General features: G+C 36.5%; 53 protein-coding genes (1 of these 53 running past the window's edge). 41 read left to right on the forward strand and 12 right to left on the reverse strand.

The annotated features are described in order from the left end of the window. On the reverse strand, positions 1 to 2,524 hold a 2,524-nt coding region (locus NH286_RS00975; protein ID WP_265236171.1), incomplete at its 3' end, for an Ig-like domain-containing protein. A gap of 302 nt (positions 2,525 to 2,826) precedes the next feature. On the opposite strand from NH286_RS00975, the gene NH286_RS00980 reads away from it, so the two are divergent. Both NH286_RS00980 and NH286_RS00985 read left to right on the forward strand, forming a co-directional pair. Continuing rightward, a complete protein-coding gene (locus NH286_RS00980) occupies positions 2,827 to 3,615 on the forward strand; it encodes an EFR1 family ferrodoxin (protein ID WP_265236173.1) in 789 nt (262 codons plus the stop codon). Positions 3,616 to 3,847: 232 nt separating this feature from the next. Then, a complete protein-coding gene (locus NH286_RS00985) occupies positions 3,848 to 4,159 on the forward strand; it encodes a hypothetical protein (RefSeq protein WP_265236175.1) in 312 nt (103 codons plus the stop codon). 74 nt (positions 4,160 to 4,233) lie between these two features. On the opposite strand, the gene NH286_RS00990 is transcribed toward NH286_RS00985, so the two are convergent. Beyond that, positions 4,234 to 4,971: a class B sortase gene (locus NH286_RS00990; RefSeq protein ID WP_265236177.1), complete on the reverse strand. Its 738-nt coding sequence runs from the start codon at positions 4,969 to 4,971 to the stop codon at positions 4,234 to 4,236. An 11-nt stretch (positions 4,972 to 4,982) separates the two neighbouring features. Further along, positions 4,983 to 5,177, reverse strand: coding sequence for a hypothetical protein (locus tag NH286_RS00995; RefSeq protein WP_265236179.1), 195 nt, complete (start codon positions 5,175 to 5,177; stop codon positions 4,983 to 4,985). Between the two features lie 216 nt (positions 5,178 to 5,393). Between NH286_RS00995 and modA the strand changes: the two genes are divergently transcribed. Genes modA through NH286_RS01035 form a run of 8 tightly spaced genes read left to right on the forward strand, consistent with a single transcriptional unit; the run spans position 5,394 to position 11,213 of the window. Next, positions 5,394 to 6,245 (forward strand): molybdate ABC transporter substrate-binding protein, encoded by an 852-nt coding sequence (gene modA / locus NH286_RS01000; RefSeq protein WP_265236181.1) that lies wholly within the window; start codon positions 5,394 to 5,396, stop codon positions 6,243 to 6,245. Then, positions 6,245 to 6,901 (forward strand): molybdate ABC transporter permease subunit, encoded by a 657-nt coding sequence (gene modB, locus NH286_RS01005; protein ID WP_265236183.1) that lies wholly within the window; start codon positions 6,245 to 6,247, stop codon positions 6,899 to 6,901. Before modA ends, modB begins: the two co-directional genes overlap by 1 nt. Then, positions 6,901 to 7,941: a sulfate/molybdate ABC transporter ATP-binding protein gene (locus NH286_RS01010; RefSeq protein WP_265236185.1), complete on the forward strand. Its 1,041-nt coding sequence runs from the start codon at positions 6,901 to 6,903 to the stop codon at positions 7,939 to 7,941. The genes modB and NH286_RS01010 overlap by 1 nt, the downstream gene beginning before the upstream one ends. After that, entirely contained in the window at positions 7,931 to 8,869 is a 939-nt protein-coding gene (gene moaA / locus NH286_RS01015; RefSeq protein WP_265236187.1) for a GTP 3',8-cyclase MoaA, read from the forward strand. The genes NH286_RS01010 and moaA overlap by 11 nt, the downstream gene beginning before the upstream one ends. Continuing rightward, positions 8,870 to 9,358: a cyclic pyranopterin monophosphate synthase MoaC gene (moaC, locus tag NH286_RS01020; protein ID WP_158698375.1), complete on the forward strand. Its 489-nt coding sequence runs from the start codon at positions 8,870 to 8,872 to the stop codon at positions 9,356 to 9,358. It begins immediately after the preceding gene. Next, complete coding sequence (locus tag NH286_RS01025) at positions 9,339 to 9,770, forward strand: MOSC domain-containing protein (protein WP_265236189.1); 432 nt, start codon at positions 9,339 to 9,341, stop codon at positions 9,768 to 9,770. The genes moaC and NH286_RS01025 overlap by 20 nt, the downstream gene beginning before the upstream one ends. Next, the gene (locus NH286_RS01030) at positions 9,763 to 10,737 is read left to right on the forward strand and encodes a molybdopterin-binding protein (protein ID WP_265236191.1); all 975 of its coding nucleotides are present in this window, start codon (positions 9,763 to 9,765) and stop codon (positions 10,735 to 10,737) included. The genes NH286_RS01025 and NH286_RS01030 overlap by 8 nt, the downstream gene beginning before the upstream one ends. Then, entirely contained in the window at positions 10,734 to 11,213 is a 480-nt protein-coding gene (locus tag NH286_RS01035) for a molybdenum cofactor biosynthesis protein B (protein ID WP_106460441.1), read from the forward strand. Before NH286_RS01030 ends, NH286_RS01035 begins: the two co-directional genes overlap by 4 nt. Positions 11,214 to 11,264: 51 nt before the next feature. Here the strand turns inward: NH286_RS01035 and NH286_RS01040 are convergent, their stop codons facing one another. Then, entirely contained in the window at positions 11,265 to 11,957 is a 693-nt protein-coding gene (locus NH286_RS01040) for a GntR family transcriptional regulator (RefSeq protein ID WP_265236194.1), read from the reverse strand. Between the two features lie 201 nt (positions 11,958 to 12,158). Between NH286_RS01040 and dpaL the strand changes: the two genes are divergently transcribed. The 11 genes from dpaL (at position 12,159) to xdhC (ending at position 27,654) form a co-directional block, all read left to right on the forward strand. Next, complete coding sequence (dpaL, locus tag NH286_RS01045; protein ID WP_265236196.1) at positions 12,159 to 13,400, forward strand: diaminopropionate ammonia-lyase; 1,242 nt, start codon at positions 12,159 to 12,161, stop codon at positions 13,398 to 13,400. A 28-nt stretch (positions 13,401 to 13,428) separates the two neighbouring features. Continuing rightward, positions 13,429 to 14,625, forward strand: coding sequence for a knotted carbamoyltransferase YgeW (ygeW, locus tag NH286_RS01050; protein WP_265236198.1), 1,197 nt, complete (start codon positions 13,429 to 13,431; stop codon positions 14,623 to 14,625). A gap of 12 nt (positions 14,626 to 14,637) precedes the next feature. Beyond that, the gene (locus NH286_RS01055) at positions 14,638 to 15,975 is read left to right on the forward strand and encodes a YgeY family selenium metabolism-linked hydrolase (RefSeq protein WP_265236200.1); all 1,338 of its coding nucleotides are present in this window, start codon (positions 14,638 to 14,640) and stop codon (positions 15,973 to 15,975) included. A 78-nt stretch (positions 15,976 to 16,053) separates the two neighbouring features. After that, on the forward strand, positions 16,054 to 17,469 hold the full coding sequence (locus tag NH286_RS01060; protein WP_265236201.1) for a sodium:solute symporter family protein: 1,416 nt from the start codon (positions 16,054 to 16,056) through the stop codon (positions 17,467 to 17,469). Positions 17,470 to 17,494: 25 nt separating this feature from the next. Beyond that, on the forward strand, positions 17,495 to 18,427 hold the full coding sequence (gene arcC / locus NH286_RS01065; protein WP_265236203.1) for a carbamate kinase: 933 nt from the start codon (positions 17,495 to 17,497) through the stop codon (positions 18,425 to 18,427). Between the two features lie 63 nt (positions 18,428 to 18,490). Beyond that, a complete protein-coding gene (locus NH286_RS01070) occupies positions 18,491 to 21,055 on the forward strand; it encodes an FAD-dependent oxidoreductase (protein ID WP_265236205.1) in 2,565 nt (854 codons plus the stop codon). Positions 21,056 to 21,064: 9 nt separating this feature from the next. Then, the gene (ssnA, locus tag NH286_RS01075; protein WP_265236207.1) at positions 21,065 to 22,384 is read left to right on the forward strand and encodes a putative aminohydrolase SsnA; all 1,320 of its coding nucleotides are present in this window, start codon (positions 21,065 to 21,067) and stop codon (positions 22,382 to 22,384) included. 23 nt (positions 22,385 to 22,407) lie between these two features. After that, positions 22,408 to 23,787, forward strand: a complete 1,380-nt coding sequence (locus tag NH286_RS01080) for a uracil-xanthine permease family protein (protein WP_265236209.1) — start codon at positions 22,408 to 22,410, stop codon at positions 23,785 to 23,787. A gap of 130 nt (positions 23,788 to 23,917) precedes the next feature. Then, on the forward strand, positions 23,918 to 26,212 hold the full coding sequence (gene xdhA, locus NH286_RS01085; RefSeq protein WP_265236211.1) for a xanthine dehydrogenase subunit XdhA: 2,295 nt from the start codon (positions 23,918 to 23,920) through the stop codon (positions 26,210 to 26,212). Positions 26,213 to 26,222: 10 nt separating this feature from the next. After that, positions 26,223 to 27,110, forward strand: a complete 888-nt coding sequence (gene xdhB, locus NH286_RS01090) for a xanthine dehydrogenase subunit XdhB (RefSeq protein WP_265236213.1) — start codon at positions 26,223 to 26,225, stop codon at positions 27,108 to 27,110. Further along, complete coding sequence (gene xdhC, locus NH286_RS01095) at positions 27,100 to 27,654, forward strand: xanthine dehydrogenase subunit XdhC (protein WP_265236215.1); 555 nt, start codon at positions 27,100 to 27,102, stop codon at positions 27,652 to 27,654. The genes xdhB and xdhC overlap by 11 nt, the downstream gene beginning before the upstream one ends. Before the next feature lie 106 nt (positions 27,655 to 27,760). Here the strand turns inward: xdhC and NH286_RS01100 are convergent, their stop codons facing one another. Beyond that, positions 27,761 to 29,749, reverse strand: coding sequence for a hypothetical protein (locus NH286_RS01100; protein WP_265236217.1), 1,989 nt, complete (start codon positions 29,747 to 29,749; stop codon positions 27,761 to 27,763). A 298-nt stretch (positions 29,750 to 30,047) separates the two neighbouring features. On the opposite strand from NH286_RS01100, the gene hydA reads away from it, so the two are divergent. The 6 genes from hydA to NH286_RS01130 are packed head-to-tail and all read left to right on the forward strand — an operon-like array spanning position 30,048 to position 36,898. Then, entirely contained in the window at positions 30,048 to 31,418 is a 1,371-nt protein-coding gene (hydA, locus tag NH286_RS01105; protein ID WP_265236219.1) for a dihydropyrimidinase, read from the forward strand. Next, positions 31,419 to 34,052 (forward strand): selenium-dependent xanthine dehydrogenase, encoded by a 2,634-nt coding sequence (gene xdh / locus NH286_RS01110; protein ID WP_265236221.1) that lies wholly within the window; start codon positions 31,419 to 31,421, stop codon positions 34,050 to 34,052. It abuts the gene before it with no gap. Next, complete coding sequence (gene yqeC, locus NH286_RS01115) at positions 34,045 to 34,746, forward strand: selenium cofactor biosynthesis protein YqeC (protein ID WP_265236223.1); 702 nt, start codon at positions 34,045 to 34,047, stop codon at positions 34,744 to 34,746. Before xdh ends, yqeC begins: the two co-directional genes overlap by 8 nt. Continuing rightward, positions 34,736 to 35,308, forward strand: coding sequence for an NTP transferase domain-containing protein (locus tag NH286_RS01120; protein ID WP_265236227.1), 573 nt, complete (start codon positions 34,736 to 34,738; stop codon positions 35,306 to 35,308). Before yqeC ends, NH286_RS01120 begins: the two co-directional genes overlap by 11 nt. After that, on the forward strand, positions 35,301 to 36,104 hold the full coding sequence (yqeB, locus tag NH286_RS01125; protein ID WP_265236229.1) for a selenium-dependent molybdenum cofactor biosynthesis protein YqeB: 804 nt from the start codon (positions 35,301 to 35,303) through the stop codon (positions 36,102 to 36,104). Before NH286_RS01120 ends, yqeB begins: the two co-directional genes overlap by 8 nt. Beyond that, positions 36,101 to 36,898 (forward strand): XdhC family protein, encoded by a 798-nt coding sequence (locus NH286_RS01130; RefSeq protein ID WP_265236231.1) that lies wholly within the window; start codon positions 36,101 to 36,103, stop codon positions 36,896 to 36,898. The genes yqeB and NH286_RS01130 overlap by 4 nt, the downstream gene beginning before the upstream one ends. Before the next feature lie 40 nt (positions 36,899 to 36,938). Here NH286_RS01130 and NH286_RS01135 read toward each other — a convergent pair whose 3' ends face one another. From NH286_RS01135 to selD, 5 genes are read right to left on the reverse strand one after another with little or no spacing between them, the layout of a single operon-like run. Continuing rightward, positions 36,939 to 37,157 carry a DUF6290 family protein gene (locus NH286_RS01135; RefSeq protein WP_265236233.1) on the reverse strand — a complete coding sequence of 73 codons (219 nt, stop codon included), beginning with the start codon at positions 37,155 to 37,157 and terminating at the stop codon, positions 36,939 to 36,941. A 36-nt stretch (positions 37,158 to 37,193) separates the two neighbouring features. Continuing rightward, entirely contained in the window at positions 37,194 to 38,330 is a 1,137-nt protein-coding gene (locus tag NH286_RS01140) for an aminotransferase class V-fold PLP-dependent enzyme (protein ID WP_265236236.1), read from the reverse strand. Then, positions 38,320 to 38,583 carry a DUF3343 domain-containing protein gene (locus tag NH286_RS01145; protein ID WP_265236238.1) on the reverse strand — a complete coding sequence of 88 codons (264 nt, stop codon included), beginning with the start codon at positions 38,581 to 38,583 and terminating at the stop codon, positions 38,320 to 38,322. Before NH286_RS01145 ends, NH286_RS01140 begins: the two co-directional genes overlap by 11 nt. Then, a complete protein-coding gene (gene yedF, locus NH286_RS01150; RefSeq protein WP_265236240.1) occupies positions 38,577 to 39,176 on the reverse strand; it encodes a sulfurtransferase-like selenium metabolism protein YedF in 600 nt (199 codons plus the stop codon). The genes NH286_RS01145 and yedF overlap by 7 nt, the downstream gene beginning before the upstream one ends. 9 nt (positions 39,177 to 39,185) lie before the next feature. Then, positions 39,186 to 40,199, reverse strand: a complete 1,014-nt coding sequence (gene selD, locus NH286_RS01155; protein WP_265236242.1) for a selenide, water dikinase SelD — start codon at positions 40,197 to 40,199, stop codon at positions 39,186 to 39,188. Positions 40,200 to 40,382: 183 nt separating this feature from the next. Here selD and NH286_RS01160 point away from each other — a divergent pair, with 183 nt between their 5' ends. From NH286_RS01160 to gloB, 10 genes are all read left to right on the forward strand, one after another. Then, positions 40,383 to 41,546: an aminotransferase class V-fold PLP-dependent enzyme gene (locus NH286_RS01160; protein ID WP_265236244.1), complete on the forward strand. Its 1,164-nt coding sequence runs from the start codon at positions 40,383 to 40,385 to the stop codon at positions 41,544 to 41,546. After that, positions 41,527 to 41,751, forward strand: a complete 225-nt coding sequence (locus NH286_RS01165) for a DUF3343 domain-containing protein (protein WP_265236246.1) — start codon at positions 41,527 to 41,529, stop codon at positions 41,749 to 41,751. Before NH286_RS01160 ends, NH286_RS01165 begins: the two co-directional genes overlap by 20 nt. Then, positions 41,748 to 42,515, forward strand: coding sequence for an acyl-CoA dehydratase activase (locus tag NH286_RS01170; protein ID WP_265236248.1), 768 nt, complete (start codon positions 41,748 to 41,750; stop codon positions 42,513 to 42,515). Before NH286_RS01165 ends, NH286_RS01170 begins: the two co-directional genes overlap by 4 nt. After that, positions 42,512 to 43,663 carry a double-cubane-cluster-containing anaerobic reductase gene (locus NH286_RS01175; protein WP_265236250.1) on the forward strand — a complete coding sequence of 384 codons (1,152 nt, stop codon included), beginning with the start codon at positions 42,512 to 42,514 and terminating at the stop codon, positions 43,661 to 43,663. The genes NH286_RS01170 and NH286_RS01175 overlap by 4 nt, the downstream gene beginning before the upstream one ends. 136 nt (positions 43,664 to 43,799) lie before the next feature. Beyond that, entirely contained in the window at positions 43,800 to 44,669 is an 870-nt protein-coding gene (locus NH286_RS01180) for a DegV family protein (RefSeq protein WP_265236252.1), read from the forward strand. 151 nt (positions 44,670 to 44,820) lie between these two features. Next, a complete protein-coding gene (gene guaB / locus NH286_RS01185) occupies positions 44,821 to 46,272 on the forward strand; it encodes an IMP dehydrogenase (protein ID WP_265236254.1) in 1,452 nt (483 codons plus the stop codon). Between the two features lie 152 nt (positions 46,273 to 46,424). After that, positions 46,425 to 48,356 (forward strand): aconitate hydratase, encoded by a 1,932-nt coding sequence (locus tag NH286_RS01190; protein WP_265236256.1) that lies wholly within the window; start codon positions 46,425 to 46,427, stop codon positions 48,354 to 48,356. A 2-nt stretch (positions 48,357 to 48,358) separates the two neighbouring features. Then, a complete protein-coding gene (locus tag NH286_RS01195; RefSeq protein ID WP_265236258.1) occupies positions 48,359 to 49,357 on the forward strand; it encodes an isocitrate/isopropylmalate dehydrogenase family protein in 999 nt (332 codons plus the stop codon). A 1-nt stretch (position 49,358) separates the two neighbouring features. Then, positions 49,359 to 50,690 (forward strand): citrate synthase, encoded by a 1,332-nt coding sequence (locus NH286_RS01200; protein WP_265236260.1) that lies wholly within the window; start codon positions 49,359 to 49,361, stop codon positions 50,688 to 50,690. A gap of 34 nt (positions 50,691 to 50,724) precedes the next feature. Continuing rightward, positions 50,725 to 51,417, forward strand: coding sequence for a hydroxyacylglutathione hydrolase (gene gloB / locus NH286_RS01205; protein WP_265236262.1), 693 nt, complete (start codon positions 50,725 to 50,727; stop codon positions 51,415 to 51,417). 28 nt (positions 51,418 to 51,445) lie between these two features. Here the strand turns inward: gloB and NH286_RS01210 are convergent, their stop codons facing one another. Together NH286_RS01210 and NH286_RS01215 are read right to left on the reverse strand one after the other, a co-directional pair. Then, positions 51,446 to 51,988 (reverse strand): DNA-3-methyladenine glycosylase I, encoded by a 543-nt coding sequence (locus NH286_RS01210; protein ID WP_265236264.1) that lies wholly within the window; start codon positions 51,986 to 51,988, stop codon positions 51,446 to 51,448. Next, entirely contained in the window at positions 51,985 to 52,518 is a 534-nt protein-coding gene (locus NH286_RS01215; protein ID WP_265236265.1) for a methylated-DNA--[protein]-cysteine S-methyltransferase, read from the reverse strand. Before NH286_RS01215 ends, NH286_RS01210 begins: the two co-directional genes overlap by 4 nt. A gap of 72 nt (positions 52,519 to 52,590) precedes the next feature. Between NH286_RS01215 and NH286_RS01220 the strand changes: the two genes are divergently transcribed. From NH286_RS01220 to murJ, 4 genes are all read left to right on the forward strand, one after another. Then, positions 52,591 to 53,763, forward strand: a complete 1,173-nt coding sequence (locus NH286_RS01220; RefSeq protein ID WP_265236268.1) for a YcjF family protein — start codon at positions 52,591 to 52,593, stop codon at positions 53,761 to 53,763. A 181-nt stretch (positions 53,764 to 53,944) separates the two neighbouring features. Next, on the forward strand, positions 53,945 to 54,418 hold the full coding sequence (locus NH286_RS01225) for a hotdog domain-containing protein (RefSeq protein ID WP_265212685.1): 474 nt from the start codon (positions 53,945 to 53,947) through the stop codon (positions 54,416 to 54,418). Positions 54,419 to 55,966: 1,548 nt separating this feature from the next. After that, complete coding sequence (locus tag NH286_RS01230; protein WP_265236270.1) at positions 55,967 to 57,388, forward strand: LCP family protein; 1,422 nt, start codon at positions 55,967 to 55,969, stop codon at positions 57,386 to 57,388. A gap of 8 nt (positions 57,389 to 57,396) precedes the next feature. Then, positions 57,397 to 57,671 carry the start of a murein biosynthesis integral membrane protein MurJ gene (murJ, locus tag NH286_RS01235; RefSeq protein ID WP_265236272.1) on the forward strand. It continues 1,255 nt past the right edge of the window, so only the first 275 of its 1,530 coding nucleotides appear in the window; its start codon is at positions 57,397 to 57,399; its stop codon lies beyond the right edge, outside the window.

Raw genomic sequence — 57,671 nt, forward strand, 5'->3', positions numbered from 1 at the left:
TCATCTTGCTTGTACCACCAGTAACATCACCATCTACTTTTTCTTCTTTGATAACTTTACCGTCTTTATCTAAAGTTCTGTAAACGTGGTGTTCTTGGAACTTACCAGTTTCTTCAATTGGTGTCCATTCTGTTTGAGTTTTTTCGTAAACGTAGGTGATTTCTTGAGTTACACCTGGTTTGTAGTTACCTGTAGCTTTAGAACCATCCTCATTAAATGTTGGACCTTCTACTGGTGTTTCTGTTCTCTTGTATTCAAAACCTTCTTTATCGATTTTACCAGTTGTATAAGTCATCTTGCTTGTACCACCAGTAACATCACCATCTACTTTTTCTTCTTTGATAACTTTACCGTCTTTATCTAAAGTTCTGTAAACGTGGTGCTCTTGGAACTTACCAGTTTCTTCTAGTGGTGTTTGACCTATTTCTTCTTTTTGATAGATATATGTTACTTCTTGTTTTTGATCAGCAATGTAAGCAGCTTCTTTTTCAGAACCGTCTTTATTAAATTGACCACCATTTGTAGATTTAACTTCAATTAGTTTATATCCTTTTCTATCAATTTTAGAAGTCTTGTAGTTTTCTTTTTCAGTTCCTGAAGTTTCATCTTTATTAACTTCATCATCTTTAACAATAGTACCGTCAAGTTTCTTTGTTTGATAGATGTGGTGTTCTTGGAATGAACCTTTTTTAGCTACTACAATATCTCTTTCGTAAATATAAGTTACTTCTTTTGTTTTACCTACTTCAAAGTTACCTTTTGTTATTTTTCCTTGAGCATCATAATCTGGATCATTTTTTGGTGCATTATTTCCTTCACCAATTTTTACAAAGTGATATCCTGGTATGTCATTTTTGTCTGTGTAATAGTATTCGTCAGCTGTACCTGATACAGTTGCTCCTGGAATTTCAAATCTGCTTGTTTCTTTTCCATTTTCTTTAGTTATATAAATATGATGTTCTTTAAAGTATCCTAAAGTTTCTTTTACACCTTCAGCATCTGTATTATTTTCTTGAACAGTATATGAGTTATCTAAGAATAAACTTGCATCCCTATCACCATATAAAGTTCCAATAGAGTATAGATTAGTATATTTGCCATCAATTTTATTGGCATGACCTTTAACTACAACTACATAAGGGCTATCAATTTTATTTCCACCTCCAAAGTCCATAGTAAACATAGGTTCACCTTTGAAGTCTCGGAATCCACCATGAGCATTTGTTGCTAGTTGAGCTCCTTTGGGATTTTCAATTACAGCATCTGGTAATTTTGCACCCTTAGGAAGTTTTTTAACTTCTATTTTTGTATTATTTTCTAAATAATCAATGCTTCTTGGCTTATCTGCATCATGAGGACTTGCAAGTATAAAGCCTACTTTACCAAATTCTCTACCATTTTGATCATTAGTAGAGGATGTATTAATTACTTTTGATTCTGGATTTAAATAAAATACTTGAGTAAACTCTCCAGTCTCAGGGTTAAATTCTGTAAACTGACTCTTACCATTAACATTTTCACTAGTTTCAGCATGGTATAATTTACCAAAATCAACATCAATATCTTTCTCAGCTTTTGCTTTCTCGCCAACGTTAATTTTGAAAGTTTGATTTCCAGAATTTTGTACAACATCTTTGTTTTCTTGAGCTGAGTTTATAATGTAAACTCTGGCATATTTCAAATCTTCTATATCTTTTGTAAAAGTATATTGGATAGTTTGTCTGTCTATTCTTTTAGCAGTTGCAATTATTTTATCACCAAATTTAACTGGTAGGGCATAATCTGTATCTGGTTCAAGACCTTTTAAACTCATGTTATCAGACAATTTTACTGAAAATGTGTCTCCTGCTTTAGTTCCTTCTGGTGTTGTAAAAGATACACCCCAAGTTAATTGCTCTCCGTTTCCTGCATTTAAAGTACCTGGGGTAGCTGTATTCTCAGTACGAATACTAACTCTAGGGTTTATAATATCATTACTAATATCTTTATGCTCTTCAGCTGAAACCCTATCATTTTCTTTATTGTCTTCTGGACTAATTTCAATACTATCTTTATTTTCTAAAGATTCTTTCTTATCTTCTTCTGCTGTTTTATCAGTATCTTCTTTATCTTCTACTAATTTATCATCAGATTCTTTTTCAATATCAGCTGTTTGAGCTTCTTTTTCTTCTTCAATTACTGGTGCTTCAGTTTCTGTAACTTCTTCTACTGGTGTTGCTTCTTTTTCATCTACTGCAAGATCTTCTTCTTTTACTTCTGTAGGTACTTCTTTTTTCTCTGCTTTGGCAGCATCTTCTTTTACTACAGGAGCTTCTTCAGTTTCTTGTTCTTGGTTTGTTTCTTCTGTTACTACTGCTGGTTCGTCAATAGCTTCATCAGCTAGAGCTACGCTAGGGGATACTAGCATTGCGTATCCTAGTACGCATGATACAAGACCTATAGATAGTTTTCTTGTGCCATACCTTGGTTTCCTACTGGCTGATTTTTGTTTTTTCTTTTGTATAATTTCTTCAAATTTACTCAAATCATTTCCTCCGTTTATTGTTACTCATGGAAAGTATTTAAACTTCCATTTATATACTGATATCTTACTTGCTTAAGCCTATATTTCAATTTTTTTATAGCAATAAATATCTTTAAAATATTAATTATTCCTGCTAAGCTCGCATTATCATGTTTTGAAAGACTTTGTTGACTTATTAACCGATAAATATTTTTTATCATTTTTATGAGGATTGTTATGCTAATTAAGTCAGACATAGTTTGAAATAATTAGATGAAAAACTAGTATAATTAATTTATAATAATTAACTTAAGGAGGGGTTGATGATTTTATATTTTTCAGGCACTGGCAATAGTGAGTATCTAGCTAGGAACATGGCTTCTTGTCTTGATGATCAGCTTATAGATTTATTTACATATATTAAAGAAGGAAAGAGTGGGATATTTGACAGTGATGAACCTTTTGTATTAGTGTCTCCTACATATTCTTGGAGGCTACCTAGGTTTTTATCAGAATTTTTGACTACTTGCACCTTTAAGGGGTCTAAGGATTTTTATGTGCTTATGACCTATGGTGATTCTTGTGGCAATGCCTATAAGTATATAGAAAAAGATATGGATAAGCTAGGCCTAAACTTTATGGGCCTTTATGGGATTAAGATGCCAGAAAATTATATCTTGCTATTTGACCTAGATTCTGATGACCTTAATAAAAAAATAATTGCTGATGGCATTAGAGAAGTAGGGAAAATAGCCACTTATATAAAAAACAAGCAAGCCTTCCCTAAGAAGGGAGTTGGCCTTGTTGGTAAATTTCAGTCAAGTATCATAAATCCTATTTTTTTCAAGTTTATAGTTAAGGATAAGAAATTTTATGCGACTGACAAGTGCATATCTTGCGGGCTTTGTTCTAAGGCCTGTGTTTTAAATAATATAAGTTATAAGGATGGCAGACCGGTTTGGAATGGTAGATGCACTCATTGCTCTGCCTGTATTTCGAAATGCCCTAAGGATGCTATTGAATATGGCAAGAAAACTAAGGGGAAGAAGAGGTATTTAGTAAGTAAATTACTAGATAATAAGAATCAACATAACGATAAAAAATGTAATTAGTTATATGTTTATTGTTAACTTATATAAAACAATGTTTAGATATGGTAGAGTTTTGTAGACTAGAATTTTTTAGATGGCCATTTGTCAAAAAAATGCCAAATTTTATCAAATCATGATTAATTTATTTGCCACTGGGTATATATAAAATAGCTAGCATAGAGCCTAGCTTATAACAACTTATGTCTTATGACAGACTTAGATAATAAATTTTAATCTAATCTAAGGAGGATATATGAAACTATTTGATTTTACAGATAAAGAACAAGATGAAATAAAAAAAGGACTTGCGACAGCAGAAATAAGTGAGGAAGAAGCAGGTCAAAAAATATTGGACTTAGTTCCAGAGGAATGGATTAAGAAAATTCCATTTTTTGTTAGAAACCATTCTACAAGTAAGACTATAGAAAGGATCGCAAATGAGTTCCCTGACCTATATGAAGTTGCTAAAAGGCCTGGTGACCTTCCAGAAAAGGAGAGGGAAGAACTAAGGAAGATTATTACAGATATATTTAAGGAAAAGATGGCAAAACATAACATTAAATAGATTTACTTTTTAAATTTATAAGATAATAGTCGAATATTAAGTCAATAATTATGGCAAAAAAATAGCATCTAGCTTTACTGGATGCTTTTTAAATTCTTATTTTCTACGACTGTTAAGACTAGTAGCCTAGAGTTTTCCCTTTCGTAGGTACATGTTATAAGGCTAATTAGCTTATCTTCATTTTTTAATTCATAAGATATATCATAAACTGCTTTATCTTTCAAAAAGTTATAGAGTTCTTTTCTTTTTTCAAAATCATCAAAGATTCTTGGGTCGATTTCTGTATCGCCTGATATGATTGCTGCAATAACTGCCTTTGTTTTAAACTCGTTTGTTACAGTAAAGAAGCTAAAGCCAGTATCTTTTGGGTTTTCTTTAAAGGTATTTAGGCTTCCGAACATGGTCCCGTTATTTGTTGTGTGGCCATAAATTAAGATGAAATCATCATCTAAGCTCTTATTTCGAAAGTCCATAAATACAGCACCCATTGGGTTTATTTGGCCATCAGCTGAAGTGTGGAGGTATTTTTCGTTATCTCCACACCTTACCAATGGATAATCAATCCTGCCCTCATCTGACCTTATCCATGCAAGGATTTCTGGGTTGATTGCCTTAAGCTTATCAAAGTCAATCTGGCTTTGATAGGTATTATTTTTACTTGGTCTAGGTATAGATGAGGTTTTTATTTCCTTATAGATTTGGATTGATTCTTTTTCCTTATGACAAGTTTTGATATATGAAAAAACTTGGTAGGCGAAAAATATCGCCAAGCTTATTATTATAATGTTTAATAAGTTTTTAAGTTTTTTCATATATTCCTTCTTTACTTATCTTCTAGTTTCTTTCTGATACATCCTGCAAAAGCTAAGAGTAATCCACTTATATACATCATTGATAAATCACTTACAGATCCAGTTTTTGGAATCTTGTAAGTTTTATGTGTACCTCTATGAGTCTTATGAGTTGGATCATTCTTTTTATTTGTAATCTTTGGCTCTTCAGGAGGTAATACCAGCACAGGCGGGAGTGATCCCAGTTTTGACATAGGTGCTTATTAACAACTAGCTATTTCTAGTGCAATCGAGTCTTAGCTAGTTAATTATTTTTAAATTTATTAAGCTTTGAATTTTCGAAAGTTATTTAAGTTAAAAATACATCTTTTTATATTTATCGCTTAAAAAATATGATATAATAAATCAGATGGTAGTCTATTTTTTGATTTTAGGGAGGGATTATGAAAAGATATATCAGAATTGTAGCTATGTCTTTACTTTACGGCCTTGTTTTTGTGGGCTGTGGGGCTAAGGGTAATGATGCTAAGGATGTTAAAGTGGATGCGAAAACTGAGTTGGACCAAGTGAATAAGGAAGATAAGAAGAGTTTGACTGTTTTTGCGGCAGCTTCTATGACTGAGTCTTTGACCGAGATTAAGGATGAGTTTGAAAAGGAAAACCCTGGTGTTAACCTTGTTTTTAACTTTGATTCTTCAGGTACTCTTAAAAGCCAAATTGCTGAGGGAGCAGCCTGCGATGTCTTTATTTCTGCAGCTAGCAAGCAAATGGATGAATTAGATCCTACTAGTGGTAAGAAGGATTCTGACCTTGAGATTGATCCTGATTCACGTTTTAACCTTCTTGAAAATGAAGTGACTCTTGCAGTAAAGGAAGATTCTAGTAAAGATATCAAGTCTTTTGAGGATTTAAATACTAATCTTGTTGAAACTATTGCCCTAGGTAATGCTGATGTTCCTGTTGGACAATATTCTGAATCTCTTCTTAAGAATATGGGCATTTGGGATGCCATCAAAGGCAAAATTACTTTTGGGTCAAATGTTAAGGAAGTTACATCTTGGATTAGCGAAGGTGCTGTTGATTGTGGAATTATCTACTCTACAGACGCAAAGGCTGCTGGTCTTAAGATTGTAGCTAAGGCTGATCCAACCTTACTTGATAAGAAAGTAATATACCCTGCGGCTGTTCTTAAAGATAGCAAAAATAGGGAAGATGCTGATAAGTTTATATCTTTTCTTAATAGCGATAAGGCTAGGGAAATCTTTGAAAAATATGGATTTAAACAGGCTGAATAATGGATTTATTTCCTTTATATAATTCTATAAGAATTGCCACAATTTCAACAGTTTTTATATTTTTCCTTGGAATATTTTTAGCTTATAAGATCAAAGAGCTACCACGAACGCTTAAGGGCATACTCGATGTGATTTTGACTATGCCTTTAGTCCTTCCGCCTACAGTTCTTGGTTTTTTTCTTTTAAAAATATTGGGACCAAATAATTTTTTTGGTAAATTTTTAGGAAATTTTGATATCAAACTGATTATGAATTGGCAGGCTGCAGTTGTAGCTGGAATCCTTGTCGGATTTCCTCTTATGTATAGGACAAGCAGGGGGGCTTTTGAGGCCTTTGATGAAAACTTAAGCTTTGCCGCCCAAACCCTTGGCAAATCTAATACCTGGATATTTTGGAGAATAATACTTCCTAATTGCAAGGAGGAGATTATTGCTGGAATAATTTTATCTTTTGCAAGAGCCCTTGGTGAATATGGAGCTACTAGCATGGTTTCTGGTTTCATTCCAAATAAGACTGCTACCATTTCTACTACAGTTTACCAGTTGTGGAGGATTGGCCAAGACCAAATGGCCTATAGGTGGGTTATGATTAATGTTTTAATATCCTTTGTTGTTTTGATTTCTATAAATTTATTTGAGAAAAGGAAGTCTTCTTGATGTTAGAGTGTAAGATTAAAAAAACTTTTAAAAATTTTTATCTGGATACAGATTTTGTTATGGAAGATTCAAGGCTTGGACTTTTAGGTCCTTCAGGTTCTGGGAAAAGCTTGACTTTAAAGGCGATAGCAGGTCTTATTAAGCCTGATTCAGGAAAGATTATCCTTAATTGCAGGACTCTTTTTGATTCCGAAAAGAAAATTAATCTAAAGCCTCAAGAAAGACGTGTTGGTTTTCTTTTTCAAGACTATGCTCTATTTCCTAATTTTACAGTCAAGGAGAATGTTATAGCCGGTTTCAGGGATCAAAATACAGTTGACATCGAAGAAAAATTAAATGAAATGAGAATCTTCCATATTAAGGATAAGTATCCGGACCAAATTTCTGGTGGAGAAAGGCAGAGGACAGCTCTTTGTAGGATTCTAGTTAATAACCCTGAAATCCTTCTCCTTGATGAACCATTTTCTGCCTTGGATGAATATTTGAGGTCAGAAATTGAAGAAGAAGTTATTAAATTTATTGATACTTACAAGCTTAAAACTATTCTAGTTAGCCATAACAAGGAAGAGGTCTACAGGATATGTGAAAGTATCGTAAGTATTAGCTCTGGCAAGACTAATTCTGTTAAGGATAAATCTGAGTTTTTTGAAAATCCTAGCAATATTGTTGAGGCTAAGCTTATTGGAATTAAGAACTTTTCGACTTTTGTTACTAAAGATAATGAGATTTTCCTTAAAGCTTGGGGTATATCTATAAGGACGAGTCGTAAATTTAATGGAAATATAATCGCTATTACGGATAAGGCCATGGACCTAAGCAATCAACCTATTAGTGAAGAATCTATTAGGATTGAATCTTATCGCCTAATTGAAAATATAAATTCTTGCCTTATTATTTATAATAAAGATGTTCAAATTTATGACAATCTAAAGATTGAAATTAGCAAAGAAGACTATAATAAACTTAAAGACGGACCGATTTTTTTAACAATAAGTGAGGAAGCTCTTATTTGCTTGAAAGAGGGACAAAATGAAAGATAAATTTGGAAGGGAAATTTCATACTTAAGAATATCTGTCACTGACAGGTGTAATTTTAGGTGCAAATATTGCATGGGTGATAGAGGAATAGACCTTCTAAAGCATGAAGATATCCTATCTTTTGAGGAAATTTGCCAGACTGTTGAGATAATGGTAGGCCTTGGCATAAAGAAAATCAGGCTAACTGGCGGTGAGCCCTTTGCAAGACGTGGTCTAATGGACCTTGTAGAAATGCTAGCTAAAATTGATGGTATTGAAGATTTGGCCATAACCACAAACGGATCAATGGTCTATGACAAGCTTGAGAGGCTTAAAGAATTAGGGATTTCAAGGCTTAACTTTAGTCTGGATACCTTAGATAGGGAAAAATTTAAGCAAATTACTAAATCTGATGGATTTGACGAGTTAATTAGATCGATTAATAAGGCAATAGATTTAGGTTTTAAGGTTAAGATAAATGTTGTTCTTATAAAAGGATTTAATGATAATGAGATTTCAGATTTTGTAGCTCTAACTAAAGATAAGCCAATCGAAGTAAGGTTTATTGAACTGATGCCAATTGGTGCTGATCTTGCTTTTGATAAAAATAATTACAAGGAAAATTCAACTTTACTTAAAGATTATGAAAAGAAAGACCTTGGCTTTGATGGGGTTTCAAGGACTTATAAAATTAATGGCCATATGGGAAAAGTTGGCCTAATTTCACCCCTTAGCCATAAATTTTGTGGTGATTGCAACAGGATTAGGCTTACATCAGATGGTAAACTTAAGGCCTGCCTGCATTCAAAGGATGAAATTTCTATAAAGGGCTTGTCTAGGCCTGATAAGGAAAGGCTAATCAAAGCTACAATTTATAATAAACCCCAAAGTCATAAGCTAGATGAGAGTGGTTCAGAAAGTGCTCGAACAATGAGCTCGATTGGAGGATAGATGGATAAATTTACGCACTTAGATGAAAATGGTAGAGCAAGGATGGTCGATGTTTCTAATAAGAAATCCACCGATAGACTTGCCCTTGCTACAGGCAAGGTTTTTTTAAATGACAAAACCTATACCATGGTCAAAAATCAAGAAATTCAAAAGGGAGATGTTCTAACAGTTGCTAAGGTTGCTGGAATTATGGCGGCTAAGAATACTTCAAATTTAATTCCCATGTGTCATCCTATCAATCTTACATCAGTCGATATTGAATTTAAGATGGATGATGAGAGAAAAGTCATAGAAATATTTGCAAGGGCAATGTTAAATGCAAAGACTGGGGTAGAGATGGAAGCTCTCACAGCAGTAAGCGTGACTGCTCTAACAATTTATGATATGTGCAAGGCCGTACAAAAAGATATAGAAATTGGTGAAATCAAGCTTCTTAGAAAAACAGGTGGCAAGAGTGGAGACTACAAAAATGAAAGTTATATCGGTTAATATCAGCGAAAAAAAGGGGACGATTAAGACTCCAGTTCCAAGTATTACCCTTAAGAAAAACCACGGAATTATCGGTGATGCCCACGCTGGAAATTGGCATAGGCAGGTATCGCTCTTAGCAATTGAGTCTTTAAATAAAATGAAAGAGAAAATTCCTAGTTTAAAACCTGGAGATTTTGCTGAAAATATAATGACAGAGGGAATTACCATCCATACCTTGTCTATTGGGACAATTCTTGAGATAGGTGAATGTGAGCTTGAAGTTACTCAAATTGGCAAAGAATGCCATAAGGGTTGTGAGATTAGAAATCTTACAGGCGAGTGCATTATGCCAACTGAGGGGATTTTTGCTATAGTCAAAAAAGAAGGAGTAATTTTTCCAGAAGATAAAATAAGGATAAAAAATGATTAAGAAGATAAGAGTTGAAGATGCTATTGGCTTGCCTCTTCTTCATGACCTTACAGCAATCATGGAAGATGGTTTTAAGGGTGTGAAATTTAAGAGGGGTCATATCGTAAAAGAGGCTGACATAGAAGAACTTAAAAATATTGGCAAAGATCACATATATGTAGGAGAATTAGAAGAAAATCAAGTCCACGAAGAAGATGCAATTAGTGCGATTGGCCCACTTCTTGCTGGCTCTAATATTGAAATATCAGAAGTTAGCGAGGGTAAAATCAACCTTTCAAGCAAGGAGGAAGGACTTTTTATAATCGACAGGAAGCTTTTAAGAGCTATAAATGAAATTGGAGATTATACAATTACCTGCAAAAAATCCTATATAAGGGTAGAGCCTCACGATAAGCTTGTAGGGGCAAGGATTGTCCCACTTTGGACAGATAAATGGCAAGTAGAGAAGGCTAAGGAAATCTTAAATGCTGGTCCAGTTTTCGAAGTAAAAGAATTTAAAAAACTAAAAGTAGGATGCATCATAACAGGTGATGAAGTTTATTATGGTAGGATAAAAGATGCCTTTAGGCCTGTTTTGGAAGAAAAACTAAGTCACTTTGATACCCAAATCTTGGGCTTTGAATTTTTACCTGACGATGAAGAGAGACTTGTTGAAACTTATAAGAAATTTAAAGATGCTGGTGCAGATCTTGTAATATTTACAGGTGGAATGAGCGTAGATCCTGATGATATAACACCTAGAGCAATAAGAAAAACAGGAGCAGAGGTCATTGTTCAAGGAATCCCTATGCAACCAGGCAATATGCTGATGGTTGCAAAGGATGATAAAACTTATCTAATGGGAGTACCAGGAGCAAGTATCCATTCAAAGATAACAAGCTTTGACTTCTTCCTTCCTAGGATATTTGCAGGACTTGACCTTAAAAAAGAAGATTTCCTGGAAATGGCTGAGGGAGGACTCTTGTGATTTTTACAGCAGGAGTAATCACTATTTCTGACAGGGCATCAGCTGGAATCTACGAAGATAAGAGCGGGAAAGTCTTAGTTGATTTATTAAAAGATTTTGACTTTGAAGTAAAAAAATACGAGATAATATCAGATGACTTTGATAAGATTAAGGAAAAACTTATCAAATATTCAGATGAAGAAATTTCTTTGATTTTAACAAGCGGGGGAACTGGTTTTGCCCAAAGGGATATAACACCAGAAGCAAGCCTAGACGTCTTTGATAAGAGATGCCCAGGTATAAGCGAAGCAATAAGGAATCAATCAGCAAAAATAACACCTATGGCCTATCTTTCTAGGGCTGAGGCGGGTATAAGAAATAAAAGTCTGATAATAAATTTCCCAGGAAGTCCTAAGGCTTGTAGGGAAAATTTTGAAATAATAAAAAGCTTTTTAATTCATGGGCTTGAGACTATAGCTGGAATAGATAGGCATTAAAAGAGAACCTCTCATCATCACAAATTTGGTGAGAGGTTTTTTTATATGTTGTTAATTCTCGACATTTAACAACTTACTAATTTTTTCTATAGACTTATCAGAAATGGTTGTAGTCCAATTTTCCTTAAGGGCTGCTAGTGATTTTTCTAAATTTCTTTGTCTTAGGCAATCAATTAATATAGCGTGTTCATCGTAGGTTGATGGTGGGATTTTAGAGTCCTTTACCCTATAAAAAGCAATTTCAAATCTTTTTATTCTTTTTTTAAGTCTATCTAGAATTGGTTTTATTTCTTTATTTTTAGATACAGAAATAAGATGGTCGTGAAAATCATAATCTAGTTCAATTACTGCCATAATATTTTCTTTTAGGTGCTGAATCTTAATCTGTTCATTAATAGCTTCTAGGGTATCTACAAATTGATCATCTATTTTAGAAAAATTTTCCCTAAGGGCAAAGCTTTCCAATTCATAGACTAGGTGGTAGATATCCTTAAGTCTTTCTACCTTGATAGGGGCAACCATGGTCCATTGGTTGGCCTTGCTTATAACTAGGTCCTCGTTTTCTAGTTTTAGGATTGCTTCCCTAATTGGAGTCCTAGAAATACCTAATTCTTCAGATAAATCTGCTATTTTAAGCTGGGTATATGGCTTGAGATTTCCATTAATTATCTGATCGTGAAGTATATTATAGGCTTGGTCTTTTACGAAAGTTCTTTTGATTTTACTGGTTTTATTATTAGTCATTTTAATTCCTTTCCTAATTAATTTTACCATAAATATGAAAACGTTGATAAATTATTTGACAATATGTAAATTAGGTTTTATAATATAAGTGATATATCACATACCACTTATATTTATTATGGCTTAAGATATGGAATTTGCAAATCCCGACTTAAGGGCTAAGTGAAGGATGTATCGATAAATAATCGAAAGGATGTAATTTTGGAAGAGAGATATAACATAGTACTAAACGATATTAGTAATAGAGAAAAGGCTTCCCTAGATTTTATAAATGAGGAAGTTGTAAACACAGCGCAAAAATTTCATGAGAGTTTCCCTGATTATGAGCCAACTCCACTTGTAAGACTAAAAAACTTAGCTAAGCAATTTGGCGTAAAAGACATATTTGTAAAGGATGAATCTTATAGGTTTGGCCTTAATGCTTTCAAAGTTTTGGGTGGATCATTTGCTATAGGCAAGTACATAGCTGATAAGTTGGGAGTAGATATCGAAGACCTATCATTTGAGAAAATGATTTCAGATGAGGTGAGGGAAAAACTTGGAGAGATAACCTTTGTAACAGCTACAGATGGTAACCACGGAAGAGGAGTAGCATGGACTGCTCACCAATTAAAACAAAAATGCGTTGTACTCATGCCAGATGGATCAGCACTTGAAAGACGTGATAACATAAGAGCCCTTGGCGCTGAATGTGAGATAATGGAAGGCCTAAACTACGATGCCTGCGTACGTCTTGCAAGCAAAAATGCTGATGAAAAAGGCTGGGTCATGGTTCAAGATACAGCTTGGGAAGGTTATGAGAAAATCCCTACATGGATAATACAAGGTTATGCAACCTTAGCAAAAGAAGCTAACGATCAATTAAAAGAACTTGGACTTAAACCAAGTCACGTATTTGCTCAAGCAGGTGTAGGTTCATTTGCAACTGGGGTAACCGGTTACTTCTCATCAGTTTATAAGGGAGAAGAAAAACCATTTATAAGTGTAGTAGAACCAGAAAAAGCAAACTGTAACTTTATCACAGCTAAGGCAGATGATGGCAAGATTCACAATGTAACTGGCAAGATGGATACAATAATGGCAGGTCTTGCTTGTGGTGAACCAGTAACAGTTGGCTGGCCAGTTCTACATTCTTATGCAGACGCGTTTTTGTCAGTACCTGATAATTCAGCAGCAAGAGGAATGAGAATTCTAGGCAATCCTCTAAAAGATGATAAGAAAATAATCTCTGGTGAAAGTGGAGCAGCAACAATGGGTCCTCTTTCAGAAATCCTACAAAGAAAAGACTTAGAAGAAATCAAAAAAGATTTAAAACTAGACGAAAATTCAGTAATTCTTTTAATCTCTACTGAAGGAGATACAGATTACGAACACTATCTAAGAGTAGTTTGGGATGGAATATATCCAAACGAAGCAGAATACAAATACACAATTCAAAGATAATAAAAATAATAAATATAAGGAGAGAAAAATGACACAAGAAATCAAAAAATTAATTGACGAACTACAAGAACTAGACCACAAGAACCTATTTGGTGATGACTTCTTTCATACATGGGATAAATCACAAGACGAACTAAAAGCTATCTGGAAAACAGCTGACATCCTAAGAGCAATGAGAGAAGAAAACATCTCTCCAAAAATATTTGATTCTGGACTTGGAATCTCATTGTTTAGAGATAACTCAACAAGAACAAGATTCTCATTTGCTTCAGCTTGTAACCTACTTGGTCTAGAAGTACAAGACCTAGACGAAGGCAAAAGCCAAATTGCTCACGGTGAAACAGTTAAAGAAACAGCAAACATGATCTCATTCATGGCAGATGTAGTAGGTATAAGAGATGACATGTATATAGGTAAGGGCTATAAATACATGAAAGACTTTTCAGAATATGTTCAAGAAGGATATGATGACGGAGTTCTAGAACAAAGACCAACCCTAGTAAACCTACAATGTGACATCGACCACCCAACCCAATCAATGGCAGACCTTAACCACGTAATTCACGAATTTGGTGGAATAGAAAACCTAAAGGGTAAAAAAGTAGCAATGACATGGGCATACTCACCATCATATGGTAAACCATTATCAGTTCCACAAGGTATATCAGGCTTATTTACAAGACTTGGAATGGATGTAGTATTAGCTCACCCAGAAGGATACGAAATAATGCCAGAAGTAGAAGAAATAGCTAGAAAGAACGCTGAAGAATACGGCGGAAGCTTCACAGTAACAAACTCAATGGAAGAAGCTTTCAAAGACGCTGACATAGTATATCCTAAATCTTGGGCACCATTTGCAGCTATGGAAGAAAGAACAAAACTATATGGCGAAGGCGACCAAAAGGGAATAGACGAATTAGAACAAAGACTTCTTGAACAAAACAAAGACCACATGGATTGGGAATGTACAGAAGAAATGATGAAGCTAACAAAAGATGGTAAAGCTTTATACATGCACTGCCTACCAGCAGATATCACAGGCGTATCTGCAGAACATGGTGAAGTAGCTGAATCAGTATTTGATAGATATAGAGTTCCTCTATATAAAGAAGCAAGCTTCAAACCATACATCATAGCAGCAATGATTCTTCTACAAAAGATAGAAAATCCAGAAGAAAAACTAAGAGAACTAGTAGACAAAGCAAACAAAAGATTAGACAAATAAGAGGAGAATACAATGACAGAATTTAAAAATATTGATTTTGAAGCTATAAAGACAAAAGCAGGCGAATACAAAGAAGACATGGTAGCTTTCCTAAGAGATTTAATCAAATTAAAAGGTGAATCTTGTGAAGAAGGCGACAAGGCTAAAAGAATAAAAGAAGAAATGGAAAAAGTAGGCTTTAACAAAGCTTGGATTGATGGCCAAGGAAACGTATTAGGCGAAATGGGTGAAGGTAAAACACAAATCGCTTTTGACGGCCACATAGATACAGTAGGTATCGGAAATATTGATAACTGGGAATTTGATCCATATGATGGCTTTGAAGATGAAAATCTTATAGGTGGACGTGGTGGTTCTGACCAATTAGGTGGACCAGTAGCTGCAGTATACGGAGCAAAAATCCTTAAAGATTTAGGCTACCTAAATGAAGACTACAGAGTACTAGTAACAGGAACAGTTCAAGAAGAAGACTGTGATGGTAACTGCTGGCTATACATGATCGAACAAGAAGGCATCAGACCAGAATTTGTCGTATCAACAGAACCAACAGACGGCGGAATCTACAGAGGCCAAAGAGGAAGAATGGAAATGAGAGTGGACGTACAAGGTGTATCATGCCACGGATCAGCTCCAGAAAGAGGAGATAACGCAATCTACAAGATGGCAGACATCCTTAAGGAAATCGAAGCATTAAACGAAAACCCAGCAGATGATTCAGTAGAAATCAAAGGTCTAGTAAAAATGCTAGATGAAAAATACAATCCAGAATACAAAGAAGCAAACTTCCTAGGACGTGGAACAGTAACAACAAGCCAAATCTTCTACACATCTCCATCAAGATGTGCAGTAGCAGACTCATGCTCAATCTCACTAGATAGAAGAATGACAGCTGGTGAAACATGGCAGTCTTGTATAAAAGAAATCGAAGACCTACCATCAGTTAAAAAACATGGTGCAAAAGTATCTATGTATGACTATAAGAGAGCAAGCTGGACAGGTCTTGAATATGAACAAGAAGCTTACTTCCCAACATGGGTAATTCCAGAAGATCACAAGGTAACAAAAGCTCTAGAAGACGCTTATAAGAACCTATACGGTGATAAGAGAATAGCTCCTCCAATAGCAAAAGAAGAAGAAAAAAGAGCAGCTCGTCCATTAACAGATAAATGGACCTTCTCAACAAACGGTGTTGCTATAATGGGTCGTCACAACATCCCAACAATAGGATTTGGACCAGGAGCAGAGGACCAAGCTCACGCACCAAACGAAGTAACATTCAAACAAGACCTAGTAACATGTGCAGCAGTATACGCAGCTCTTCCATTAGTATACACACAAGAAAATAAATAATAAAAGGAGGAGAACTTCAAAATGAAGTTCTCCAATCCTAAATAACCCTACAAGTCTTTATTATACGAGGAGACAACAATGCAAATTCAAGTAGTACCAGTAATTATTTTAGTATTCTATGTTGTTGGGATGTTCAGCATAGGATTTCTAGTAAATAAGTTTTTTATAAAAGATAGCACTGATTATATGGTGGCAGGAAGACAAATGGGAGTATTGATGGTTGCATGTTCTCTATCAGCTAACAATGTTGGAGGTGGCTCTACAACGGGAGTTGCAACGAAGGCATTTGCTGGATGGGGATTATCAGCAGCATGGTATGTTATAGCAGCAGCTGTGGCCATGGTACCTCTGTCATACTTTGCACCTAAAATTAGAAAGACCATGGCAGTAACAATTCCAGAAGTTGTACATAGAAGATTTGGTTCATTTGCATCATCTATAACTGCCATATTAAATATAAGTTCTTTAATTTGCTTAACAGCAAGTCAGATATTGGCTTCGGCAGTTGTAATATCATCTATTACAAATATTCCACAAAACGTTTGCTTGTTGATTGCGGCAATCGTAATTGCTGTATATACTTCAATGGGAGGTATGATGGCAGATGGAATTGCAGATATAATTCAATTTTTTGTTATATTGATAGGTTTAGCAATAGCTGTTCCTTTTATAATTAATGGAATAGGTGGTATAGAAAGACTGCAACATGACTTGCCTCCAGTAGAGCTTAACTTTTTTAAAGTTGGGATTCCAACCATATTAAGCTTAATCTTTAACTATTTTTGTACGTTTATTTCAGGACCAGAAATATCTGGTAGATTTGCTGGATCTAAAAATGAAGATGCTACCAGGAAGTCATCTTTGTTATCAGCATTATTCATGGTGTTAATGGCGTTTTTGCCAACAGTTATTGGCTTATGTGCATTAGCAGAAAACCCAGGACTAGATGGTGGTCAGGGAACTAGTGCTCTAATGTGGGCAACAAGTACTTACGCCCCGGGTATAGTAACAGGAATTGTATCGGCCTCAATTGTAGCCGCTACAATGTCAAGTGCTGACTCGAATTTATTGTGTTCATCTACTATATTAATTAAGGATATCTATCAAAGATTTATTAATCCAGATGTAGACGATTCCAAACTTATAAGATATACTAGAATTAGCAATATTACAATTTGTATACTTGCTACATTAATATCTTTATTTAAGATACCAATTCTTACGCTCAACTTATTTGCGTTTGCTTTGAGATCAGCTGGGCCTTTTGCAGCATATGCACTTGGATTGGTAGTACCAAAGGCAACAAAAAATTCAGGAATATATTCAATAATTGTAGGTTCTATAACTGTAATAATTTGGCAAGTATTAAACGCACCATTTGGAATACTTCCTGTAGTATTTGGTTCCTTATGTGGGGTTATAACTTTTATGTTGGTAACATATATTGAGTCAAGTAAGGGAGTTGAGCCAGCTCCTTCACCATATATTGATTGATTTAAAAATATTAGAAGGAAGTTTAATGAATAAAAAAATATTAGTAGCTCTTGGGGGTAATGCCTTAGGTAATACCCCTACTGAGCAAAAAGAAGCGGTAAAGATAACAGCATCTGCAATAGCAGATCTAGTTAAAGATGGTTATAAGATAATAGTATGCCACGGCAATGGACCACAAGTAGGCATGATAAAACTTGCCATGAGTGCTGGAAGAAGTATAAATGACAAGGTTCCTTATATGCCATTTGCAGAATGTGGGGCTATGAGCCAGGGCTATATTGGCTACCACCTACAAAATGCACTTGAAAATGAGTTTATAAAAGAGAAAATCGAAAATCCAGTGGTTAGTCTTGTAAGCCAAGTAATGGTAGATGCTGAAGATCCAGCTTTTTCTAATCCAACTAAGCCAATAGGAGATTTTTATAGCGAGGAAGAAGCTAAAAAATTAGAAGAAGAACATGGCTTTGTTATGAAGGAAGATGCTGGTCGTGGTTATAGAAGGGTAATTGCAAGTCCAAAACCTGTTGATATAGTAGAAAAAAGAGCTATAACAACCTTATACAATAGTGGTTGTGTAGTTGTAGCAGCAGGCGGTGGCGGAATTCCTGTAATCATGGAAAATGATGAATATGTTGGAGTTGATGCAGTAATTGATAAGGACTTTTCATCAGCTAAATTAGCAGAGCTAGTAGATAGTGATGTGCTTGTAATTTTAACAGCTGTTGAAAAGGTTGCCATTAACTTCGGCAAGGAAAATCAAGAAGACCTTGATAAACTTAGTGTAGAAGAGGCGCAAAAATATATAGGAGAAGACCAATTTGCAAAAGGTTCAATGCTACCAAAAATTGAAGCAGCATTAGAATTTGTAACAAGCAAAGATGGTAGGAAAGCAGTGATAACAAGCTTAGAAAATGCCAAAGATGCCCTAAGCGGCAAGACAGGTACTTGGATAGGTTAAGGAGAAAACCCCATATAATTTCAAACAATTGTATGGGGTTATTTCTTTAGGAAGGAAGTAAGTATGAGTGAATACATGAGATTGATAGAATTTCCCAAGCTTATAGAATGGGCCTTGGAAGAATATAAAAATGAGGAAAGCGTATTTTCTATATCTAAAGAAAAATTTTATAAAAATACAAGCGGAAAAAGCCTAAAAACTGTTTTTGGTGATGAACTTGGTTCGGCTGTTGGTCCTGCAGCAGGTCCTCACACTCAGCTTGCCCAAAACTTGATAGCATCATATCTTGCAGGTGGTAGGTATATGGAGTTTAAGACATGTCAGATAATGGATGGGGAAGAGCTCATGGCAGCCATTCCAAAGCCATGTATAAATTCAGAAGATGAGGCCTACAACTGCGAATGGTCTACAGAACTTAAGATAGAAGATGCAGCAGCTGAATACATAAAGGCAGAAATTGCCATAAGAGTCCTTGCCAAAGAATTTGGGATCTCAGATAAAAAAGATTTTGTTCTAAACATGTCTGTTGGCTATAACCTTGAGGGAATTAAATCTCCTAAGGTAGATAATTTTATAAATTCCTTGATGGATGCAAGTCAAACTAAAGTCTTTAAGGATGCTATTGCATATTTGAAGGAAAACATCGATAAATTTGAAAACGTTAATCTTGAAGATATAGAAGCAATAGATGGTAAGGTTTGTAATTCTATGACCCTATCAACCATGCATGGTACACCAGCAGGTGAGATAGAAGAAATTGCTGCCTATTTGATAAAGGATAAGGGCCTAAATACTTTTGTTAAGTGCAATCCAACCCTTGTTGGATACGACTATGCAAGAGAAATTTTAAACAAATTGGGCTATAAATACATAGACTTTGATAAGGCCCAGTTTGATCATGACCTAGGCTTTGATGAATCTATAGAGATATTTACGAGATTATTAGAATTAGGTAAGGATAATAATTTAGTCTTTGGTTGCAAATTATCAAATACTTTCCCAGTTATCCAAAAAAGAGGAGAACTACCAAGTGATGATATGTACATGTCTGGTAGGGCCCTACTTCCTCTAACAATTTCAGCAGCCTTCAAATTATCAAAGGCCTTTGATGGTAAGCTTCCAATGAGCTATTGTGGTGGTGCAGATGGACTTAATATAAAAGAAATATTTGAAATTTTTAACCAACCAATCACAGTATCAACCACACTTCTAAAACCAGGTGGATATTATAGACTAAAAGAATTAGCAGAGGAAACTGAAGAGCTTTTAGGCAGGGACTACCAAGGAATAGATAATAAGAAGCTAAAAGATTTAGTTGATAAGCTTGATTCAATCGATCTTTATAAAAAAAATCCAAAGCAAAGACTAAGATCTAGAAATTGGCAAAGTAATCTTCCTTTAGTTGATTGTTACTTAGCACCTTGTAAGGAAGATGGTTGTCCTTTAGGTCAACAAGTTTCAGCCTACCTTCACTATGCAGAGCTTGGAGATTATAAAAAAGCAATGGAGACAATTGCAATTGATAATACAGCTCCTTCTATACTAGCAACAACTTGCTATGAATTTTGTAAGAAAGCCTGTACCAGGGTTGACTATGAGGCAGGAATAAATATAAGAGAAGTCAAAAAAGAAGTCGTAGACGCATATTATGACACATATATAGAAAATCTTAAGTCAAGCCCTATAAAAACTGAAAATAAGGCAATTATAATAGGTGGAGGTCCTGCAGGCCTAGCAGTAGGAATCTTTCTTAGAAGAAATGGTCTAGAAGCGAAAATCTTAGAAAAATCAGATAAGCTTTATGGCTATGCTAATGAACTAGTAAGTGAAGAAGTTATAGAAAAAGACATAAGACTACTTGAAAAAGTTGGAGTAGCTTACGAATTAAACAACGACCAAGCAATAGATATTGCTAAATTAAAAGAAGAATATAAGTATCTAATATTAGCAACAGGTTCAAAGTCTAATATCGAAAATCTCAAAGACCAAGGCATAAGCATAGATAAAAAAATTAATCTATTAGACACTAAGGAATCTAACATAGAAAATGTCTACTTTGCAGGAGACATAACCAAGGGTAGAAAATCTATTGTAAATGCAATAGCAGACGCAAAAATTATTGCCAAGGATATACTCAAAAAAGAAAAGCTTGAAAATGATTTTATAGAAGTTTCTTATGAAAAACCGCTTGATCAAATAATAAAAAGGCGTGGCTATTTAGAGCTTCCAAAAGAAAAAGATGCAGCTAGATGCCTATCATGCGACAATATTTGTGAGATATGTACAGAAGTTTGTCCAAATAGGGCAAATGTTGCAATATACGTAGAAGGATTTAAAAATAAGAGACAAACAATTCACTTAGATGGTCTTTGCAATGAATGTGGCAACTGCGAAAGCTTCTGCCCACACAAGGGAGCCCCTTACAAGGATAAGTTCACAGTTTTTAAAGAAAAAATGGATTTTGATATGTCAGAACAAATAGGAATCCTTAAAATATCTGACGATAAGTATTTGATAAGACTTGCAAATAAAAATGTAATAGAAGCAAAAATCGATGACCCAAGAATCGATGAGACCTTTGTCAAAATAATAAAAGCCCTAGAGGCCAGGTATTCTTACTACCTATAAGGAGAAACAATGATAATAAAGGCAAAGACAATAATCACCAACGATGAGGCAAATAATTTCTACGAAGATTCAGCAATCCTCATTGAAGGAAAAATCATAAAAGAAATTGGTGATTTTGAAAAAATAAAAAAAGAAAATCCTGACCAAGAGATAGTAGATTTTTCAGATAAGCTTGTAATGCCAGGGCTTATTTGTGCCCATTCTCATTGCTATTCAGCCTATGCTAGGGGAATGAGCGTTTCAAACCCAACAGATAATTTCTTCCATGTTCTAGAAAATCTCTGGTGGGCCTTAGATAAGAAATTAACCCTAGAAGATGTAAGGTTAAATGCCCTTACAACCTTTATGGAATCAATCCATAATGGGGTAACTACAATAATAGATCACCACTCAGGACCTAACTCAATAGAAGGCTCCCTCTTTACCATGGCAGATGCTGCTAAAGAGCTTGGAATTAGAGCAAGCCTTTGCTATGAGGTATCAGATAGGGACGGACTAGATAAGAGAGATTTGGGAATAGCAGAGAATATAAATTGGATAAAAGAAGCAGAAAAACACGATGATATGCTAAATGCATTATTTGGCCTACATGCATCATTTACCCTCTCTGATGAGACTTTAGAAAAATGCCAGAAAGCTATGGAAGGCTTTGACAATGGATACCATGTTCATATAGCAGAAGGAATCGAAGATGAGTGGGAAACTTTTAAGATGTCTGGTAAAAGAGTGGTAGATAGGCTAGATGCCTATGAAATATTTAAACCAAAGACCCTATCCATCCACAATGTTCATATAAATGAAAGAGAGATGGATATCTTAAAGGCAAGAGATGCAATGGCTGTTTTTAACCCACAAAGCAATATGAATAATGCAGTAGGAGCTCCTCCAGTCCTAAGGATGTTTGAAAAAGATATCCTCCTAGGCCTTGGAACAGATGCCTACACCAATGATATGTTTGAATCAATGAGGGTTGCAAAAGTATTGCTAACCCACGAAAGCCACGACTCAACCAAGGGCTTTGCTGAAGCAATCAAACTTCTGTTTGAAAACAATCCAAAAATAATGGATAGGTTCTTGAAAAATCCTGTAGGAAAGATTAAGGAAGGAGCATACGCTGATATAATAGCCCTAGATTATGACCCGATGACTCCTCTAAATGGAAACAATTGGATGGGCCACGCCATATTTGGATTAAATGGTGGACTAGTAACAGATTCAATCATAAATGGAAAAATCGTAATGAAAGATAGGGAAATAAAAACTATCGATCAAAAAGAAATACACGAAAAATCAAGACAAAGAGCAAAAGAAATATGGCCTAAGCTCTAGGCAAAAATAAACAAGGAGAAATTATGCAAAAAAATACAACTGGCCCCGTATCAAAATCTTTATTTGATATAGATGGTAAGCCTGATTTAAAGAAATCTTTTCCTATAGCCCTTCAGCATTTGCTAGCGATGATTGTGGGTAATACACTTCCAGCAATCGTTTTAACAAATACTTTGGCTAACACTGACCACGCCCTTACTGCGGCTCAGTCAATATATCTAATCCAAGCAGGAATGTTTGTAGCAGCTCTTGCTACCTTCCTTCAGCTATATCCAATTATAAAACTTGGTCTTGGATCAAGACTTCCAATGATAATGGGTGTATCCTTTGCTTATATCCCAGTAATTAACTCTGTTGCTGTCAAGTATGGGATTGGAGCAGTTTTTGCTTCACAAATAGTAGGTGGTATTATAGCCTTCCTTGTGGGAATGAATATCAAAAGACTTTACAAATACTTCCCACCAATGGTCTCAGGTACTGTAGTTCTTACTATAGGTCTTTCCCTTTACTCAGTAGCCCTTAATTATATGGCAGGGGGAAATGGAAACCCTAACCAAGGCGCTATGGTTTATTGGATTGTAGCCCTAATTACCCTTGCTGTTGTTCTAATTTGTAATATGTTTGGCAAAGGCCTTGTAAAATTATCAGCTATCCTTATTGGTATTGTAGCAGGTTATGTTGCCTCACTATTTTTCAACATAGTTGACTTTTCTAAGCTTGCAGATGCAGCTTGGTTTACAGTTCCAAAAGTGATGCCTTTTAGCCTAGACTTCCACCTAGATGCTTGCATAACTATGGGTGTAATGTTTGTTGTAAACTCTATCCAAGCGGTAGGAGACTTCTCATCTACAACAACAGGTGGACTTGATAGACAACCAACAGAAAAAGAGCTTGAAGGAGGAATCAAGGCCTACGGTCTTACAAATATGGTATCTGCCTTCTTCGGCGGTCTTCCTACCGCTTCTTATTCACAAAACGTAGGCATAGTATCACTTACAAAGGTAGTATCAAGAGCAGTTCTTAGACTTACAGCTATCATGATCCTTATAGCAGGATTTATTCCTAAATTTGGTGCCCTAATGCTTTCTGTTCCACAAGCGGTAATAGGCGGTGCTACAGTAACAGTATTTGCTCAAATCACAATGAGTGGTATGAAGTTAATCACATCTGATGAAATGAGTGTTAGAAATGTGACCATAACAGGTCTTGCCATAGCCCTTGGCATGGGTATAACCCAAGTAAACCCAGTAGCCCTAGAGCAATTCCCACAACGGTTCAGGATGATATTTATATCTTCACCAGTAGTAATGTCAACTCTAATAGTCTTCTTTTTAAATATAATCTTACCAAAGAAAACAATAGAAGAAGAAGCTCGTGAAAGAGAATTGATGGATAAAGAATAAAATGTTTAACCCTTCAGTTTAAAAATTGGAGGGTTATTCTTTTGGGAAAATTAAAAAATACTATAATTTTTTATGAAAATGTGATATATTTATACTAATAAGAGCCATTTAATTAAAGAAAGGAAACATAATGTACGTAGGTAAAAAAGTCAAAAGGGTAGATGCTTTTGATAAGGTCACAGGTAGAGCCAAATTTACAGAAGATCTTATCCCAAAAGATGCATACACCGCCAAAATCCTCCATTCAAATATTGCCCATGGTAGAGTTTTAAATATTGATACTAGCGAGGCAATGAAGGTCGCAGGCGTTGTAAAGATTGTAACTTGCTTTGATGTGCCAAAAATCCAGTTTCCAACAGCAGGCCACCCTTGGTCTACAGAAAAGGAACGTCAAGATGTGGCAGATAGACATCTCTTAAATGAGCATGTAAGATTTTACGGAGATGACATAGCTGTAGTTATTGGTCGTGATGAGATAGCCTGTAAAAGAGCCTTAAAAAAGATTAAGGTTGAGTATGAAGAGTATCCAGCAAATTTTGATCCAAAAGAATCTATAAAAGATGTCAAAGTCCCAATTCATGACGAATGTCCTAACAATATCCTAAAGCATACCACAAATAACAGAGGTAATTTCGAAGAAGCAATAAGGGAAGAAGGACTAATTAAGATAGTAGGGGACTATGAAACTCCAATAATTTCCCATTCACATTTGGAAAACCCAGATGTTTATGCCTACGAAGCGGCAGGCAAAATTGTAGTTGTAGCTTCCACTCAAATACCACACATAATTAGAAGAGTAATAGGCCAAGCTTTAGGCATAGGCTGGGGCAAGGTCAGGGTTATAAAACCATACATAGGGGGAGGCTTTGGAAATAAACAAGATGCGCTATATGAGCCACTTTGTGCCTTCCTAACAACCCAAGTAGGTGGCCATCCTGTAAAGCTTCTTCCAACTAGAGAGGAGACTTTTGTTTCAACTAGGACAAGACATTCTATGAAAATCCACCTCGAATCTTATGTTAGAAAAAATGGTGATTATGTTGCAAGACGAGTTGAAACCTACTCTAATGGTGGAGGCTATGCTTCCCACGGCCATTCCATAGCAGCCAAGGGGCTTAACTGTTTCCATCAGTTATATCCTTGTGAAAATATCAAGGGCGATGCTTACTCAGTTTATACAAATCTTCCAACAGGCGGTGCTATGAGAGGTTATGGTATTCCTCAGGCAATGTTTGCCTACGAAGCTCACCAAGATGATATAGCCAAGGCTCTTGGCATGGATCCGCTTGAATTAAGACTTAGAAATGTAATGCCAAAGGGCTATGTTGATCCATTCTCACATAATGAAAATTATTACGATTCCTTTAGAGATTGCCTAAATAAAGGTGCTGAAGCCATGGATTATTATGGCAAGAAGGAAAAATATAAGAACCAAACCGGTAATATCAGATATGGGGTAGGATGTGCTGTTTATTGGTATAATACAGGTGTTTTCCCAATATCACTAGAATCTTCTTCTTGTAGGATGATTGTAAATGAAGATGGGTCTGTTCAGATGCAATTGCCTGAAACAGAAATTGGCCAAGGAGCTGATACAACCTTCACCCAAATGGCAGCAGACTGTCTTGGAATGAAAATAGAAGATATTCATATAATCTCAACCCAAGATACAGATGTATCCCCATTTGGTTTAGGTGCCTACGCATCTCGTCAAACCTATATGGCAAGTTTTTCCATAACAAAAACTGCCAAAGAGCTTAAGGCAAAAATCTTAGACCAGGCTTATCTACAGACAAGGATAACCCCAAATAACCTAGATATAGTAAATTCAAATATAGTTAGAAAAGAAGATAGTAGGATTCTTCTAACAATGGAAGAACTTGCTACAGAAGCCCTTTACACCCTAAAGACTGAAAACCAACACATAACAGCAGAAACAACCCACACAGTAAGGACTAACGCTTATTCCTTTGGGGCAAGTTTTGCTGAAGTCAAGGTTGATATAAACCTTGCCAAAGTTGAAGTTCTTAAGCTTATAAATATTCATGATGCTGGTAAGATTATAAATCCACAGCTAGCAGAGGCTCAAGCCCACGGAGGCATGAGTATGGCAGTAGGTTATGCCCTAACTGAAGAGATGAAATACAATGACAAGGGTAGGATTTTAAATGACAACCTCCTTGATTATAAGTTAGGTACAATTGCAGATACACCAGAATTTGAAGTCTACTTTGTAGAAAATCCAGAGCCAACTTCACCATTTAATACCAAGTCCTTAGGAGAACCTCCAACATGTTCTCCAGCCCCTGCAATTAGAAATGCAGTCTTAAATGCGACTGGTATTTCTGTAAATAAGATACCAATGACCCCACATGTCCTCTTCCCACTCTTTAAGGAAAAGGGACTAATAAATAATGACTTATAAGGAGGATTAGATGTACGATATAAGAGAAATAAAAGAAGCCTATTTTATAGATGAGGCTTGCAAATTACTAGCAGAAGATCCAGGCCTTAAAGTCATAGCAGGTGGTACAGACCTTCTAGTCAAACTTAGGGAAGGCTCAATTGAAAGCCCAAAGCTTTTGTCAATTCATTTGATAGATGACCTAAAGAAAATAACCATTGATGATGAGGGAGATATAGAAATAGGTGCCCTAGCTACTTTTACAGAAATAGCAGAAAATCCAATTATTAAAGAAAATCTTCCAGAGCTAGCAGAAGCAGTCCTAACAGCAGGTGGTCCACAACTTAGAAATGCAGCCACAATTGGGGGCAATGTTTGTAACGCAGCTCCTTCTGCAGACTCTGCCCCAATGCTATTTTGCCTAGAAGCTCTTGTAAATATAGTAAGTGCTGAAGGTAATAGGAGCATCCCAATCACAGAATTTTACCTAGGACTCGGAAAAGTTGATTTAAAGGAAAAAGAATTTGTAAAAAGCTTTACCATCACAAAAGACAAATACCAAGGCTATATAGGAAAATATTTTAAATACGCCATGAGAAATGCCATGGATATAGCGACAAGCTCTTGCGCTACACTAGTTAAACTTGATGATGATTTAAAGATAGAAGAAATCAGGGCTTGCTACGGAGTTGCATCAGTAATTCCTGTTAGGGCCTATAAGGCAGAAGAAGAGTTTGTTGGCAAAGTCTTAACAGAAGAAAATATCAAAGCCTTTGCTAAACTTGCCCTTGAAGAGCTATCGCCAAGAGATTCTTGGAGAGCAAGCAAGGCTCTTCGTACTCAAATCCTATATGAAATTTGCATAAGAAACCTAGAAGCTATCCTAAGTATTTACAAAGGAGAAAATGATGAAAATTAAACATAGCAGGGAATATGGTCCCTTTGCTCCGAGAATAGATGAACTATCTGATATAGATCCTTCTTATAAAAGAGTAAGGTGTACCCTAAATGGCATACCCGTTGATAAGATGGTCGATACTAGAGCTAGTCTTACAGATTTTCTAAGAAATGACTTTGGTCTTACATCAGTTAAGAAAGGTTGTGAGGTAGGCGAGTGTGGAGCCTGTTCTGTCTTAATCGATGGAAAAAGCGTCGATTCATGCCTATATTTAGCGATTTGGGCAGAAGGAAAAGATATCTGGACAACAGAAGGCCTTGTAGCAAGCGATGGTTCAATATCAATTATACAACAAGCTTTTATCGACCAAGCTGCAGTCCAATGCGGCTTTTGTACACCAGGCTTTATAATCACAGCTACAGAGATAGTAGCTAGGGGGCAAAGGTATGATAGAAGTGAGCTTAGAAGGCTTTTAGCAGGCAATATGTGCAGGTGTACTGGTTATGAAAATATCCTAAGAGCTGTTGAAGAGGCTATAGAAATTGAGATAGAGGCTAGGGGGTAAATATACTTACTTAACCTAATCAGGAAGTTTCTATACACAAAATTTTATACAGTATCAATAAAGCAAAATCCCAGGAAATATAGTCTTCCTGGGATTTAGTATTTTATTAAATTTCTAATTCAAATTTATTTATGATTTTTTCAACTTTTTTATTAAGTTCTTTTTGCTTGTTAATTAAATATTTTAATAAGTCACGCTTACCATCTGACATTTTAGCAGTCTTTAGATAATGTTCTGCATTATCTACAACTTTAACGCTATTTGTATAAGCAATTTTTAGTTTATTGATAGATCTTAGTCTAATTTCTTTTACCTTTTCTTCGGATGATTTTTCATTTATCAAGCTTGGGTAGTCATAGATAATATTTTGATTATAAAGGTATAGGTTTAAGTCATCTATGGCCTTGCCTAGCTTAGCTATATTAGCATTAAGTTCAGCTAGTAATTTATCAAGTCTTTCTTTTTCTTGGTTTTTACTTGTGATATTTGAATTAATTATATCTAGCTTAGCTTGAATAGTTTGTCTTTCTTCCTTAAGAGTAACAAGTTCTTCCTTGAGTCTTGCCCTATCTTCATCTGTGAGTGAGTCGATTTCTTTCTTATCGCTCTTTAATTGGTCTAGCTCTTTTTGAAGATTTGCGATTATATTTTCTAAATTAGAAATGTTAGTTTTGTTTGCTAGAAGCTTTTCTCTTAATTCCTTTAATTTTGGATCTTCTTTAGATTCTTCTTCCTTTGGTCCACCATTTTTGATAAGATCAAGGAGTTCTTTGTAATAGACTAGTTGATTTTCGAGTTTGATTCGTTTTTCCTCATAAGGGGTTGCTTCTCTTTCTATCGATTTTCTCTCAGAAGTTAGTTTATTTATTTCTTCCTTTATTTCATTATAAGTTTTCTCTTTTTGTTTGTATTCTTTATAATCTTCTTCGGAGTCTTTATTTACTTTTTCAACATTATTTAGATAATAGAAGTCGTTTTTACTTTTGGATTGTATACTAAAAAGCCATCTTCTTATACCATTACTTATTTTATTTTCAAGTTCAATTTTCTCTCTTATGGCATATTTTTCGTTTAATGCATCAGTAATTGATGTGTGATTTTTTGTTATTTTAAAATATGAATCAAGTGCAGATTGATGTTCTTTATTTAATTCTTTAATTTTGTCCTCTACTTCTTTTTGGCTAAGAGTGTTATTCTTAAAATCGCCTCTAGATTTATGCTTTGTTTCCTCCTTGCCTATATCTATTGATTCAGAAGTATGATCTTCGTAGGTAAATCCCCTGAAGGCAATTTGATTGTCTTTAGCAACTTTTACAGCTTCTTCAGTGTTTTTAACTTTTACTTTTGAAGCCTCAAATTCTTTTTTCAATTCTTCTACTTCTTTTTGGTAGTTTTCAACATCTTCTGTCTTGTAATCACTAGAATTGGTTAAAACTTTACCTAGGAATTCGTTTTTAACTTTATACTTGTATTCTAAAATACCGTGTTCAACCTTTACTTCTATCAAATTTTGTCTAGCATCATTATAAATCCTGTTGAGTTTCCAAGCTTTATCTATTTCTTCTTTTCTTTGCTTTTCTAGTTCTTCAGCTTTTTTCTTTTCAGCCTCTGCATCTATTTCATTTTGCTTAGGATTTTCTTCCTTTTTATCTTTAGCTTCAATATCATCAATTTGTTTTTGGATTTCCTCGCCTTCTTTTTTGGCAGTTTCTAAAGATTTATCCTTTTCAGAGATTTTTCCTTCTAAATCAGATATTTCCTTATCAAGCTTTTCTTTGCTCGCTTTTTCATCAATGAGGGTTTCATTTGACTTGATCTTAATATTTTTATCATTTAAAGCATTCTTAGTTTCGGTTTTTTCTTTGTTTAACTTATCAAGGTCTTCATTTACTTTATTTAGTTCATTTTCAGTTTGTGTTTTTTCTTCATTAAGATTGGATAATTCGCTTTTCTTGGAAGCGATTTCTTTTTTAATAGAATCTTCACTTTTATCTGCTCCTGGAGCTACACTTGCATAAGATTTTGGCAAGGTTAAAATTGCAGGACTTAACAAGAGGACTGCTAGGGCAGGGATGAGTAGTTTGTTATTTTTCATGATTTTCTCCTTAAAACATTTTCTTTCTTTCATTATATTAGCAATAGTATAAAAATCAATAAAATATCTATATTTTAAATCTCGTTATCTTGATAAAGATAATATAAAATTATATGTCAAGTATTAGTGGATTTGAACCTTTTATAAATTAAAACTATGGAAAAATAAAAAACAAAAATTTTTCAAAAAGCCCTTATCAAAATTGACTATTTATGATAAAATATATATGAGTGCAAACGTTATTTGATACGTTTATTTTTAAGAGTGATATGTTACATATCATTTGTAAGGAGTTTTAATGAGTATTTTACTTAAAAATGCGAAAATAATTGGAGAAGACGATTTTCTTCTTCGTGATATCTATATAGAAGATGAAAAGATTTCAGAGATATCTGAAAATATTGAAAGATACGCCGATAGGACTATCGATTGCAAGGAAAGGCTAACTATGCCTGGTGGAGTGGATGTCCATACCCATCTGTCACTTGATCTTGGCAAGTTTATTTCAATTGATGATTTTCATACGGGCACAAGAGCTGCTAGTTTTGGAGGCACGACTTCAATTGTTGACCATATTGCCTTTGGTCCTAGGGGAAGCCTTGTTTCTGATGAGATTAAAAAATATCACAAGATGGCTGAGGGTAATGCTGTAATTGATTATTCCTTCCACGGAGCTATCCAAGAAGTGACTGATGATATTTTAGATGAAATAGAAAAACTTTTTAATGAAGGAATCGTTTCTACAAAGATTTATACAACCTATGGTGGAATGCTTGATGATAAGCACATGCTAAGGGTCCTTCAAAAAGCAAAAGAAACAGGGACTGTTGTCTGTGTCCATTGCGAAAATGACGGAATGATTGCAGAGCTTAGAGAAGAGGCAAAAAGTGCAGGAAATCTTGCTCCTATCTACCATGCCAAGACTAGACCAGCAGAGGCTGAGGCAGAAGCTATTAATAGGCTTATCTATCTAAGCGAAGTTGCTGGCTTTCCAAAACTTTATATAGTTCATACTTCATCAGCCCTAGGCCTTAGAGAAATCCGAAAGGCAAGGGAAAGAGGTGTGAAGAACCTATACTGTGAGACTTGTACCCAATATTTAACCCTAACAGAGGAAAAATATTTAGAGGGTGGATCAAGTGAGGCTGTTAAGTATATATGTGCTCCACCACTTAGGAAGCAAAGTGATGTAGATGCCCTCTGGGAGGGGATCATAGATGGAACAGTTGATGTAGTTGCAACTGATCATTGTCCATTCTTCTATGAAAGTGAGAAACTTCCTTACAAGGATGATTTCCTAAATGCCCCTGGTGGTATTCCTGGAATTGAAGAGAGGATGGAAGTTGTTCTAACAGAAGGGCTTAAAAGAGGCGTTTCTACAACAAGACTAAGAGATTTACTATGCACTAATCCTGCAAAAATCTTTGGCCTAGGCCACAAAAAGGGAAGCCTAGAAGTTGGAAAGGATGCTGACATAGTTGTTTTTGATGAAAAAAAATACACTATTAGCCAAGCAAATCGCCACTCTAACTGTGATTACACAAGCTATGAGGGATTTGTTAGTGATTTAAAAGTAAATATAGTTCTTTCTAGGGGAGAAATAATCATAGAAGATAATGAAAATAAGGCTGAAAAAGGCCGAGGAAAATTTATAAAGAGGAAATTTTAGATGACGAATATATTAATTGGCGAAAGACTCCCGAATGTGGAGCCTTTCCTTGTGAAGATAAATGGAAATACTTATGAAACTTATGAAGATAAGAGCCTTTTGAGATTTTTAAGAGATGATTTACATATTACATCTGTAAAAGATGGATGTTCCCAAGGAGCTTGCGGGACTTGTTCAGTCATAGTTGGCGATGCCAAAAAACTTGCCTGTACCCAAAGATTATCTAAACTCAAAGATCAGGAAATCCTTACCATAGAAGGCTTAACAGACCTTGAAAAAAAAGCCTTTGTCCATGCCTTTTCAAAGGCTGGAGCTGTTCAATGTGGTTTTTGTATACCAGGAATGGTAATGAGTGGGGCAGCTATTATTAGAAAGAATCCTAATCCTACTAAGGATGAGATAAAAGAAGGTATCAAGCAAAATATTTGCAGGTGCACAGGTTATGTCAAAATAATCGAGGGCATCAAGCTTGCCTCAGAAATTATAAACGGATCTATTGAAATGACCACAGATGAGTATGAAAGGGTCAAGGTTGGGGATGAATTTATAAGAATAGATGCCCATGATAAGGTCTTAGGAATCGGCGAATATGTCGATGATATGATTTTTGATGATATGAAGGTAGCTTCTGCCATCAGGAGTAAGTACCCTAGGGCAAGAATTTTAAAAATTGATGCAAGTAAGGCAGAAGCCCTTCCTGGTGTTTATGGCGTCCTCACAGCAGCTGATGTACCAAATAATAAGGTAGGACATATCTTCCAAGATTGGGATGTATTTATAGCTGAGGGAGATATTACGAGAAGCCAGGGAGATGCTATTTGTCTAGTAGTTGCCGAAAATGACAAGATTTTAGAAGAAGCTAAGAAGCTTGTTGAGATTGAATATGAAGAGCTGACTCCGGTTTCTTCTATAGCAGAGGCAGAAGATCCAAATTCTCCTTTTGTTCACCCTACAGGCAACCTTTGCCAAGAGCGTCACGTAAGCCGTGGCAATGCCGAAGAAGCCTTTAAGAAATGTAAATATATAGTAGAAGAAACTTATACCACACCTTTTACAGAACATGCTTTCCTTGAGCCAGAATGTGCAATTGCTGAGCCAATGGGAGATGGGGTCAAGCTTTATACTACAGACCAATCTGTCTATGATACCAGAAAAGAAACTCTAATCATGTTTGGTTGGGAAGACCAACCAGAACGTGTGGTAGTTGAAAATAAACTTATAGGCGGTGGTTTTGGTGGTAAGGAAGACGTTTCCTGCCAACACCTTGCAGCCCTTGCTGCCTACAAATTTCAAATTAGGGTAAAAATTAAATTTAGCCGTGATGAATCACTAAAATTCCATCCAAAAAGACACCCGATGATTGGAACATTCAAACTTGGTTGTGATGAAGAAGGCAATTTCTTAGCCATGCAAGCAACAATAAAAATGGACACAGGAGCCTACGCTTCTCTTTGTGGACCTGTTTTAGAGCGTGCTTGTACCCACTCAGTTGGTCCATACCATTATGAAAATACTCAGATAGATGGCTATGGTTATTACACAAACAACCCACCAGCAGGTGCCTTCAGGGGCTTTGGAGTTTGCCAATCAAACTTTGCTTTTGAAAGTAATATAAATCTCTTAGCAGAAAAAGTAGGCATTTCTCCATGGGAAATCCGCTACAAAAATGCTATAAGACCTGGAGAAGTCCTCCCTAATGGCCAAATCGCAGATTCATCTACAGCCCTTGTAGAAACTCTAGAGGCTGTTAAGGATGTCTATGAAGAAAATATTGACAGGGCTGGTATTGCCTGCGCTATGAAAAACGCCGGTGTAGGTGTTGGACTTCCTGATAAGGGTAGGGCAAAGATAAGAATAGAAGATGGCAAGGTAAATATTTATTGTGCTGCAAGTGACCTTGGGCAAGGAGCTCAAACAGTATTTAAGCAAATGGCCCTAGATGTCCTAGGTTTAAGCTTTGATCAGGTAAATATAATTCATCCAAATTCAGGAAATTCACCAGATTCTGGTACATCATCAGGATCTCGTCAAACTTTGATTTCTGGTGAAGCAATCAAGAAAGTTACCGAAAAGCTCAAGGTGGATTTGGATAAGGTTGATGATATAAGTAAGCTTGAAGGCAAGGAATACTTCCACGAATATTTTGATCCAACAGACCCACTAAATTCTGAAAAAGAAAACCCAGTTAGCCACATAGCCTACGGTTTTTCTACAAATGTGGTAATATTAAATGATGATGGAACAATAAGAAAGGTAGTGGCTGCGACAGATGCAGGCAAGGTTATCAATCCAAAGGCCATCGAAGGCCAACTTGAAGGTGGTATAGTCATGGGACTAGGCTATGCTCTTACAGAAGATTTCAAACTAGATAAGTCCAAGGTTAAGGCCAAATACGGTAATCTTGGCCTATGGAGAGCACCTATGATACCTGAAATAGAAACGACCTTTGTGGCTAAGCCAGATGATGAGCTCCTAGATAGGGCCTTTGGTGCTAAGGGTGTAGGGGAAATTGCGACAATTCCGATAGCTCCAGCTGTTCAAGGAGCCTATTATAAGCTAGATGGCATCCTCCGCAGGGATTTTCCAATGGTAGAAACCGCCTACAGTAAGCCAAAGAAGAACTTTAATGAATGAAATAAATGAAATATTTGATATAAAAAAGCATGATATAATTTCCATAACAGGAGCAGGGGGCAAGACTAGTCTTATGGCAAGTCTTGCCCTTAGCTTGTCAAAAAAGGGAAGGGTCCTAGTCACAACTTCGACCAAAATCGCCCTGCCTAAAAAAGGTTTTGATAGGATTTTTACAAGCTTTGATGATTATTTTGATGACAATAATGCCAAAATAATCTGCCTAGGAGAAAAAGTCCCTGATAAGGATAAGCTAGCAAGTATTGGCTATGAAAATCTTTCGAAAATCGTAGGTGATTTTGATTATGTCTTGATAGAAGCAGATGGTTGTAGAAACTTGCCTCTTAAATTTTGGTATCCACATGAACCTGTAATCTATGATCTAACAACAAAAGTTATAGGTATCCTACCAATTAAAATTATTGGAAAGCTGGCAAGTAGTGATTTTATTTATAACTACCAGGGCTTTTCAAAAAATATAGGGACAGGTATTATAGATTCTAAGATGATTAATAAATTAATAGCTTATGACAAGGGCTTTTATAAGGGATTTGAAAAGGAGAAATATTTTTTCTTTAATCAAGTAGAAAGCAAGGAAGATTATTATAATATAGAAAAATTTAAGAAAGAATTTGACTTTGCTGATATTAAACTAAGATATGGATCAGTAAAGGAGGGGAAATTTTATGAAAATTAACGCAATACTAATGGCATCTGGTCTTTCAGAAAGAATGGGCAAAAATAAACTAATGTTAGATTTTAAGGGTAAAAAGATTTATGAGCACACCCTAGACCTCTTGGAATCTCTAGACTTTGACAAGGTCATAGTTGCATCATCCTATGAAGAAATCCTAGCAGATGCTAAAAATAGGGGCTTTGTTAGTCTAGAAAATGATAATAATGCTATTGGCAAGTCTTCATCAATTAAATTAGGGGTAAATGCGTGTGAAGAAGATGCTGCGATGATGTTTTTTGTAGCAGACCAACCACTCCTAAGCAAGGAAACTTGTGAGAAATTAATAGCAAGCTTTAAGGAAAATCCACAAATGACTTATCCAGTCGTCGGTCTTAGAAGAGGAGCACCTGTTATTTTCCCACCAAGCTTTAGGGATAATCTCTTAAGCCTAAAAGAAGACCAAGGTGGTATGATTTTTGCCAAAGACAATCCAATCAATAAGGTAGAGATAGGTTCAGAAGATGAGCTTCTAGATATAGATACCATCGAAGCCTACGAGAAATTAAGGCGTGACCATGAATAAAAATCTAGTAATAGTAAGGGGTGGCGGAGATGTCGCCACAGGGACTATCCAGAAATTAAATAGGGTAGGCTTTGATGTTTTGGTTCTTGAGATAGAAAGGCCAACCTGTATAAGAAGAAATGTGGCGGTAGCCCAGGCAATTTTTGAAGGAGAGATCCAAATAGAGGATATAAAGGCTGTAAGATGTGAAAATATAGAAGAAATCCAGAGGGCCTTTAAAGATAATCTTATAGCTGTCGCAGTAGACCCTGAAGGAAAATATATAAAAGAACTAAGGCCCCTATGTATAATTGATGGGATTCTTGCTAAGAAAAACCTAGGCACAAATATGGATATGGCATCTATTACCATAGGTCTGGGACCAGGATTTGAGGCGGGAAGTGATGTGGATTTAGTAATAGAAACAAATCGTGGCCATGACCTAGGTAGGCTCATTTTTGAGGGTCCTGCAGCTGCAAATACAGGTAATCCTGGTAATATCAATGGCTTTACTACAGAAAGAATCCTAAGATCCCCTGCTTCTGGCAAGGTCCACATAATAAAAGATTTGGGTTCTGTTGTAAAAAAGGGTGATGTCGTAGCAGAAGTTTCCGGCAAAGATGTCCTAGCTGGCCTTGATGGGATGGTTCGTGGCATGATAAATGAAGGATTAGAAGTTTATCAAGGAATGAAAATCGGTGATGTAGACCCAAGAGTGATACCTAAAAATGCTAAAACTATATCAGATAAGGCAAGGCTAATCGGTGGTGGAGCGTTGGAAGGACTTTTGATATTAAAAAGAAGGAAGGGCCTATGAAAGCTGAAATTTTAGAGATAATCTATGAGGAAAATAAAAAAGGCAAAGACGCTGGCCTAGTCTTTCTTATTGAAAATAAGGGGTCAACCCCAGGTGAGGATAATTCCCTTATGGCTGTTCTATCTGATGGAAGTTCTTTTGGGACAATAGGTGGAGGCAAAATCGAAGCTGATGTCATTAGAAGGACTCTCGAAGGCTTTAAAGATGGCAAATCTTTTGAATTTGACTACAATCTTTCAAAAGATGGAGAGCTTAAGATGTCTTGTGGGGGCAATTCTCGTGGCTTTGTCAAATATTTTAAGGCATCAAGCCGCCTTATAATCTTCGGTGCAGGCCATGTATCACAAAAGCTAGCAAGAATTGCCACTAAGACTAATTTTGAAGTAACAGTAATAGATGATAGGGAAGAATTCAAAGATTCTCCTGACTTTGCAGGCATGAAGGAATATTTGGCAGAGTCAATTGATGAAGCTATAGAGAAAATAGACTTCGATAAGGAAAAGACTTATATAGTCCTCTGCACTAGGGGCCACAGCCAAGATGCTGAAATTTTAAGAAATATCCTAGATAAGGAATACAAATATCTAGGAATGATAGGATCAAAAGCTAAGGTAATTTCTGTCTTCAAAGACCTAGAAGAAGAGGGATATGATAGGGAGATCTTAAATAAAATCTACAGCCCAATAGGCCTTGATATAGACAATGGATCAGTAGAAGAGATAGCCATATCCATAATGGCTGAAATCTTGATGATTAAAAACAAAAAATCTGGCCAAAGCCAGAAATTTAATTAGAATAAGATATGAAAATAGACCCGATTTGGGTCTATTAGTTTTATATGCCAAGATCAAGTTTCACTTGGTCACCAGAGTAGAATTTCATCTTATCTTTGTTTAATAAATAATCCTTTATTAATTCGTTATCAAAATCTTCTTTAATTTTTTCAATCAAAGTGTATCTAGCCCAAGCTGCTAGAGAGAGATTTTCTTGTTTTGCAAGAGTTTCTAAGCTTTTTATCTCTTCATCACTAAATTCTATTTTAAGGGTATTCATTATATAAACTCCTATTTTAAAATTTCATCCAGATATTTATAAAATATTTTGAGAGATTTCTTTGATAGCATCTATAGCAGTATCCACTTCATCATTAGTGTTAAAATATGAAAATGAAAACCTAAGAATACCTTGATTTTCTGTGCCAAAGTGCTTGTGGATTAGGGGCCCGCAGTGGGCTCCGGGTCTTACCTGGATATTATAGTCCTCATCAAGGATCAAAGCTATTTCATCAGATGGTATATCTCCTATATTAAAGGATACGATTGGACTTTCTAGGTATTTCCATTCTTTAGAATAGAATTTTATATTTTTGATATCTTCTATTCCCTTATAAAATCTTTTAGCTAAGCTAAGAGTTTTATCATTTATTTTTTCTATTCCTTGGTCAAGGATAAAGTCTATCCCAGCCTTTAGGGCGACTTGTCCAACAAAATTTGGTGTCCCAGGCTCAAAGATTTGCGGGAAGGAAGCTGGCATGCTTTTAGCAAATGAATTTATTCCGCTTCCGCCAGAAAAGACTTGCTTAAAAGAAAAGCTTCCATTTTTTATAAGACCACCAGTCCCGCTTAGGCCGTAGAGGGACTTATGGCCGGTAAAGGCAAAGATGGAATTTTCATATTTTCCTATATCAATATCAACAAGGCCTAGACTCTGGGCTAGGTCTACAATCATTATAAGGTCATTTTCTTTTGCAAAGTCATATAACCTATCAAGGTCGTTGACATTGCCAAGAAGATTTGATGCCGAATTTACTACAAGGTATTTTGTATTTTTTTTAAGCAAGGTTGGAAGGTCCTGATATTTTAGATTGAAATTTTCATCAAAGTCCAAAAATGATAGGCTAGCACCACTTTGGTAGAGGGGACGAAGGACAGAATTGTGCTCTGTAGTCGTCGTTATTACATGGTCATCCTTTTTTATAAGGCTAAGGATAGCAAAATTTAGGGCATAGGTAGCATTTGGGCTAAAGAGAATATCAGAAGGATTTCCTATATGGCATAGACTTGCCAAGGACTTCTTACTTTCAAAAATTGCCATCATGGTATTTTGTGATAAAAGATGACCTGACCTTGATGGATTGCCAAAAGATTCAGCTTCTAATATTTCGATGATTTTTTCTTTTACTGCATCTGGTTTATGGAGACTTGTTGCTGCATTGTCAAAATACATATTTTTCTATTAGCCTCCTTCCATTTTTATCTTTTCCCATTAGAAAAATCCCGTCATAGTCATCTTTTTCAAGTATTTCTAAAGCCTTATCCAAATCTTCTTTATTAATCCTTAGGGCAAAGCCGCAGCCAGCATCTATTTCTGGAGGTAGGGGTATGAGCCTTGCCTTTTTGAAATCTTTGACATTATCAAGGGCTCTGGCTGGGTCTTCAAATTTAGCAAAGGAGAAGAGGATAAATTCTTCTCCTAGCATGGGCTAACTACGTGGTGGCTTCTTAAAATTTCTACAATCTTATACATGTTTGTTATTTCGCCTACAGCTAGTTTTTCTTTTAGCTCGTAATTGCCTAGGCAAAGACCGCAAGAAAGGATTTCTACACCCTTGTCAGCGAGATTTTTGAGATCTTCTATAGTTTTTTCATTATCGCTAGTCAAAAAGACACCCCTATTATAGAAAATCACCTTTTCTGGAAGTACATCTTGTTCTGTAAGGGCGTAGATAAAGCCTTCAAGGAGGCTCTTAGAAAATTCTTCGTCGCCTTTTCCCATCCTATCATCAGATATAGCTACAACATAGGATGATGTATTCATGATAGGAGCATCCTCCATGATTTCGCAAAATTCTCCAGGGTTTTTCTTTAAACTCACCTTATAGACCCCATCCTTGATTTTCTCGCAAGCTGATTCGATTTTTAATTCCTTGGCCATCTTGGCTAGATTTTGCGTAGCAACTTCATTGTCTACAAGGATTTCGAAGTATGTTTCATCTGGATTTTCCTTAATAAGTTTTTTTGTTTCTATTACTGGTATTGGGCAAACTTTTCCTAAACAATCAATTTTTTTCATAACATCTCCTTATTTTACAATTATAGGGTAAGATCTTTTCTTCATAACTTGGCCGATTTGCCAAAAATCTAGACCTTGTTTTTCAAATTCATTTATAATTTTTGTAGCCTCACTTTTTCCGACTGCCACACAAAGGCCTCCTGAAGTTTGTGGGTCAAAGAGGACTTCTTCCATGGCAAAGTCATCAATCATAAACTCGACCTTATCTGATAGGTAGGATCTGTTATTCTGTCCCCCTGAAGTGTAGAGAAATTCTCCTGCAAGGTCCTTAGCTGGACTTAAGATTGGGACTTTTTTGCTATTTACGATGATAGAAAAATCATCTCCAGCCATTTCAGACAGGTGGCCCAAAAGTCCAAAGCCTGTGATATCTGTGGCGGCATGGATATGGTAATTTACAAATATATCCCTAGCATACTTATTAAGCCTTGCCATCTGGCTCACACAAGCCTTAAAGTCATTTTCACTTACAAGGCCCTGGGCATAATTAGCAGTGACTAAGGCTGTGCCGATTTTTTTAGTAAGTAAGATGACATCGCCATCTTCTGGAGTATTATTTTTCCAAATTTTAGATTTTTCTACCTTGCCTGTCACAGATAGGCCGTATTTTATGGTCTTATCATGGATAGAATGGCCTCCTGTAAGGCTTGCCTTAGCCTCAGTAACCTTATCATTGCCACCACGAAGGATTTCTCTTAATATAGCAAAGTCCTCTTCCAGAGGGAAGGTTACAATATTTAGGGCAGAAATCACCTCTCCACCCATGGCATAGACATCGCTTAGGGCATTGGCAGCGGCGATTTGTCCAAAAAGGTATGGATCTTCGACCATGGTAGGGAAAAAGTCCAAGGTCTGAATTATACAAGTCTTACCATCAATGTCTATAACAGCTGCATCATCCTTCTTGTCAAAGCCAACTATTATATCATTCCTCCTGTATGGATTTATATCCTTTAATAGGGAATCTAAATTACCAGCGGCAATTTTTGCATTACAACCGCCGCACACTTCTAAATTTTTCATAAGGCCTCCTTATAATATTTTACCAAATTTTATTAAAAATGAAAAAGAACTTGCAAACAATACCATAGGAATTTGATAAGCATTATCAAAGAATTGAAATATAAATATTTGAAGCTAGTAAAACGTTTGACAAGTAAGCTGATATATTAGATAATAGTGAGGAAAGAAAGATAGGGGAAAAATATGATTTATTTAGATAATGCAGCCACAAGTCTTACAAAACCAGACCTTGTTAAGGAGAGGCTTATAGAAAATTTTGATAAAATTGGAAATCCTTCCAGGGGTTTTAATAAAATAAGTCTAGCAAGTCTTCATATGGTTTTAGATACTAGGAAAAAACTTGCAAGGCTCTTTAATATAAAAGACCCTAGAAGGATTGCCTTCACATCCAACGCTACAGAGGCTTTAAATATTGCTATATCTTCTTTTATTGGCAAGGGAGATCACGTTATAACATCTGTCATTGACCATAATTCAGTCCTCCGTCCCTTGTATTTTAAGGAGGCTGAAGGAGCAGAAATATCCTTTATCGATTTAAAGGATAGGAAAGAGGTCCTACTTGATTATGATTCGATAGAAGCCATGATTAAGCCTAATACCAAGGCCATAATCATAAGCCATGTTTCAAATGTCACTGGCAATATTACAGATTTAGCTTTTATTTCTAAGCTTTGTTCAAAGCATGGCCTTCTTTTAATCGTAGATGCTGCCCAAAGTGCGGGCCTTCTTGATATAGAGGTTAAAAAATACGGCATTGATTGCCTTTGTTTTACAGGTCATAAGGCACTTTTTGCCATGCAGGGCATTGGGGGAATATACATAAGAGAGGGGCTTGTTCCAAAACCTATTAAGGTGGGCGGTGCTGGCTTTGCATCATTTGATAAAAATCATCCGGCACAGATGCCAGATGCCCTAGAAGCAGGCACCTTAAATGGCCACGGGATCTTATCCTTAAATGCTAGTCTAGATTACATAAATGAAATAGGTCTCGCTAATATTAGAGAGAAAGATATTGACTTACTTGCATATTTTACAAAGAGACTTGAAGAAATCCCAGATATTGAAATATTTGGAGCTGCGGATTTGACTAAAAGGGTTGGGATAGTAGCCCTTAGGTCGTCAAAAATTCCTTCAGATAGGCTAGCTCAAATTTTATCTGATGACTATGACATAGCTACAAGGTCTGGTGCACACTGTTCTCCCCTTTGTCACAAGGCCTTGGGGACTGATTCTTGCGGGCTGGTGAGATTTTCCTTTTCATATTTTAATGAGAAAGAAGAGATTGACCAAGCAATCTTAGCCCTTAAGGAGATTTTAGGAGAAAAAGATGATAGTAATAACATTTGATACAACAACTGATGCCATGATGATGGAGGATTTTGCTAAAGCAGGTAATTTTGGGGGAAGGCTTATGCCTATTCCTAACCAAATATCAGCAGGATGCGGCCTAGCCTTTGAGGCGGAAATGATAGATATAAATCAAATAAAAAAGATTTTAGAAGATAAGATGGTCGCTTTTGATAAAATTTATGATCTGGGAGAAGTCAAATGAATTATGTAGGTATAGACATAGGCTCAACTGCAAGCAAGGTCTCTGTCATAGGCGATAAGACCTTTAATTTTGTAAGCCCAACAGGTTGGTCCTCTAAGGAAGTAGCAGGCGACATTAAAACTAGGCTTCTTGAAAGGGGCATAGATGTAACTAGCGATCAGACTCGTGTCACAGCTACAGGCTATGGTAGGGTAAGTGTTGATTACGCTGACTTTGTAATTACAGAAATAACCTGTCATGCCAGAGGGGCTAGGGTTCTTTCAGGAAGCGATAATCTAGCTGTAATAGATGTAGGTGGCCAAGACACCAAGGCCATCCTCATTGAAGATAAGCTGGTATCAGAATTTCAAATGAATGACAAGTGCTCTGCCGGAACTGGCAAATTTATCGAAGTCATGGCCAATAAGCTAGGCCTTGGCATAGATGAATTATTTGACCTAGCCAAGATTGGAGAGCCTATCGCAATTTCTTCTATGTGTACGGTTTTTGCCGAAACAGAAATAACATCCCTTATTGGCGAGGGTAGGAAGAAAGAAGATATAGCAGCAGGAATTGTAGGCTCTGTCGCCCAAAAGGTCATGCAGATGTATAACAAAATTGGAGAAAGCGATGAGCTTATCCTAACGGGTGGCCTTTCAAATGTATCCTACTTTGCAGAGGTCCTCTCAGATCTAATTGGCAAAGAAGTAAAGAATGTTGAAAATGGACAATTTGCTGGCTCTCTTGGAGCAGCATATTTAGCTAAGGAGAAGAAAAAAAGATGAATGAAGTAATAAAAGATTTACCAGAAATATTTGATGAATTTGCTGATGCGAGGAAAAATGCTTTTTTAAGTGTAAAGGAACTAAAGGATAAGGATATACCCCTAGTAGGAGCTTATTGTACATATTTTCCAGTTGAAATCGCTTGGGCAGCAGGTGCAGCAACGGTAGGCCTATGCTCAACTAGCGATGAGACCATTCCAGAAGCAGAAAAAGACCTTCCATCCAATCTCTGCCCGCTTATAAAATCTTCCTACGGCTTCGCCAAAACTGATAAGTGCCCATTTTTCTACTTTTCTGATGTGATAGTAGGTGAGACAACCTGCGATGGCAAAAAGAAAATGTATGAGCTAATGGATGAAATAAAGCCAGTCTATATGATGAACCTACCAAATAAACAAGATGAAAAGGCTAAGAGATATTGGGCAGATGAAGTAGCAGAATTTAAGACCTATATGGAAGATAAACTAGGCGAAAAAATCACAGAAGAGAAATTAAGATCAGCTATAAAGCTTGGCAATGACATAAGAGATGCCCAGAAAAATGTTGCCCAGACCATGAAGCTTGACCCAACACCAATGTCAGGTCTAGACCTCTTTCATGTCACCTACGGTACCCAATTTAAGATGGATAAAAAAGGCCTTGCAGATGAAATAAATGCTCTTGCAAAGAGAATAGTCGATGAATATGACCCATCTACTAGGGAGAAAAAACCAAGAATTGTTGTAACAGGCTGTCCAATGGGAGGAGCTACAGAAAAGGTAATCAAGGCCATCGAGGATAATGGGGGAGTTATAGTATCCTTTGAAAATTGCTCAGGAGAGAAAAATTTCGATAGAAATGTAGATTTAGAAGCTGATGACCTAATAAAATCACTTGCCGATAGGTACATAGACATAGGTTGTTCAGTAATGAGCCCTGATACCAATAGATTTGAACTTCTAGGCAGATTAATTGATGAATATAAGGCAGATGGTGTTGTGGAAATGGACCTTGTAGCTTGCCACACCTACAATGTAGAAAGAGAAAAAATAAAAATATTTGTCCAGGAAGAGAAAAATATCCCATATACCTACGTAGAAACAGACTTCTCATCCCAAGATCTGGGTCAACTTAACACAAGAATGGCCGCCTTTATAGAAATGCTATAGGATAATAATTCCTCTAAAAAATTAGATAAGCTATATATTATAAATAATTTCAGGTCAAATAATATCTTTATAAGCAAATTATGGTATAATATATAGCAAGAATCTAAATTTGATTATATAAAGATAGAGGTATTATATGAACGATTTTTGTTTACTAGGAGATTCTTGTATAGATTTTGATATGCAAGAAATAAAAGATAAAAACATTAGTTTAATCCCAATAAATACAGTTCTAGACGGGGTTGAATATGGCATAAATAAAGAGAGTATTAGCCTAGATAGATTTTACGAGCTTGTTAAAGAAGGTAAAAAGCACACGACAGTTGCAGCCAATCCTTTAACCTATGAGGAATACTTCAGAGGAGTACTTGAAGCAGGCAAGGATATTTTGTATGTAGGATTTTCATCTGGCTTATCTTCATCTTTTGCAAATGCTTCTATAGCTTGTGAAAACCTAAGAGAAGAATTTCCAGATAGAAGAATAGAAATAGTGGATACTCTTGCAGGTTCGACTCAAGAAAGTCTAATTTTAGATATGGCTTACAAATTAAAGGTCAAGGGCCTAGATATGATTGAGATTAAAAAAATCCTTGAGGAGAAAATACCATATATATGGGTAGAATTTGTGGTTGATGACCTAATGTATCTTCAAAAGGGTGGCAGGCTTTCAAAAGGTAAGGCAATCATAGGTCAAGCTATGAAAATTGCACCAATCCTAGTTACAGATAAGGATGGAAAGATAACCCAATATAAGAATGTTAGGGGTAGAAAAAAAGCTATAGCTAAGGTCCTAAAAGACATTGAAGAAAATATAGACACAAATATCTGTGATGAAGTTTACCTATCATATTCATCAAATAGGCAAGAAGCAGAAATTATTAAAGAGGAAATAGAAGACTTAGGTATATCTAAGGTAAATCTCTATGAAATGAGCCTAACCATAGGAGCTCACACAGGACCAGATACCATAGTTTTTGCCTACGCATCAAAAAAAGCAAGAGAATAATTACTAAAGGAGCTAAATTTATTTTTGGCTTCTTTTTTTTATCTTAATGCTAGACTTAAAATTATATCAAAGTATAGTAAGAAAAATAATTATTCCAGCTTATATTTAGCCAGTACTGGCTAGGTAAATTCAAAAAAGAAATGAGGTTATTATGAAAATTATTGGAGACGGCTTAACATTTGATGATTTACTATTAGTACCAGGTCCTTCAGAGGTCCTACCTAATGAAGTTGAAGTAGGAACAAGATTGACTAAGAAAATCAAGCTCAATATTCCACTCATGTCAGCATCCATGGATACAGTTACAGAATCTAGGATGGCCATAGCTATGGCTAGACAAGGCGGCATAGGTATCATCCACAAAAATATGTCCATAGAAGAGCAAGCTAGAGAAGTCGACAGGGTAAAAAGAAGTGAGCATGGGGTTATAACTGATCCTTTCTTCCTTCATCCATACAATACCCTTGCAGATGCTCTAGAAATTATGTCAAATTACAGGATTTCAGGAGTGCCAATAGTAGATGATCAGATGTATCTTAAGGGAATTTTAACCAACCGTGATGTAAGATTCCAAGAAGACCCAAGTGTAATTATTGATGATATAATGACAAAAGATGGCTTGATAGTAGGTCATGTTGGTATTTCAATGACTGATGCTGTCAAAAAGATGGAATCAGGCAAGGTTGAAAAACTACCTATAGTTGATGATGATTTCAAACTTAAGGGCCTTATTACCATCAAGGATATTGAAAAAACTCGCCAATATCCAAACTCAGCTCGTGATGACCACGACAGGTTATTAGTCGGTGCAGGTGTTGGTATTACAGGCGATATGATGGAAAGGGTTGATGCCCTAGTAGAGGCAAAAGTCGATGTAATTGCCCTAGATACAGCCCACGGTCACTCTAAAGGAGTTATGGATGCTGTAAGAAAGATAAAAGCTAAATATCCTGAACTACAAGTTATAGCCGGCAATGTTGCCACAGGCCAAGCTACCAAAGACCTCATAGAAGCTGGAGTAGATTGTGTAAAGGTAGGTATAGGTCCTGGTTCAATATGTACAACTAGGGTTGTAACTGGTGTCGGTGTTCCACAAATATCAGCCATTATCGATTGCTATAAGGCAGCTAAGGAATACGACATTCCAATAATAGCTGATGGTGGTGTTAAATATTCTGGTGATATTACAAAGGCTCTTGCTTGTGGAGCAAGTGTAGTAATGGCAGGATCCCTATTTGCTGGTACTGAAGAATCTCCAGGAGAGACAATCATGTTTGAAGGTAAGCAATTTAAGGAATACCGTGGCATGGGATCTCTTGCAGCCATGAAATCAGGCTCAAGCGATAGGTATTTCCAAAATGATACCAAAAAATATGTCCCAGAAGGAGTAGAAGGTAGGGTAGCCTACAAGGGATCAGTAGGTGATGTCATCTACCAACTTCTCGGAGGCCTAAGGTCTGGTATGGGATATGTTGGTGCCCAAAATCTTGTAGAATTAGAAGAAAAAGCAAGATTTGTCAAAATAAGCCCAGCTTCTCTTGTAGAAAATCACCCTCACGATATTCAAATCACAAGAGAATCTCCAAACTATACTAAAAAATAATTTTCATAAATCACTCTGTCGCTTAAGATCCATCTTTTGTGGCGGGGTGATTTTTCTTTAATAATTCATGGATAAATATTAGATGGTATTTTTAAAAATTCAAAGTATAATACCCACTATACGATATCACATTAAAGTAAAAAGGAGTTCATATGGCTTTATCATTAGCTATGAAAATATTTAAAAATCACTTAATAAAAGGAGAGCTTAAAACAGGGGAAGAAGTTGCAATAAAAATTGACCAGACCCTTACCCAAGATTCGACAGGCACTATGGCCTACCTCCAGCTTGAGGCAATGGATATAGAAAATGTCGCCACAGAAAACTCTCTAGCCTACATAGATCACAATATTTTGCAAGCAGGTTTTGAAAATGCTGACGACCACGAATTTATAAAGTCAGCTGCCAACAAATATGGCATTACCTTTTCAAAGGCAGGTGCAGGTATCTGCCACCAGGTAAATCTAGAGCAATTTGCAAAGCCTGGCCAAACCCTCCTAGGATCTGACTCCCACACGCCTACAGCCGGTGGCCTTGGCCAGCTTGCCATAGGGGCAGGAGGCCTTGAAGTGGCTGTTGCCATGGCTAGGGGTTTTTATTTTGTAAAGGTCCCTAAGGTTTTTAGGGTGAATTTAACCAAGAAGCTAAATAAAAATGCCAATGCCAAGGACATTATCCTTTATATCCTAGGCAAGCTCACCGTAAAGGGTGGTACAGGCTATATCATGGAATATACAGGCGATGGGGTTAAGAGTCTTTCTGTAACAGACAGGGCAACTATCTGCAACATGGGAGCAGAGCTAGGTGCTACCACATCGATTTTCCCATCTGATAAAAACACTTTGGCATATCTTAAGAGCCAAAATAGAGAAGAAGACTATGTTGAAATATCAGCTGACCCAGGAGCCTTTTATGATGAAACTATAGACATAGATTTAAGTAAGATAGTGCCAGCTGTCGCCAAGCCTCATTATCCAGACCAATATGCAGTGGTTGGTGATTTAAAAAAGATAAAGCTTGACCAAGTTGCTATCGGATCTTGTACAAATTCATCCTACATGGACCTAATGAAGGTAGCTGCTATTCTTGATGGCAGGAAGGTTCACCCAGATGTATCCCTAGTTATATCACCAGGTTCTGCTACAATTTTAGAAAAGATTTCAGAAAATGGTGCCCTTGCTACAATGATAAAAGCAGGCGCAAGAATCTTAGAATCAGGCTGTGGTCCATGTATAGGTATGGGTCAAGCACCAAAATCAGATGGCGTTTCCCTAAGGTCCTTTAATAGGAACTTTAAAGGGAGATCTGGCACCATGGATGCGAAGATCTATCTTGCAAGTCCAGAAACCTGTGCAGTAAGTGCAGTCCTAGGATATATAGCAGATCCTAGCGAGCTTGACTATCAGGAAAATTTTCCAAAAGACGTAGATTTTAACCATACAGATGCCTACTTTATAAGACCAGAAGATGACCATACCAAAAGAATTAAAGAAACTATAAAAGGAAAAAATATCAAGCCTTTCCCAAAGGCAAGCAAGGCAAGCGATATAGATAAAAAGGTAGTCTTTAAGGCAGGAGATGGAATAACAACCGATGATATTTGTCCATCAAATGCCAAGCTCTTGCCATTTAGGTCAAATATTGCCTACCTATCCGAATATGCCTTCACAACTAAAATCGACGACTTTAAGAAAAGATGTGAAGACATGGATGGTGGAGTGATCCTTGCAGGCGAAAACTACGGCCAAGGCTCATCCAGAGAGCACGCTGCCCTAATCCCTCTATATCTAGGAATAAAGGCAGTTGTTGCCAAGTCCTTTGCCCGAATTCATAGGTCAAACCTCATAAATAACGCAATTCTTCCACTAGTATTTGAAGACCCTGCAGACTATGATAAAATCGACGAATACGATGATATTAGAATTGTAAATATGAAAGAATCTATAGAAAAAGATTCCTATATCTTAGAAGATTTGACAAAAAATATCAAGATAAAACTAAAATCAGATTTCTCAGAAAGAGAAAAGCAAGTTCTCCTAGATGGAGGCTACCTAGCTTATGCTAAAAATTTAGTATTGGAGTAAGTATGAAAGTAACACTAATAATGGGTGATGGTATAGGCCCAGAAATAAGCCAAGCCATGAAGGAAGTGGTAGGAGCCCTAGACCTTGACCTAGAATTTGAAGAAATAAATGCAGGCCTTTCCGTCTTTGAAAAGGAAGGCACCTATATACCAGAAGCCCTCTTTGAATCCATAAATAAAAACAAAATAGCTATCAAGGGCCCAATTACAACACCAATCGGCCACGGCTTTAGGTCTATAAATGTGGAATTAAGGAAGAAATTTGACCTTTATGCTAATATCAGACCAATCAAGGCTCCAGGTCCATTAGAGTTAAAATTTGATGGTGTAGACATGGTAATCTTCAGAGAAAATACCGAAGACCTCTATACAGGAGTTGAAGAGCAAATTTCAGAAAATGAAGCCCACTCCATAAAGATAATCACAAGAGATAAGTCAGAAAGAATTATAAGGGCTGCCTTTGACTATGCCCAAGCTCAAAACAGGAAAAAGGTGAGTGTCGTAACCAAGGCCAATATAATGAAGCTAACTGACGGCCTCTTCTTAGATGTGGCAAGGGATGTCGCAAAAGCCTATCCAGATATAGAAATGGAAGAAATCCTAGTCGATAACACTGCCATGCAGATGGTCATGCACCCAGAAAGATTTGATGTTCTTGTCACAGAAAACCTCTACGGCGATATCCTATCAGACCTTGGAGCAGGCCTTGTAGGAGGTCTTGGCCTCATGCCAGGAGTTAATAAGGGTAAGGACATTGCAATTTATGAATCAATCCACGGCTCAGCCCCTGATATAGCTGGTCAAAACCTTGCAAATCCTATTGCCATGCTCTTAACCCTCTGCCTAATGCTAGATGATATAGGAGAAAATGCCAAGGCCAAAATGATAAGAGATGCAATCTATAAGACCCTATCAGATAAGGCAAATTACACAAAAGACCTAGGTGGTTCTGCTACTACAAAAGAAATCACTCAAGCGATAATCGACAATCTAGGGGCCTAGGATGGAAATTAATAAATACGTAGGCCCTATCAAAGAACTAAATAATATAGACAAGAGCCTCTATGACAAATTTGATATAAAAAGGGGCCTTAGGAATAAAAATGGGACAGGAGTCCTAGTTGGCATAACCAAGGTGGGGGATGTTTGTGGCTATAAGATAGAAGATGGCAAGAAAATCCCCGCCCATGGCGAGCTTTACTACAAGGGCTATCCCCTAACTAAGCTTGTAAAAGATGTTGAAGATACCCACAGGCTTGGCTTTGAGGAAGTTATTTATCTTTTGATTTTTAATAGCCTAGCCCAAAAAGAAGAGCTTGATGGCTTTAAGCAAATTCTAGCATCAAATATGACCCTACCTAGGGGATTTTTTGAAAACACCATTCTTAACCTCCCAGGAACTGACATAATGAACAAGATGATGGGTTCAATGCTAGCCCTTTATACCTATGACAAGGACCCTGACAATACATCTATTGAAAATGTTCTAGGCCAATCCCTTTCGCTTATCGCAAAGATTCCACTACTTGCCATATATTCCTATCAGGCAAAACTACATAAATTTGGCAGAGAGTCGCTTATAATCCACAATCCAAGCCCAGATAAGTCAATTGCAGAAAATATTCTTTCCATGCTAAGACCTGACCAGGCCTATAGCAAGAAGGAAGCAGAAATCCTAGACCTCTTGCTCATAATCCATGCAGAGCATGGAGGAGGAAATAACTCAGCCTTTGCAACTCACGTCGTATCTTCATCGGGTACAGATACCTACTCATCAATTGTAGCAGGCCTTGCCTCACTCAAGGGCCCTAGACACGGAGGAGCTAATATAAAGGTAAGCAGGATGCTAGATAATATCAAGGAAAATATTAAGGACATTGAAGATGAGTCAGAGATTAAAGCCTATCTAGAAGAGATCCTAGATAAAAAGGTCTTTGACAAGAAGGGCCTAATATATGGCCTAGGCCATGCAGTTTACACCTTATCAGATCCTAGGGAGCTTCTTCTAAAAGAGAAGGCCAAAGAGATAGCAGAGATAAAGGGCAGGATGAAGGACTTCCTCTTTATAGAAAGGGTCGAAAATATTGGGGCAAGGCTTATTAAGGATAGGAAAAACATGGCCTATCTGCCATGTGCCAATGTCGACCTATATTCAGGTTTTGTATATGATATGCTAAATATTCCAAAAGACCTCTACCTACCAATCTTTGCTATAGCAAGGACAGTAGGCTGGTGTGCCCACAGACTCGAGCAAATCGAAGATGAAAAAATCATAAGGCCTGCCTACAAGTCTTTAAATGACAAGAAAGAATACATCCCAATGGATAAAAGGTGAAAAGATTGGGTATAAGTCATTCCGAGGAGTTTATATGAAAGTATCTTATATAAAAGCATTTGAAGACAATTACATTTGGACCTTAGAAAAAGACAATGACATAATCTTAGTTGATCCAGGCGATGCAAAGCCTGCCCTTGAATATTTAGACGGTAAAAATCTTGTGGCAATCTTACTTACCCACAAGCACCTAGACCATGTAGGTGGGGTAGAAGAGCTTAAGAAAAAATATCCAAAGGCTAGAGTCTTTGGACCTATAGAAACAGAAAATCTAAATGATAAGACCCTAAAAGAAGGAGATTCCTTTAGCCTTCTAGACTATGATTTTAAAGTAATAAAGACAGCTGGTCACACCTATGAGCACATTTCTTACTTGGTAGATGGAAGGCTTTTTTGTGGAGATGCCCTATTTTCATCAGGTTGTGGAAGAGTCTTTACAGGAAGATTCGACTTATCTTTTAAGACAATCGATAAAATAAGGTCTCTTCCAGAAGAAACCCTAGTCTACCCAGCCCACGAATATACAATAAAGCACCTCACCTCATCTAAAAATATCATAAAAGAAGACTTCATGGATGAAGAAATAAAAAAGGCAAAAGAAAGCCTAGCTTTAGGCAAGCCAACCCTTCCAACAAGCATAAAAAGAGAATGGAAGATAAACCCACTATTTAAGGTAAAAGATCCTTACGAATTTAAAAACTTTACTAAACTTAAGAATATGGACTGAAAAAACTCCCAAGCTTAGAAAATCTAAGTTAGGGAGTTTTCTTTAGGAAACAGTCATCATCATGGGAATTTATAAAGCCTACCGCCTGGAGGAATGAATATATTGTCGTAGATCCTACAAATTTCATGCCGCGTTTTTTAAGGTCATTTGATAGCTTATCAGAGATTTCTGAAGTGGTCTTATCATTTTCATAGATTATCTCATCTCCTACAAAGCCTTTTAAGTAAGCATAAAAAGACCCGAATTCTTCTTCAATTTGTTTAAAAACCTTAGCATTTGTAATGCTAGCCCTTATCTTTAGCTTATTTCTAATTATATCAGGATTATTTAGAAGCTCGTCTATCTTTGCTTCATCATAGCTTAGTATTTTTTCTAAATCAAATCCATCATAAGCCTTGCGGAAGGCCTCTCTTTTATTTAGAACGATTTCCCAAGAAAGACCTGCCTGAAAGGCTTCTAAAATAAGCATCTCAAATAGATAGACTTCATCAAAATTAGGCTTTCCCCACTCCTCATCGTGGTAGCTCACATAGGTGGGGTTATTAAGATTTACCCAAGAGCATCTTTTCACAATAGTTTTCCTTTCTTTGGCATTTTAAACTTAGCCATAGGATGGCCTTCTAGCTTAAGCAGTTCGTATTTATTATCTATCCCTCCTGCATAACCTGTTAGATTCATATGGCTGCCTATAACCCTATGACAAGGGATGATTATAGAAATAGGATTGGCCCCAACAGCTCCACCCACAGCTTGGCTAGACATAGTTTTTATTTTTCTTTTCTTGGCAATAAGGCTTGCTATTTCCTTGTAGGTCATGACCTTGCCATAGGGGATAGTAAGGAGGATTTCTATTACACTTTTCCTAAAATCACTCATATGAGGCAAGATGAATTTAGGGATAAAACTAGGATCTTTACCCTCAAAGTATAAATCTAGGAAGTTGATGGTATCTTTAAAAATATCAGGCTTATTTTTTAGAAAATCATCCTCGTCAAAAGGAAATGCCTTCTCAAAATAAAGACCAGTAAGAATATTTCCTGCAGAAGTCATAATTATATTATCAAAATTTCTTGGAGTATAGTATTTATATAAGTAATTCATTTTCTTATCGTTCGCTTTCAAAATAATTATACCAGATTAGCGGTATGAATTTAAAATTATAAAGGAGGACCCATGGTTCTAGATCCTATAAACATTGCCCAGGAGGCAATTGACCTAATAAAAGAAAAGATTAATAACCTAAATAAGTTAAATATAATTGTAGCAGGGAAGACGGGAGTTGGTAAGTCTACCCTTATCAATGCTGTTTTTAAGGACAACCTAGCCGAGGAGGGCCTGGGTAAGCCTGTTACCACCCACATGAGAAAGATAAGCAAGGAGGGAGTTCCTCTTAATATTTATGATACCAAGGGTTTTGAGCTTGGAAAAGATGTTCAGGAAGAGGTCAAAGCTGAGATAATATCTACTATTAATAAGGGCCTTAGCAAAAATGACATCAACGAGGCAATCCACTGTATCTGGTATTGTATAAACACTAGCTCAAATAGGGTAGAGCCAGAAGAAATAGAGTGGATAAGGGAGCTCACCCACGAGAATAAGACGACCCAAGTGCCAATCATAATTGTCCTAACCCAGTCAATTTCAAAGAAAAATGCCGAGAAACTTCGTTCTATAATTGAGGATGAAAACCTCGATATCATCCAAGTCGTGCCAGTTCTTGCCAAGGACTTTGAGATAGATGATGTAGGTACAGTCAAATCTTTCGGCCTAGATAGGCTAATAAATATTATGGGACATGCTCTGCCAGAAGAGCTCCAAGACACCCTCCAACACGTACAGATAGCAAATTTAGAAGCAAAAAAGTCAAGAGCAGTTAAGGCTGTAGCTGCAGCAGCCCTAGCTGCCACAGGTCAAGGTGCAGCCCCAATTCCCTTCGCCGATGCCACTTTGTTAATCCCAACCCAAATCGCAATGATAGCATCAATTACAGTCATATTTGGCTTCGATATCAATAAATCAGTTATCGCAGCCCTAGTTTCATCTACCCTAGGATCTGGAGGTGCCACACTTTTGGGAAGAACAGTTGTAGCCAATATAATAAAACTAGTCCCAGGAGCAGGATCTATAGCAGGAGGAGCCATATCAGCAGGCACAGCAGGAGTAATCACAGCAGCCCTAGGCACAGCCTATATAGCTATCATGGAGCAAGTCTTTAAGGGAGAGATGAAAATAGAAGACATCTCAACAAAAGAAGGCAAGGAAAATATCCAGCAAATCTTCAAAGAAAACCTCAAAAATGGCAAGGAAAACTTAATGAAAATCCTTGAAAAGGGTAAGAAGAAATAAATTCAAATAAGAAGCATTTAATAAATAGTTAAAAACAATTTGATCTAACCACATCTAAATCGCTCAATAATCGAGCGATTTTTTGAGTTGTAGTATTGTTTATAAAGTTCATATTTATGGGTATAAAATCAAATATAATAGACATATAAAAACAATATTGAGAGTATGGAAAGGAAATGAAATGACAGAAAAAATCGCAATCCAAGAGACCTATGGCGAAAAATACCAACACTGCTGGGGATGCGGTGTTCAAAATAAAGAAGGCCTCCACCTCAAATCCTACCCAACTGATGATGGAAAAGAAGTAATATGCAAGGTAAAACCAGATAAGATGTACACAGGAGGAGTCCCATTTAACCTTTTCGGCGGTATGATAGCAATGCTATTTGACTGTCACGGCACAGCCAGCGCAGCCTACTTCAACCACCACGCACAGGGCCTAGAACTAACTAAAAACACAGTAATCCAAAGATACATCACAGCCAGACTAGAAGTAGACTTCAAAAAACCAACCCCAATGGATGAAGAAATCATAATCAGGTCAAGCCTAGCAGAACTAGGAGAAAGAAAAGCAATAATAGAAATGACCCTAGAAGCAAAAGGAGAAATAAGAGCCAAAGCCAAAATGGTAGCAGTAAAAATAAAAGACCAATAAAAAGACAAAGCCCTCTGAAATAAAAAATAAGGGGGCTTTTAAGTTTGATAAACAAACGAAAAAGGACAAAATCAAACGCAAGATTCTTGCGTTTGAAACGTAAAAAACACAAAACAAATTGAAGTTTTCGAAGAAAACCCACATTTCCCTTTCTTCGGCCTCAGTTGCAGCCCGTCGGCTCCAGGAGACAAGTCTATTAGAACTGCTTAGAAATTGTTATTCATAAAAATCAAAGAAAAACTATATACACTATTCGTATAAGCAACATGCTGTTAAAAGTGTTTCTATTAATTTAAGCTTGTGTAATTGATCCCTCTGCTACGGTCGGGATAAGGGGAGTAAAAGATATTGGTACAAGGGAAGGAGAAAGTGGTAGAACAGAGAAAAGTAAAACTATGCCGTCACCATCCTCCCTTCTCGAACGAACGTGAGAGAACTCATCGATCCTCTCATATCGGGATATGTAATTACATCGGTATTAGGTGAATATCGTTATTACCTTATATCTACAAAAAGTTTTCGCAGAAAACTATCCTTTCCCTTGCATCGACTTCAGTGGTAAGCCCGTCGGCTCCAGGAGACCAGTCTATTAGAACTACTCCGGCGTTATTATTTACTTAAATCAAAGCGTAAATATATCTTTAAAAATATTAATCAAAACAATCTCAGATTTCTCCGCTCGCTAAACTCGGTCGAAACAAGGGAGGAGAGCAAGCTCGGTCGGATCATTGAAACCCAGCCCTTTGGAAGCGACCCTCCCTTCTCGAACGTAGTGGCAAGCCCGTCGGCTCGTTGAGGGCAAGCCCGTCCGGCTCTTGGAGGACCCCATAGCTATGTATATATAGGGTTCTGTATCTACATCGGCATTAACTAAATATAATCATCACCTTTAAATAAAAAAAGTTTTCGAAGAAAACTTCCCTTTCCATTGCTTCGAGAGCAGTGCAAGTTTGTAGGATCCAGGAGACCGAGTCCGTCCGAATCAACATTCTCCCATTTCGAACTTTGTGAGAAATCTCATGGTTCTTTTAATATAGGGTTCTGTACCTACATCGGTATTAGGTAAATAAAACTATTACCTTCTATAAATATGAAAGTTTTCGAAGAAAAGTCACCCTTCCCTTTCTTCGAGCTCCGTCGAGAAGTCTATTAGAACTGCCAGAGCGTCATTATTTTTTAAAATCAAAGCACAACTATATCTTATAAAATATTAATCAAAACAATCTCAGATTTCTCCGCTCGCTATGCTCGGTAGAAACGAGGGGAAATAAAGTTTTCGCAGAAAACAACCCCATTCCACCCCAAAACGTTTTCTAACAACCAATAAATCACAACCAATTTTAGCTTTCTTGACATTATTTGCAAATAACATAAACAAACCCTTGATTTTGTTTACAAAATCACAATTTTATATTATAATTTAATATATATCTATATGTCTTAACATGAATTTAATCAAATCACATAGTATTTTGTTAAGCTTTTTACTATCTTGCAAAATATTTATAATAAAAGATAATATAGATATACTAAACACAGGAGCAACTAATGGAAAGCATAAAGAAACATCTTCCAAAAATTATAATTATAATTTCATTATTGATGAACGTAGCCTTCGCTTATTTTATCAATAGATACAATATTCTACCAATGAAATACAGGCTACTAGCAATAGGAAGCTCTATTTTGCTTATGCTTATCTATATTCTTTTATACACCAAGGGTAAAATCAAGGGCGCTTTTAATGTGCTCTATTTGATAGCCCTTCTTTTTATTGTCTTAGGCCAGGGAGTTGCCATGTCCTATGCCAATACATCCATCAGGACAATTGATGAAATCAACAAAAATAAGAACATTACAAAAACACAGATGTCCTATATAGTAAGGAAAGATTCTTCATATAAGAGTCTAGAGGATATCAAAGATGCAAGTCTTGCAACATCAGAGGCAGACAATGAAGAAACTATAGATAAGATAATAAGCGAATACAATGACATATATAAGGGAAATTTATCCAAGGTCAAATATGTAGACTACATAACCCTAGCCAAAAGTCTTTTAAGCGGCAAAGAGGAAGTAATCCTCCTCAATGAAGGCTTTAGACAAATAATAGAAGAAAATATTGAAGACTTCGCAGACCAGACCAGAATTCTAGACTCAGTCCTAGTAGAAGGCAAGAGCGAAGAAAAGGAAAAGGAACAAGTCGCAAAAGATGATTCCTTCAATGTATATATATCAGGTATAGACACCTACGGATCCCTATCCACAGTGTCTAGATCAGATGTCAACCTTATAATAAGTGTCAACCCAACAGCAGGCAAGGTCCTAATCACAACCATACCTAGGGATTCCTACGTCGATATCCCAGGCATAGGCAAGGACAAGCTAACCCACGCTGGCCTATATGGAGTAGACAAATCAATAGCAACCCTAGAGGGCCTCTTTGGAGAGGATATAGACTACTATGCCAAGGTCAACTTCACCACCCTAAAAGAATTAATAGACCTCTTAGGTGGAATAGAAGTAGAAAACCCAAGAGCATTTTCAGCAGATGGCTATAATTTCATTCAAGGTAAAAACCACTTAGATGGTACTGCTGCCCTAGTATTTGCCAGAGATAGATACCACCAAGCAGCTGGAGACTTTGACAGAGGCAAGAACCACACTAGGATAATAGAGGCAATTATAAGAAAGATGCTCAGCCCTCAAATGCTCCTAAATTTCGGAGACATAGCGGGTGTAGCACTCAAATCAGTAAACACAAACATGCCTTATGATAAAATGATAGAATTAGTCAATAGACAGCTAGATGAAGGCAAATCATGGAAGATAAAAAGCCAAGCTCTAGAAGGTGCGGGTACCATGGACCTACCATCAGCTCTCATGCCAGATTCTAGATTATATATGATGGTACCAAACGAAGATTCTAAAAACAAAGTTAAGGAAAGTATAGAAGAAAATAACAAGTAGGGGAAGATATGGGTCAGACAACAATACTCATAATGATTTTAACAATTGTATCAAAAATATTTGGATTTGTGAGAGAGTCAGTTATGGCCTCCTTTATAGGAGCTGGTGAGCTAAAGTCTATTTATACTACAGCTATGACCATACCTTATGTTCTTTCTGGGATAGTTGCAACTGGACTTTTATCTTCATATATACCAGTTTATCATAAAGCGATGAATGAAGATGGAGAAGAAAGAGCTAAAGACTTCACTTCCAATTTAATAAATACTTTGTTAATTTATGG

This window comes from Anaerococcus sp. NML200574 (assembly GCF_026131665.1).
Classification (GTDB): Bacteria; Bacillota; Clostridia; order Tissierellales; family Peptoniphilaceae; genus Anaerococcus; species Anaerococcus kampingae.

What these genes read in the sequence shown, in the direction of transcription:
- NH286_RS00980 (WP_265236173.1), top strand. Translation starts at nt 2,827, where the DNA reads ATGATTTTATATTTTTCAGGCACTGGCAATAGTGAGTATCTAGCTAGG.
- NH286_RS00985 (WP_265236175.1), top strand. Translation starts at nt 3,848, where the DNA reads ATGAAACTATTTGATTTTACAGATAAAGAACAAGATGAAATAAAAAAA.
- NH286_RS00990 (WP_265236177.1), bottom strand. Translation starts at nt 4,971, where the DNA reads ATGAAAAAACTTAAAAACTTATTAAACATTATAATAATAAGCTTGGCG.
- modA (WP_265236181.1), top strand. Translation starts at nt 5,394, where the DNA reads ATGAAAAGATATATCAGAATTGTAGCTATGTCTTTACTTTACGGCCTT.
- modB (WP_265236183.1), top strand. Translation starts at nt 6,245, where the DNA reads ATGGATTTATTTCCTTTATATAATTCTATAAGAATTGCCACAATTTCA.
- NH286_RS01010 (WP_265236185.1), top strand. Translation starts at nt 6,901, where the DNA reads ATGTTAGAGTGTAAGATTAAAAAAACTTTTAAAAATTTTTATCTGGAT.
- moaA (WP_265236187.1), top strand. Translation starts at nt 7,931, where the DNA reads ATGAAAGATAAATTTGGAAGGGAAATTTCATACTTAAGAATATCTGTC.
- moaC (WP_158698375.1), top strand. Translation starts at nt 8,870, where the DNA reads ATGGATAAATTTACGCACTTAGATGAAAATGGTAGAGCAAGGATGGTC.
- NH286_RS01025 (WP_265236189.1), top strand. Translation starts at nt 9,339, where the DNA reads ATGAAAGTTATATCGGTTAATATCAGCGAAAAAAAGGGGACGATTAAG.
- NH286_RS01030 (WP_265236191.1), top strand. Translation starts at nt 9,763, where the DNA reads ATGATTAAGAAGATAAGAGTTGAAGATGCTATTGGCTTGCCTCTTCTT.
- NH286_RS01040 (WP_265236194.1), bottom strand. Translation starts at nt 11,957, where the DNA reads ATGACTAATAATAAAACCAGTAAAATCAAAAGAACTTTCGTAAAAGAC.
- ygeW (WP_265236198.1), top strand. Translation starts at nt 13,429, where the DNA reads ATGACACAAGAAATCAAAAAATTAATTGACGAACTACAAGAACTAGAC.
- NH286_RS01055 (WP_265236200.1), top strand. Translation starts at nt 14,638, where the DNA reads ATGACAGAATTTAAAAATATTGATTTTGAAGCTATAAAGACAAAAGCA.
- NH286_RS01060 (WP_265236201.1), top strand. Translation starts at nt 16,054, where the DNA reads ATGCAAATTCAAGTAGTACCAGTAATTATTTTAGTATTCTATGTTGTT.
- arcC (WP_265236203.1), top strand. Translation starts at nt 17,495, where the DNA reads ATGAATAAAAAAATATTAGTAGCTCTTGGGGGTAATGCCTTAGGTAAT.
- NH286_RS01070 (WP_265236205.1), top strand. Translation starts at nt 18,491, where the DNA reads ATGAGTGAATACATGAGATTGATAGAATTTCCCAAGCTTATAGAATGG.
- ssnA (WP_265236207.1), top strand. Translation starts at nt 21,065, where the DNA reads ATGATAATAAAGGCAAAGACAATAATCACCAACGATGAGGCAAATAAT.
- NH286_RS01080 (WP_265236209.1), top strand. Translation starts at nt 22,408, where the DNA reads ATGCAAAAAAATACAACTGGCCCCGTATCAAAATCTTTATTTGATATA.
- xdhA (WP_265236211.1), top strand. Translation starts at nt 23,918, where the DNA reads ATGTACGTAGGTAAAAAAGTCAAAAGGGTAGATGCTTTTGATAAGGTC.
- xdhB (WP_265236213.1), top strand. Translation starts at nt 26,223, where the DNA reads ATGTACGATATAAGAGAAATAAAAGAAGCCTATTTTATAGATGAGGCT.
- xdhC (WP_265236215.1), top strand. Translation starts at nt 27,100, where the DNA reads ATGAAAATTAAACATAGCAGGGAATATGGTCCCTTTGCTCCGAGAATA.
- NH286_RS01100 (WP_265236217.1), bottom strand. Translation starts at nt 29,749, where the DNA reads ATGAAAAATAACAAACTACTCATCCCTGCCCTAGCAGTCCTCTTGTTA.
- hydA (WP_265236219.1), top strand. Translation starts at nt 30,048, where the DNA reads ATGAGTATTTTACTTAAAAATGCGAAAATAATTGGAGAAGACGATTTT.
- xdh (WP_265236221.1), top strand. Translation starts at nt 31,419, where the DNA reads ATGACGAATATATTAATTGGCGAAAGACTCCCGAATGTGGAGCCTTTC.
- yqeC (WP_265236223.1), top strand. Translation starts at nt 34,045, where the DNA reads ATGAATGAAATAAATGAAATATTTGATATAAAAAAGCATGATATAATT.
- NH286_RS01120 (WP_265236227.1), top strand. Translation starts at nt 34,736, where the DNA reads ATGAAAATTAACGCAATACTAATGGCATCTGGTCTTTCAGAAAGAATG.
- yqeB (WP_265236229.1), top strand. Translation starts at nt 35,301, where the DNA reads ATGAATAAAAATCTAGTAATAGTAAGGGGTGGCGGAGATGTCGCCACA.
- NH286_RS01130 (WP_265236231.1), top strand. Translation starts at nt 36,101, where the DNA reads ATGAAAGCTGAAATTTTAGAGATAATCTATGAGGAAAATAAAAAAGGC.
- NH286_RS01135 (WP_265236233.1), bottom strand. Translation starts at nt 37,157, where the DNA reads ATGAATACCCTTAAAATAGAATTTAGTGATGAAGAGATAAAAAGCTTA.
- NH286_RS01140 (WP_265236236.1), bottom strand. Translation starts at nt 38,330, where the DNA reads ATGTATTTTGACAATGCAGCAACAAGTCTCCATAAACCAGATGCAGTA.
- NH286_RS01145 (WP_265236238.1), bottom strand. Translation starts at nt 38,583, where the DNA reads ATGCTAGGAGAAGAATTTATCCTCTTCTCCTTTGCTAAATTTGAAGAC.
- yedF (WP_265236240.1), bottom strand. Translation starts at nt 39,176, where the DNA reads ATGAAAAAAATTGATTGTTTAGGAAAAGTTTGCCCAATACCAGTAATA.
- selD (WP_265236242.1), bottom strand. Translation starts at nt 40,199, where the DNA reads ATGAAAAATTTAGAAGTGTGCGGCGGTTGTAATGCAAAAATTGCCGCT.
- NH286_RS01160 (WP_265236244.1), top strand. Translation starts at nt 40,383, where the DNA reads ATGATTTATTTAGATAATGCAGCCACAAGTCTTACAAAACCAGACCTT.
- NH286_RS01165 (WP_265236246.1), top strand. Translation starts at nt 41,527, where the DNA reads ATGATAGTAATAACATTTGATACAACAACTGATGCCATGATGATGGAG.
- NH286_RS01170 (WP_265236248.1), top strand. Translation starts at nt 41,748, where the DNA reads ATGAATTATGTAGGTATAGACATAGGCTCAACTGCAAGCAAGGTCTCT.
- NH286_RS01175 (WP_265236250.1), top strand. Translation starts at nt 42,512, where the DNA reads ATGAATGAAGTAATAAAAGATTTACCAGAAATATTTGATGAATTTGCT.
- NH286_RS01180 (WP_265236252.1), top strand. Translation starts at nt 43,800, where the DNA reads ATGAACGATTTTTGTTTACTAGGAGATTCTTGTATAGATTTTGATATG.
- guaB (WP_265236254.1), top strand. Translation starts at nt 44,821, where the DNA reads ATGAAAATTATTGGAGACGGCTTAACATTTGATGATTTACTATTAGTA.
- NH286_RS01190 (WP_265236256.1), top strand. Translation starts at nt 46,425, where the DNA reads ATGGCTTTATCATTAGCTATGAAAATATTTAAAAATCACTTAATAAAA.
- NH286_RS01195 (WP_265236258.1), top strand. Translation starts at nt 48,359, where the DNA reads ATGAAAGTAACACTAATAATGGGTGATGGTATAGGCCCAGAAATAAGC.
- NH286_RS01200 (WP_265236260.1), top strand. Translation starts at nt 49,359, where the DNA reads ATGGAAATTAATAAATACGTAGGCCCTATCAAAGAACTAAATAATATA.
- gloB (WP_265236262.1), top strand. Translation starts at nt 50,725, where the DNA reads ATGAAAGTATCTTATATAAAAGCATTTGAAGACAATTACATTTGGACC.
- NH286_RS01215 (WP_265236265.1), bottom strand. Translation starts at nt 52,518, where the DNA reads ATGAATTACTTATATAAATACTATACTCCAAGAAATTTTGATAATATA.
- NH286_RS01220 (WP_265236268.1), top strand. Translation starts at nt 52,591, where the DNA reads ATGGTTCTAGATCCTATAAACATTGCCCAGGAGGCAATTGACCTAATA.
- NH286_RS01225 (WP_265212685.1), top strand. Translation starts at nt 53,945, where the DNA reads ATGACAGAAAAAATCGCAATCCAAGAGACCTATGGCGAAAAATACCAA.
- NH286_RS01230 (WP_265236270.1), top strand. Translation starts at nt 55,967, where the DNA reads ATGGAAAGCATAAAGAAACATCTTCCAAAAATTATAATTATAATTTCA.